Origin of the sequence: Pseudomonas siliginis, assembly GCF_019145195.1 — a bacterium.
GTDB lineage: Bacteria > Pseudomonadota > Gammaproteobacteria > Pseudomonadales > Pseudomonadaceae > Aquipseudomonas > Aquipseudomonas siliginis.
Genome location: NZ_JAHSTW010000003.1, coordinates 281,059 through 338,729, shown reverse-complemented (window position 1 = coordinate 338,729; position 57,671 = coordinate 281,059). Strand labels below are relative to the sequence as shown.

49 protein-coding genes (2 of these 49 only partly in view) are annotated in these 57,671 nt (G+C 61.4%); 20 read left to right on the top strand and 29 right to left on the bottom strand.

Annotated features, from left to right (window positions below):
- The 6 genes in view from KVG87_RS08940 to KVG87_RS08915 are tightly spaced (at most 2 nt apart) and all read left to right on the top strand, a layout consistent with a single transcriptional unit that may run on beyond the window.
- Positions 1-410, top strand: the final stretch of a protein-coding gene (locus KVG87_RS08940) for an STAS domain-containing protein (protein WP_041478684.1). It extends 442 nt beyond the left edge of the window; only the last 410 of its 852 coding nucleotides appear in the window; its start codon lies off the left edge, out of view; its stop codon occupies positions 408-410.
- Positions 411-412: 2 nt separating this feature from the next.
- On the top strand, positions 413-775 hold the full coding sequence (locus KVG87_RS08935) for an STAS domain-containing protein (protein WP_217850299.1): 363 nt from the start codon (positions 413-415) through the stop codon (positions 773-775).
- Positions 772-1,176: an anti-sigma regulatory factor gene (locus KVG87_RS08930; RefSeq protein WP_016774465.1), complete on the top strand. Its 405-nt coding sequence runs from the start codon at positions 772-774 to the stop codon at positions 1,174-1,176. The genes KVG87_RS08935 and KVG87_RS08930 overlap by 4 nt, the downstream gene beginning before the upstream one ends.
- Positions 1,173-2,186 carry an ATP-binding protein gene (locus tag KVG87_RS08925; RefSeq protein WP_217850471.1) on the top strand — a complete coding sequence of 338 codons (1,014 nt, stop codon included), beginning with the start codon at positions 1,173-1,175 and terminating at the stop codon, positions 2,184-2,186. Before KVG87_RS08930 ends, KVG87_RS08925 begins: the two co-directional genes overlap by 4 nt.
- On the top strand, positions 2,179-3,054 hold the full coding sequence (locus tag KVG87_RS08920; protein ID WP_076563211.1) for a sensor histidine kinase: 876 nt from the start codon (positions 2,179-2,181) through the stop codon (positions 3,052-3,054). The genes KVG87_RS08925 and KVG87_RS08920 overlap by 8 nt, the downstream gene beginning before the upstream one ends.
- Positions 3,044-4,987, top strand: a complete 1,944-nt coding sequence (locus KVG87_RS08915; RefSeq protein ID WP_217850298.1) for a PAS domain-containing hybrid sensor histidine kinase/response regulator — start codon at positions 3,044-3,046, stop codon at positions 4,985-4,987. The genes KVG87_RS08920 and KVG87_RS08915 overlap by 11 nt, the downstream gene beginning before the upstream one ends.
- Positions 4,988-5,110: 123 nt before the next feature.
- Here the strand turns inward: KVG87_RS08915 and KVG87_RS08910 are convergent, their stop codons facing one another.
- The 20 genes from KVG87_RS08910 to KVG87_RS08815 all read right to left on the bottom strand — a co-directional run bounded on the left by KVG87_RS08910 (position 5,111) and on the right by KVG87_RS08815 (position 30,641).
- Positions 5,111-7,744, bottom strand: a complete 2,634-nt coding sequence (locus KVG87_RS08910; RefSeq protein WP_217850295.1) for an excinuclease ABC subunit UvrA — start codon at positions 7,742-7,744, stop codon at positions 5,111-5,113.
- A gap of 38 nt (positions 7,745-7,782) precedes the next feature.
- Positions 7,783-9,894 (bottom strand): PAS domain-containing hybrid sensor histidine kinase/response regulator family protein, encoded by a 2,112-nt coding sequence (locus tag KVG87_RS08905; protein ID WP_076563213.1) that lies wholly within the window; start codon positions 9,892-9,894, stop codon positions 7,783-7,785.
- 135 nt (positions 9,895-10,029) lie between these two features.
- Positions 10,030-10,719: a GntR family transcriptional regulator gene (locus KVG87_RS08900; protein ID WP_076563214.1), complete on the bottom strand. Its 690-nt coding sequence runs from the start codon at positions 10,717-10,719 to the stop codon at positions 10,030-10,032.
- Positions 10,720-10,894: 175 nt separating this feature from the next.
- Positions 10,895-11,890 (bottom strand): IS110 family RNA-guided transposase, encoded by a 996-nt coding sequence (locus tag KVG87_RS08895; protein WP_217849813.1) that lies wholly within the window; start codon positions 11,888-11,890, stop codon positions 10,895-10,897.
- 761 nt (positions 11,891-12,651) lie between these two features.
- Entirely contained in the window at positions 12,652-15,729 is a 3,078-nt protein-coding gene (locus tag KVG87_RS08890) for an error-prone DNA polymerase (RefSeq protein ID WP_217850293.1), read from the bottom strand.
- A complete protein-coding gene (locus tag KVG87_RS08885) occupies positions 15,726-17,141 on the bottom strand; it encodes a Y-family DNA polymerase (protein WP_217850290.1) in 1,416 nt (471 codons plus the stop codon). The genes KVG87_RS08890 and KVG87_RS08885 overlap by 4 nt, the downstream gene beginning before the upstream one ends.
- A 5-nt stretch (positions 17,142-17,146) precedes the next feature.
- A complete protein-coding gene (imuA, locus tag KVG87_RS08880; protein ID WP_024012713.1) occupies positions 17,147-17,764 on the bottom strand; it encodes a translesion DNA synthesis-associated protein ImuA in 618 nt (205 codons plus the stop codon).
- Positions 17,764-18,381: a transcriptional repressor LexA gene (lexA, locus tag KVG87_RS08875; protein WP_217850287.1), complete on the bottom strand. Its 618-nt coding sequence runs from the start codon at positions 18,379-18,381 to the stop codon at positions 17,764-17,766. Before lexA ends, imuA begins: the two co-directional genes overlap by 1 nt.
- 196 nt (positions 18,382-18,577) lie before the next feature.
- Entirely contained in the window at positions 18,578-18,856 is a 279-nt protein-coding gene (locus KVG87_RS08870) for a DUF971 domain-containing protein (RefSeq protein ID WP_217850285.1), read from the bottom strand.
- Positions 18,853-19,815, bottom strand: a complete 963-nt coding sequence (locus KVG87_RS08865) for a HEAT repeat domain-containing protein (RefSeq protein WP_217850283.1) — start codon at positions 19,813-19,815, stop codon at positions 18,853-18,855. Before KVG87_RS08865 ends, KVG87_RS08870 begins: the two co-directional genes overlap by 4 nt.
- Positions 19,812-20,660, bottom strand: coding sequence for an ABC transporter ATP-binding protein (locus KVG87_RS08860; protein ID WP_217850280.1), 849 nt, complete (start codon positions 20,658-20,660; stop codon positions 19,812-19,814). The genes KVG87_RS08865 and KVG87_RS08860 overlap by 4 nt, the downstream gene beginning before the upstream one ends.
- Positions 20,660-21,433 (bottom strand): ABC transporter permease, encoded by a 774-nt coding sequence (locus tag KVG87_RS08855; RefSeq protein ID WP_122699183.1) that lies wholly within the window; start codon positions 21,431-21,433, stop codon positions 20,660-20,662. The genes KVG87_RS08860 and KVG87_RS08855 overlap by 1 nt, the downstream gene beginning before the upstream one ends.
- 131 nt (positions 21,434-21,564) lie before the next feature.
- Complete coding sequence (locus KVG87_RS08850) at positions 21,565-22,989, bottom strand: ABC transporter substrate-binding protein (protein ID WP_217850278.1); 1,425 nt, start codon at positions 22,987-22,989, stop codon at positions 21,565-21,567.
- A gap of 212 nt (positions 22,990-23,201) precedes the next feature.
- Positions 23,202-23,447, bottom strand: a complete 246-nt coding sequence (locus KVG87_RS08845; RefSeq protein WP_007959413.1) for a 4Fe-4S dicluster domain-containing protein — start codon at positions 23,445-23,447, stop codon at positions 23,202-23,204.
- A gap of 27 nt (positions 23,448-23,474) precedes the next feature.
- Positions 23,475-25,205, bottom strand: coding sequence for a fumarate reductase/succinate dehydrogenase flavoprotein subunit (locus tag KVG87_RS08840; protein ID WP_217850276.1), 1,731 nt, complete (start codon positions 25,203-25,205; stop codon positions 23,475-23,477).
- The gene (locus KVG87_RS08835; protein WP_217850274.1) at positions 25,202-25,954 is read right to left on the bottom strand and encodes a GntR family transcriptional regulator; all 753 of its coding nucleotides are present in this window, start codon (positions 25,952-25,954) and stop codon (positions 25,202-25,204) included. Before KVG87_RS08835 ends, KVG87_RS08840 begins: the two co-directional genes overlap by 4 nt.
- Before the next feature lie 214 nt (positions 25,955-26,168).
- On the bottom strand, positions 26,169-27,134 hold the full coding sequence (locus KVG87_RS08830) for a Gfo/Idh/MocA family protein (protein WP_217850272.1): 966 nt from the start codon (positions 27,132-27,134) through the stop codon (positions 26,169-26,171).
- 9 nt (positions 27,135-27,143) lie between these two features.
- Positions 27,144-28,031 (bottom strand): Dyp-type peroxidase, encoded by an 888-nt coding sequence (locus tag KVG87_RS08825; protein ID WP_217850270.1) that lies wholly within the window; start codon positions 28,029-28,031, stop codon positions 27,144-27,146.
- Positions 28,032-28,105: 74 nt separating this feature from the next.
- Positions 28,106-28,843 (bottom strand): DUF72 domain-containing protein, encoded by a 738-nt coding sequence (locus KVG87_RS08820; protein ID WP_217850268.1) that lies wholly within the window; start codon positions 28,841-28,843, stop codon positions 28,106-28,108.
- Positions 28,844-28,853: 10 nt separating this feature from the next.
- The gene (locus KVG87_RS08815) at positions 28,854-30,641 is read right to left on the bottom strand and encodes a thiamine pyrophosphate-requiring protein (RefSeq protein ID WP_217850266.1); all 1,788 of its coding nucleotides are present in this window, start codon (positions 30,639-30,641) and stop codon (positions 28,854-28,856) included.
- A 179-nt stretch (positions 30,642-30,820) separates the two neighbouring features.
- Between KVG87_RS08815 and KVG87_RS08810 the strand changes: the two genes are divergently transcribed.
- The 4 genes from KVG87_RS08810 (at position 30,821) to KVG87_RS08795 (ending at position 36,154) form a co-directional block, all read left to right on the top strand.
- Positions 30,821-31,324 (top strand): cupin, encoded by a 504-nt coding sequence (locus KVG87_RS08810; protein ID WP_217850264.1) that lies wholly within the window; start codon positions 30,821-30,823, stop codon positions 31,322-31,324.
- Positions 31,325-31,556: 232 nt separating this feature from the next.
- Positions 31,557-32,396, top strand: coding sequence for a glutathione-dependent disulfide-bond oxidoreductase (gene yghU, locus KVG87_RS08805; RefSeq protein ID WP_217850262.1), 840 nt, complete (start codon positions 31,557-31,559; stop codon positions 32,394-32,396).
- A gap of 268 nt (positions 32,397-32,664) precedes the next feature.
- Positions 32,665-34,833: a TonB-dependent siderophore receptor gene (locus tag KVG87_RS08800; RefSeq protein WP_217850260.1), complete on the top strand. Its 2,169-nt coding sequence runs from the start codon at positions 32,665-32,667 to the stop codon at positions 34,831-34,833.
- 127 nt (positions 34,834-34,960) lie between these two features.
- Entirely contained in the window at positions 34,961-36,154 is a 1,194-nt protein-coding gene (locus tag KVG87_RS08795) for a GAF domain-containing sensor histidine kinase (RefSeq protein ID WP_225930813.1), read from the top strand.
- Positions 36,155-36,162: 8 nt separating this feature from the next.
- Here KVG87_RS08795 and KVG87_RS08790 read toward each other — a convergent pair whose 3' ends face one another.
- Positions 36,163-37,095 carry a helix-turn-helix transcriptional regulator gene (locus tag KVG87_RS08790; RefSeq protein WP_024012697.1) on the bottom strand — a complete coding sequence of 311 codons (933 nt, stop codon included), beginning with the start codon at positions 37,093-37,095 and terminating at the stop codon, positions 36,163-36,165.
- A 541-nt stretch (positions 37,096-37,636) separates the two neighbouring features.
- Here KVG87_RS08790 and KVG87_RS08785 point away from each other — a divergent pair.
- From KVG87_RS08785 to KVG87_RS08770, 4 genes are all read left to right on the top strand, one after another.
- On the top strand, positions 37,637-38,986 hold the full coding sequence (locus KVG87_RS08785) for an MFS transporter (protein WP_217850258.1): 1,350 nt from the start codon (positions 37,637-37,639) through the stop codon (positions 38,984-38,986).
- 98 nt (positions 38,987-39,084) lie between these two features.
- Complete coding sequence (locus KVG87_RS08780; protein ID WP_217850257.1) at positions 39,085-39,777, top strand: fumarylacetoacetate hydrolase family protein; 693 nt, start codon at positions 39,085-39,087, stop codon at positions 39,775-39,777.
- Between the two features lie 34 nt (positions 39,778-39,811).
- Positions 39,812-40,570: an SDR family oxidoreductase gene (locus KVG87_RS08775; RefSeq protein WP_217850256.1), complete on the top strand. Its 759-nt coding sequence runs from the start codon at positions 39,812-39,814 to the stop codon at positions 40,568-40,570.
- A gap of 31 nt (positions 40,571-40,601) precedes the next feature.
- Positions 40,602-41,558 carry a 2-hydroxyacid dehydrogenase gene (locus KVG87_RS08770; RefSeq protein ID WP_217850255.1) on the top strand — a complete coding sequence of 319 codons (957 nt, stop codon included), beginning with the start codon at positions 40,602-40,604 and terminating at the stop codon, positions 41,556-41,558.
- Positions 41,559-42,378: 820 nt separating this feature from the next.
- Here KVG87_RS08770 and KVG87_RS08765 read toward each other — a convergent pair.
- Together KVG87_RS08765 and KVG87_RS08760 are read right to left on the bottom strand one after the other, a co-directional pair.
- Positions 42,379-42,720: a YajG family lipoprotein gene (locus tag KVG87_RS08765; protein ID WP_137213401.1), complete on the bottom strand. Its 342-nt coding sequence runs from the start codon at positions 42,718-42,720 to the stop codon at positions 42,379-42,381.
- 85 nt (positions 42,721-42,805) lie between these two features.
- Entirely contained in the window at positions 42,806-43,447 is a 642-nt protein-coding gene (locus KVG87_RS08760; RefSeq protein ID WP_217850254.1) for a class II glutamine amidotransferase, read from the bottom strand.
- Positions 43,448-43,614: 167 nt separating this feature from the next.
- Between KVG87_RS08760 and KVG87_RS08755 the strand changes: the two genes are divergently transcribed.
- From KVG87_RS08755 to KVG87_RS08745, 3 genes are all read left to right on the top strand, one after another.
- On the top strand, positions 43,615-43,863 hold the full coding sequence (locus KVG87_RS08755) for a hypothetical protein (RefSeq protein ID WP_217850253.1): 249 nt from the start codon (positions 43,615-43,617) through the stop codon (positions 43,861-43,863).
- A gap of 105 nt (positions 43,864-43,968) precedes the next feature.
- The gene (locus KVG87_RS08750) at positions 43,969-45,126 is read left to right on the top strand and encodes a GGDEF domain-containing protein (RefSeq protein WP_217850251.1); all 1,158 of its coding nucleotides are present in this window, start codon (positions 43,969-43,971) and stop codon (positions 45,124-45,126) included.
- Positions 45,127-45,134: 8 nt separating this feature from the next.
- Complete coding sequence (locus KVG87_RS08745) at positions 45,135-45,629, top strand: PaaI family thioesterase (RefSeq protein ID WP_217850249.1); 495 nt, start codon at positions 45,135-45,137, stop codon at positions 45,627-45,629.
- A 71-nt stretch (positions 45,630-45,700) separates the two neighbouring features.
- Here the strand turns inward: KVG87_RS08745 and KVG87_RS08740 are convergent, their stop codons facing one another.
- On the bottom strand, positions 45,701-47,905 hold the full coding sequence (locus tag KVG87_RS08740) for an OsmC domain/YcaO domain-containing protein (protein WP_217850247.1): 2,205 nt from the start codon (positions 47,903-47,905) through the stop codon (positions 45,701-45,703).
- A 220-nt stretch (positions 47,906-48,125) separates the two neighbouring features.
- Between KVG87_RS08740 and KVG87_RS08735 the strand changes: the two genes are divergently transcribed.
- On the top strand, positions 48,126-50,735 hold the full coding sequence (locus KVG87_RS08735; protein WP_217850244.1) for a bifunctional diguanylate cyclase/phosphodiesterase: 2,610 nt from the start codon (positions 48,126-48,128) through the stop codon (positions 50,733-50,735).
- Positions 50,736-50,738: 3 nt separating this feature from the next.
- Here the strand turns inward: KVG87_RS08735 and cydB are convergent, their stop codons facing one another.
- The 5 genes from cydB to ppk2 all read right to left on the bottom strand — a co-directional run bounded on the left by cydB (position 50,739) and on the right by ppk2 (position 55,185).
- Positions 50,739-51,740 (bottom strand): cytochrome d ubiquinol oxidase subunit II, encoded by a 1,002-nt coding sequence (gene cydB, locus KVG87_RS08730; protein ID WP_217850242.1) that lies wholly within the window; start codon positions 51,738-51,740, stop codon positions 50,739-50,741.
- Positions 51,741-51,752: 12 nt separating this feature from the next.
- Positions 51,753-53,126, bottom strand: coding sequence for a cytochrome ubiquinol oxidase subunit I (locus KVG87_RS08725; protein ID WP_217850240.1), 1,374 nt, complete (start codon positions 53,124-53,126; stop codon positions 51,753-51,755).
- A 3-nt stretch (positions 53,127-53,129) separates the two neighbouring features.
- Complete coding sequence (locus tag KVG87_RS08720) at positions 53,130-53,519, bottom strand: VOC family protein (protein WP_150742611.1); 390 nt, start codon at positions 53,517-53,519, stop codon at positions 53,130-53,132.
- Between the two features lie 23 nt (positions 53,520-53,542).
- Positions 53,543-53,758, bottom strand: coding sequence for a hypothetical protein (locus KVG87_RS08715; RefSeq protein WP_217850238.1), 216 nt, complete (start codon positions 53,756-53,758; stop codon positions 53,543-53,545).
- A gap of 611 nt (positions 53,759-54,369) precedes the next feature.
- Positions 54,370-55,185: a polyphosphate kinase 2 gene (gene ppk2 / locus KVG87_RS08710; protein WP_217850468.1), complete on the bottom strand. Its 816-nt coding sequence runs from the start codon at positions 55,183-55,185 to the stop codon at positions 54,370-54,372.
- A 190-nt stretch (positions 55,186-55,375) separates the two neighbouring features.
- On the opposite strand from ppk2, the gene KVG87_RS08705 reads away from it, so the two are divergent.
- Complete coding sequence (locus tag KVG87_RS08705) at positions 55,376-57,502, top strand: TonB-dependent receptor family protein (RefSeq protein WP_217850236.1); 2,127 nt, start codon at positions 55,376-55,378, stop codon at positions 57,500-57,502.
- Positions 57,503-57,587: 85 nt separating this feature from the next.
- Positions 57,588-57,671, top strand: partial view of a hypothetical protein gene (locus KVG87_RS08700; protein WP_217850234.1) — the 5' portion only. Its footprint extends 276 nt past the window's final position; only the first 84 of its 360 coding nucleotides appear in the window; it begins with the start codon at positions 57,588-57,590; its stop codon lies off the right edge, out of view.

Here is a 57,671-nt window from a genome sequence, read left to right as displayed (position 1 = left end):
TGATCAAGCGTCAACAGGAAGAGCTGCTGGAACTGTCGACTCCGGTGGTCAAGCTGTGGGATGGCGTCCTCGCCCTGCCAATGATCGGCACCCTCGATTCGCAGCGCACCCAAGTAGTCATGGAATCACTGCTGCAACGCATCGTCGACACCGGTTCGGAAATCGCCATCATCGACATCACCGGCGTGCCAACCGTCGACACTCTGGTCGCCCAGCACTTGCTGAAAACCGTGACCGCGATCCGCCTGATGGGCGCTGACTGCATCATCAGCGGCGTGCGTCCACAGATTGCCCAAACCATCGTGCACCTGGGTCTGGATTTGCAAGGCGTAGTGACAAAGGCCAACCTGGCCGACGCATTGAAACTGGCCCTGACCCGCTTAGGTGTCAGCCTCGTCAAGACGGCTTGACCATGGAACGTATTCCGATTCTTCAAATGGGCGAGTTCTTGCTGGTGACCATTCAGGTCGACATGCACGACCAGCTCGCGATGACCCTGCAGGACGATCTGGCCGAGCGCATCAGCCGGACCTCGGCGCGCGGTGTGTTGATCGACATTTCGGCGCTGGACATGGTCGATTCGTTCATCGGACGCATGATCGGCACGATTTCCGGGCTGTCGAAAATCATGGACGCCGAAACCGTGCTGGTCGGCATGCAGCCGGCAGTGGCGATCACGCTCGTTGAGCTGGGCATGACATTGCCGGGCGTCAGCACCGCACTGAACGTCGAACGCGGGATGAAACTGCTACGGGAACGAGTATTCGCACAATGACCGTGCGCAGCAGCGGTACTCAACCCATTCTCATTGAACAGGACGTAGTGCTGGCCCGCCAGACCACGCGCAAACTCGCCACCGAATGCGGCATGCGCCTGATCGACCTGACCAAACTGGTGACCGCTGTCAGCGAGCTGGCGCGTAACACCATGGTCTACGGCGGCGGCGGCGACATGGACTGGCAGATCCTCGAGGAAAACGGCCGGGTCGGTTTGCGTATCACGTTCCGCGACGAAGGCCCTGGCATCCCCGACATCAAGCTGGCGATGACCGACGGCTGGACCTCCGGTAGCGGTCTGGGCCTTGGCCTCACCGGCGCCAAGCGTCTGGTCAATGAATTCGAACTCGACACTGAGCCCGGCAAAGGCACGCGCATTACGATCACAAGATGGACATGAATATCACCGGGTCGTTGACCCAGGTTCTGCCGATCGAGGACAGCAGCCAGATCGGCCACGCCCGGCGCACCGCGCAGAAACTCGCCGAGCAGCATGGCTTCGACGAAAACGATGCCGGCCGCGTGGCGCTGGTCGCGACCGAACTGGCGAGCAACGTGCTCAAGCATGCCCAGCGTGGTGAATTTCACCTGCGTGTACTGGCTCGGCCGGATAACGGCTTCGGCATCGAAATGCAGACCGTGGATCGGGCGCAGGGCTTTGACCTGGATGCCTGTCTGGCGGATGGCTTTTCCACTGGCGGTACGCAGGGCATCGGCCTCGGCGCCGTATCGCGGCAGACCAATGTGTTCGATGTCTACGCCGACCACCGTGGCGCGGTGTTGCTGGCGCGAATTTTTCCGCGCAACGATCGTCAGGCGGATATCCGCTTCGGGGTCAGCCAGCATTCGCTGCATGCCGACCCAGCCTGCGGCGATGTCTGGCATCTGGCGTATGAAGGTTCGCGGATCAGCGCGCTGGTGGTCGATGGCCTCGGTCATGGCGAAGACGCCGAACGTGCCGGCCTGGCCGGTGCCCGGGCATTCGCCCGGGCACCGTTTGCCGATCCTGTGGTATTGATGGAAGACCTGCATCAGGAAATGCTCGGCACCCGCGGTGGCGCCGTGGCGTTCGCCCAGTTTGACAGCCAGCGCGACGGCCTGACGTTCGCCGGTGTCGGTAACATTGGCGCCAGCTTGCTGGACCCGGCAAAGTCACGCGGGCTGGCCTCGCATCCCGGTATCGTTGGCGGCCAGTACCGTAAAGCCAAACCCTTTGACTATGCTCACGTGAACGGACATTTATTGATCATGTACAGCGACGGCTTACAGTCCCGTTGGAATCTCAAAGACTACCCCGGACTGGTGCATCGCCATCCGTCCGTGATAGCCAGCGTCCTGCACCGCGACTTCTGTCGTGGTCGCGATGACGTGACGGTGCTGGTCGTTGATCTGGAGGCCACACATGGCTGAATCGACAACCCTGAGCCCTGCTGAACAGGCGGCGCTCATCGCTCAGTTGCAGCGCGAAACCACTGCCCTGCGCGAAGAACTCGATGAAACCAACCAGGGTGTTCTGGCGCTGTACGCCGAGCTCGACAATCAGGCCGAAGAACTGCGTCAGGCATCGGATCTCAAGAGCCGTTTCCTGTCGTACATGAGCCATGAATTCCGTACACCGCTGGGTTCGATTCTGAGCATTAACAGTCTGCTCGCTGACGAACTGGACGGCCCGCTCAGCCCTGAACAGCACAAGCAGGTAGCCTTCGTCAGCACTGCTGCCCGCGAGCTCAGCGACATGGTTGATGACCTGCTCGATCTGGCGAAGATCGAAGCCGGGCGAATCAGCATCTCGCCAGCCTGGTTCGACATGTTCGACCTGTTTTCGGCCCTGCGCGGGATGTTCCGGCCAATCGTCGATGCTTCGGCGGTGGATCTGATCTTCGAAGAACCGCTGGGCCTGCCGCGCCTGTATACCGATGACAAGAAACTCGGGCAGATCCTGCGCAACTTCATTTCCAACTCACTGAAATTCACCACCCGTGGCGAAGTGCGGGTATCGGCGCGACTGGAAGGTGAAGACAAAGTGCGCTTTGCCGTCAGCGACACCGGCATCGGCATCGCGGCCGAACTGCATGACACGCTGTTCGAAGACTTTTCACAGGTCGATTCACCGCTGCAGAAACGCCTGCGCGGCACTGGCCTGGGTCTGTCCCTGTGCAAGCGTTTCGCCGCGCTGCTGGGCGGCGAAGTCGGGGTAGACAGTACGCCGGGCGTCGGCTCGACGTTCTTTGTCATCATCCCGCTGGCGATCGCTCTGGAGAACGTCGATGAATCGTGACATCCGCCTGTTGATCGTCGATGACAACGTCGCCACCCGTTACGCCCTGCGCCGACGCCTGGAGCGCCATGGCTACACGGTGCTCGAAGCCGGCACCGGCAGCGACGGCCTGGCCCTGATCGAGAGCGAAGCCCTCGATGCGTTGATCCTCGACGTCAACCTGCCGGACATGAGCGGTTTCGACATCGTCCGCCTGTTGCGCGCCGACCCGCGCACTGCGCTGCTGCCGGTGATCCATGTGTCAGCGGCGTCGATCCAGACCGGCGACATCATCACCGGCCTCAACGCGGGCGCCGATGCCTATCTGATTCACCCGGTCGACCCGGATGTGCTCTTGGCGACGCTGCGTACCCTGCTGCGGGTGCGCGACACGGAAAATGCCCTGCGCGAAAGCGAGGCGCGTTTCCGCGAGATCTTCGCTAACGTCTCGGCGCCGATCGCGGTGCTCGATGCCAATCTGAAAGTGCATGAATGCAATCGCGCCTTTGCCCAGCTGATCGTCGATAACCGCGATCCGCAGGCGCTGCGTGAATGCTTCGCCGAAGATCAATGCTCGATCCTCGATGAACTGCGTCTGCGTCTGGTCGACGGCGAGCGCTGGAAAGGCACGCTGAACATGCGCGTGCAGGGCGAGATTCGCGAGACGCAATGGCAGATTTCGCCGTATCGCACGCCTGAGCTCAGCCTGGTGTTCGTCGAGGATGTCACCGAACACCGCCACCGCGAGCGCTCGCATCTGGCGCGGCTGGATGACACCACCACGCAGCTGGCCAAGGAAGTCGCCGAGCGCGTGCACGCCGAAGCGCAATTGCTGCAAGTGCAGAAAATGGATGCACTGGGCAAGCTCACCGGCGGTATCGCCCACGACTTCAACAACCTGCTGACCGGGATCATCACCAGTCTGGAACTGATCCAGAAACGCGTGGCCGATGAGCGTCTGGACAAGGTGCAGTTCTACACCGAAGCAGCGCTGAACTCAGCGATGAGCGCGGCCTCGCTGACCCATCGTCTGCTGGCATTTGCCCGTCAGCAGCCGCTCGATACCAGGCCGGTGGACATCAACGAGCATGTCCGCTCGCTGGAAGAATTGCTGGTGCGCACCATCGGCGAGCGCATCACCCTCAAGCTGGAACTGACCAACAAACCGGCGATTGCGCTGGTCGACCCGGTGCAGCTGGAAAGCGCCGTGCTCAACCTGGTGATCAACGCCCGCGATGCCCTGCCCTCCGGCGGCAATATCTGGGTCAATACTTACGCCGCTTATTCCCACGGCGATCCGAATCTGGCCGATGGCGCGTACGTGGCGCTGTCGGTACGCGACGACGGCACCGGCATTGAACACAATGTGATCGACAAGGTGTTCGAACCGTTCTTCACCACCAAGCCTTTGGGCCAGGGCACCGGGCTCGGGCTGTCGACGATTTACGGTTTTGCCCGTCAGTCCGGCGGTGACGCGCACATCCGCAGCGTCGCCCGCCGTGGCACCGAAGTGACCATCATGCTGCCCGGCACCAACGACCCGACCGGGGCCGACGCGCCTGTGCCCGTGCCTGACGCGAAAGGCAGTGGCGAGCATGTGCTGATCGTCGAGGACATGGCCACGGTGCGCTTGTTCGTCACCGAAGTGCTGGAGGATGCCGGCTATCGCTGCACGCAAGCGGCGGATATCGAATCGGCGCTGGAGCGCTTGCAGAATGACCCGTCGATCGACCTGCTGCTGACCGACGTCGGCCTGCCGCGCATGAGCGGCCGTGAACTGGCGGATGTTGCCCGTGGCTGGCACGAAGGGCTGCCGATCCTGTTCATGACCGGCTACGCCGAAACCGCGCTCAACCGCCAGGTCTTCCTTGGCACCGGCATGGACATGCTGGTCAAACCGTTCCAGATCAGCGAACTGCTCGACAAGGTCCGCCGCACGCTGGATGGCGCCTGAACTGGCGCCATCGCTGGCAAGCCAGCTCCCACAGGGGGCATCAGTGTGCGCACACTTTCGGCAACAACTTGAATTCCTGTGGGAGCTGGCTTGCCAGCGATGGCGGCCAGCAAGGCGCTGCAGTTATCGGCTCAAAGCCCGGGCCAGAAACGGCGCAGTCTTGCTCTTCTTGCTCGCCGCAACTTTTTGCGGTGTGCCGGTGGCGACGATCCTGCCGCCCTGATCGCCGGCCCCGGGGCCGATGTCGATCACCCAGTCGCTCTGCGCGACGACACGCATTTCGTGTTCGACCACAATCACCGTGTGCCCCGCCGTTACCAGCGTATCGAGTTGTTCCAGCAAGCGATCGACATCCCTCGGGTGCAATCCCGTGGTCGGCTCATCCAGCACATACAAGGTCGCGCCACGCTGGTTGCGCTGCAATTCGGTTGCCAGTTTGATCCGCTGCGCCTCACCGCCGGAGAGCTCCGTGGCCGGTTGCCCGAGGCGCAAGTAACCCAGACCGATATCGCGCAGCACCTCCAGCGAACGACGAATCCCCGCCTGCTCGGCAAACACCGCTACCGCTTCATCGACTGTCAGTTGCAGGACTTGGGCGATGCTCAAGCCCTGCCAGAGAATCGCCAATGTCTGCGGGTTATATCGCGCTCCGTGGCAAGTTGGGCACGGCGCATACACGCTGGGCATGAACAGCAATTCCACACTGACGAACCCCTCACCCTCGCAAGTAGCGCAACGGCCCTTGGCGACGTTGAAGGAAAACTGCCCGGCGTCATAACCGGCCGCTTGCGCCTCGGGAGTCGCGGCGAATAGCTTGCGCACGTTGTCGAACAGCCCGGTGTAGGTCGCCAGATTGGAGCGCGGCGTGCGTCCGATGGGTTTCTGATCAACCTGCACCAGGCGTTTGATCGACTCCAGGCCGGCGCTGATCTGGCCAGTGCTGGGCGGCGGCGTGTCATCTTCCAGACTCGGTTCTTCCGACTCGGCCTCGGCCACTGGACGGCCCAACTGCGCGCCGACCAGTTCCAGCAAGGCCTGACTGACCAGACTCGATTTGCCAGAACCCGATACGCCGGTCACCGAGGTGAAACAGCCCAAGGGGAATTCGGCGCTGAGATTATTCAGGTTATTGCGCGTCACGCCATCGAGCTTCAGCCATCCGCTTGGCTTGCGCGCGGCGCGCTCAGGGCGTTGGTTTTCGGCAAACAGATAGGCGCGGGTCTGCGAATCTGAAACATCAGCGAGTCCCGCAGGCGGACCGCTGTACAGCACGCGCCCGCCCTTCTCGCCCGCCGCCGGGCCGACGTCGATCAGCCAGTCGGCGCGGCGCATGGTTTCGACATCGTGCTCGACTACAAACAGCGTGTTGCCGTCCGCCTTCAACCGCTGCAAAGCCTCGAACAGCGCCTCGCCATCCGCCGGATGCAGGCCGGCAGACGGTTCGTCCAGGACATAAATCACCCCGAACAGCTGCGAACCCAATTGCGTGGCCAGGCGCAAACGCTGCAACTCGCCCGACGACAACGTCGGCGTACTGCGTTCCAGCGCCAGATAACCCAGGCCGAGATCGGTCAGGGTGCTGACCCGCTCCAGCAAATCCTCAGCGATGCGCTGCGCCGCCAGACGCTTTTCCAGCGACAGGTTCGGCGTATGGCGCACGTCCGGCGCGCTGGCGTGACCGCTCGCGCCATGGGCGACCCGCTGCTGACGGGCCTCGCGGGTTTGCGCATGGCTGAGGGTGTCGCCGCTCTCCTCGGCCTGTTCCAGATAATTTGCCGCTGCTACAGGCCGCAGCACTTCGGCCACTTGCAGCAACGGCATCTGCGACAACTCACCAATGTCGTAACCGGCGAAGGTCACCGACAACGCCTCGCGCTTGAGCCGTTTGCCCTCGCACAATGGGCACGGGCTACCGCGCATGAACTGTGAAACACGCTTCTTCATCAGCGCACTTTGCGAGTGGGTGAAGGTGTGCAGGATGTAGCGCCGCGCGCCGGTGAAGGTGCCCTGATAACTCGGTTCCATCTTGCGCTTGAGGGCGACGCGGGTTTCTTCCGGGGTCAGCCCGGCGTACACCGGCACCGTCGGCGTCTCTTCAGTGAAGAGAATCCAGTCGCGTTGCTTTTTCGGCAGTTTCTTCCAGGGAATATCGACATCGATGCCCATGGTCACGAGGATGTCGCGTAGGTTCTGCCCCTGCCACGCCAAGGGCCAGGACGCCACGGCGCGCTGGCGGATGGTCAGGTTCGGGTCCGGCACCATCAGCGCTTCGGTCACTTCATAGACGCGGCCAAGTCCGTGACACTCCGGGCAGGCGCCCTGTGGTGTGTTCGGTGAAAAGTCTTCGGCATACAACATCGGCTGCCCCGGCGGATAACTGCCGGCGCGGGAATAGAGCATGCGGATCAGGCTCGACAACGTCGTCACGCTGCCCACCGACGAACGCGCGCTCGGCGTGCCGCGCTGCTGTTGCAAAGCGACGGCGGGCGGCAGTCCTTCGATGGAATCGACATCCGGCACGCCGACCTGATCGATCAGCCGCCGCGCGTACGGCGCCACCGATTCGAAATACCGCCGCTGGGCCTCGGCATACAGCGTGGAAAACGCCAGCGACGACTTGCCCGAACCGGAGACGCCGGTGAACACCACCAGCGCATCGCGCGGAATATCGACATCAACGTTCTTCAGGTTATGTTCGCGGGCGCCGCGCACGCGAACCATGCCGGCGGGTGCTTTGGAATTGCGCTTGGAAATCATCGGCCTGCCTTGATTGAAAAACTGGGCAGCGCTCGGCATCAAGTGCCGAGCACCTCGCAAATCATCTGCAGTAACGCTTGCGGGCTGTACGGTTTGCCGAGCAGATGCGTATCGGGGCTGAGCTGGTGGTCGCGGGAAATGATGTCGCGGGTATGACCGGAGGTGAACAGCACCGGCACCGGCGGCGTCTGCACCTTGGCCCACGCGGCCAGATCCGAACTCTTGATCAGGCCGGGCATGACCACGTCGGTGAAGATCAGATCGATCTCGATGCCTTCCAGCAACATCTGCATGGCCACGTCGCCATTGCACGCGGTCATCACCCGATAGCCTTCCTCGCGCAGCAACTCCACCGCCGAAGCGCGCACCGCGTCGTTGTCCTCCACCACCAGAATGGTTTCGTGGCCGCCGCTCTTGCGTTCGCCGACACTGGCGGTCTCTTCGCGAACCGGGCGCAGACTGCGCGGGAAATACAACTGCACCCGCGTGCCTTCGCCGAGCTTGCTGTCGATCTCGACGTGACCGCCACTCTGTTTGACGAAGCCGAAGACCATGCTCAAACCGAGCCCGGTGCCCTGGCCGTCGGCCTTGGTGGTGAAGAACGGTTCGAAAACCTGTTCCAGCATTTGTGGGGCAATACCCACGCCGGTGTCGGTGACCGCCACGCGAACATACTCACCGGCCGCTATGCCCTTGCCGGCGCAGTATTCGCTGTCCAGGCTGACATTGGCGGCACTGAGGCCGATGACGCCCTCGCCTTTCATCGCGTCGCGGGCGTTGATGGCCAGATTGAGAATCGCGTTTTCCAGTTGGTTGCGGTCGACATTGATATGCCACGGCTGCGGCGGCAACTGCACGTCGATCTGAATGGTTTCGCCCAAGGCGCGTTGCAGCAACTCGCCAACGCCTTCGAAAATCTGCTCGGGGTTGCACACGGCGGGTGAAAGCGGTTGCCGCCGGGCAAAGGCCAGCAATTGCGAAGACAGTTTGGCCCCGCGCTCGACCGCCGCCAGCGAAGCCCCGACCCGGCGCTGCACGTTGGCATTGTTGGGCTCATGCCGAGCTAGCAGATGCAGGTTGCCGGCGATGACTTGCAGCAGATTGTTGAAGTCATGGGCAACACCACCGGTCAGGCCGCCGATGGCTTCGAGCTTCTGCGATTGGCGAAGTTGTTCCTCGGCCGCGAGCCGCGCATTCACCTCGGCGGCCACGCGCTGTTCGAGGTTGCGGGTGAATTTGAGCAGCGACTCTTCAGCATTCTTGCGCTCATGAATATCGATCAGCACCCCGGGGAAGCGAAACGGCCTTCCGTCTTCATCGAACTCGCAAGCACCACTGGCCAGCACCCACAGATATTGGCCATCGCCGCGCTGCACACGGTATTCAGCGTTGTACGGCTCGCCAGTGCGCACGCAATGGGCGACCCGTTCCTGGACCCATGGGTGGTCGTCAGGATGAATGCGTGATTCGGCGATCTCTTGTTGCAGATCGCTCAGGTCCTGATCCGGCGGATAGGAAAAGGTGCGGGCGAAACGTTCGTCAGCGGAGAAGCGATTGTTCTTGATGTCCCAGACAAACGAGCCAAGCAGTGCGCCGGCATTCAGCGCCAGCCGCACGCGCTCGTTGTCGGCGCGATAGGCATCTTCGGCCGCCTGGCGCAGGCGCTCGGAATGCACCAGTTCGGTGGTTTCGACCACCATCGCCATGACGCCGCCGGGCACGCCTTCGTCGTTGGCTACCGGGCTGTAATACAAATCCATCCAGACGTCTTCGGGCACGCCGTCGCGCAGCAATACCAACTCTTTGTTGCGATAGGACAAGGTGCCGCCGGCCAGGCAGGTGTCAACGACGTGGCGGTTGAACTCGGCGACTTCCGGCCAGCCCAGCTCTACCGGCACGCCAAGCAGATAGGGATGGCGGCCACCGGCGAATTCGGAATAAGCGTCGTTGTAGATCATGTAGCCGGCGTGGCCCCAGAGCATCACCATCGGCAGCGGCGAAGCCAGCATCAGCTGCACGGTGCTACACAGGCTGGCCGGCCATTCGGCGAGCGCGCCCAGTTCGGTGTGGCTCCAGTCGAACGCACGGATGCGTTCGGCCATTTCGCCTTTCCAGCCCTCACAGCCGTGGCTTTCGGATAAAAACTGCATCGCCTGACTCAGTGTCCTTTTTTGCGGTTTTCCGATCTATCGCAACGCTACAACGACGCGACGCCCGTGTGTTTCGAGGCCCTGAAAGCGCATTGGTTTCATTGCAGGTATAGCCGATTAGCGACGCAGAGCCATTCAGACGCCAATCAAGTGTTTGAGTGGGTGATAGCCGGTTTTCATTTTTGCAGCAACGTCGAGAATCGCCTTCTCGATTCCGTTGAGGTGCGTGCAGGTCAGCTCGATCGCGGCGCTCTGATTGCCGGCCTCGATGTACTCGAGCAAACGCAGGTGTTCATCGTCGCGGCAGGCCTGGTGACTGTCGTCATCGAGCGCGGCGGCATACAGCGAAGCGCGCGAGATCAGCTTCTGGAACCAGTCGAGCAGCACCGGATTGTTCAGGCTGCGCGCAAGTTTGAGGTGGAATTCGCCGAGCAGATGGATCAGCCGTTCATGGTCGCCGGCCGCATGGGCGGCATCCTCCAGCAACAAGTGCTCACGCAGATCCTGCATCGCAACGGTGTCTTTGCGCCGGCACAGTTCGGTGACGATGCCTATTTCGATCAGCCGCCGGGTTTCGAACAGCGAACGCAGCTCTGCGTCACTGGGCAGCGACACCGATGCACCTTTGTTGGGCTCAGTGGTGACCAGACCATCGGCTTCCAACTGCTTGAGCGCAGCACGCACCGACGTGCGGCTGACATTGAACAACTCGGCCAGCGAGGCCTCACCCAGCTTCATGCCCGGGCGCAACGAACGCTTGCTGATCGCCGCGTAAACCCCTTGGTAGACGCGATCGACCGTGGTTTCCAGTTTCTTTTCGCTCATTCGAACACTCCTTTGGCGTCGGGCAATTCATCCTGGCAGTGGCTGGCCATGGAGTTGATCGGGTTCCCGTACCGGTGTGAAGCGCAGAATATCTGCCTTCGGCCCAAAGGTGCAGCCTTTTGATTTATCTCGATTTTGGATAAACAGCCAAAACCTGTAGATACTCTGTTCACGGTCAAGCTTTTTGGGTGTGTTTACCGCTAAAAAGCTTGGCTGTACTGAAGTCTTCGCCTGCCCGCATGCAGGCCCATAGTCCGGTCAGGTATTTGCGCATGATTGCGACAATAGCCTGCATCTTCCTCTTTCCTCGAGCCACCAAGGCTTCGTAAAACGCTTTCACGTTTGGGTCGCAACGTATGGCGGTCAGCGCAGGCATGTACATCGCTGAGCGCAAATAGGCATTGCCGCCCTTACTTATCCGGCCGGGTTTATCAATGCTGGTGCCTGATTGCGTGAGTCGGACATCGAGTCCGGCATGGCGGCTGACCTGCGCTGACTTGAGCGTTACCGGTAAGGTCGTCAGTTCAGCCAGCGCCGCAAATACTGAGATCTCACCCATGCCAGGGGCGGTGATCATGTGGGCGAACTGGGCGCTCAACGTTGGGCAGTTGTCGATCAATGCCCGACCCGCTAGTCGGAAACGCTCGATTCGTTTGTCAAAGGCGTTGATGGCTTCTTCTTCGTCCTCAATCAGCATCAGAAGAGTTGTTTGAGTGGCTTTTAGTGCATGCAGCTCGTTTTTGGCGCGGGTGCGATGACCCGTCAAACGATTGAGGTGGCGACCAATAGCGCGCAGCTCAAGTTGTATTGAAGTGGGCGGCGTCCACAACCTTGGGCTCATGCGTTCGCCGTACTCAGCTAATAACTGGGCATCGATTGCGTCCGTTTTGCTGTTTTTCAGCATCAGTTTTGCAAAGTTGTGAAAACTCTTCGGATTGATAACCGAGACTGGCAAACCTGCCGCAGCGAGCTCCATGGCCAAGTCCAGGTAGTAGATTCCTGTGGCTTCCATCACCACAGACATAGGCTTGAGCTCAAGCAATTTGCCGACAGCAGCTTTGCGCCCCGCCGGTGTCTGGTCGATATTGCACTGACCTGCAAAGCGGCCGCCATTGCGCCAGCCCATCGCTGTAGTGCGAGATCCCACATCCAAGCCGACGTGCATGTTCATGCTTTCAACTCCAAGAGAACTGAGTTAAAAATGCTTCCTGGTTCCCCTGACCTCGAACTTCATGCCACTGCAACCTTGTAATGCGAAGTCCGACTCGTCGGCTTCTCGATACTCTTCGTGGTGGGCAATGAGGCGGGGGGACCTCTCTACAGACAAGGTCAGGAGCAAGTCCTGCCTTAAGGAGCGATCGGTCTCCCCCAGAAACACATCTTCGTATGTCGCACCAGCGAGCTTAGATCTCATTCATGCTGGTGTGTGGGGAACATACAAGGAGCGAGCCTGCTCGCGAAGGCGGCGGCACATTCAATATCGTCATCGCCTGAGACTGCGCTTTCGCGAGCAGGCTCGCTCCCACACTGATACGGGGCAGATCGACCATCTCCAGAGCAACCAAAGTCCCTGTGGGAGCGAGCCTGCTCGCGAAGGCGTCGGCACAGTCAACATCGTCATCGCCTGACACTGCGATTTCGCGAGCAGGCTCGCTCCCACACTGATACGGGGCAGATCGACCATCTTCATCGCAACCAAAATCCCTGTGGGAGCGAGCCTGCTCGCGAAGGCGGCGGCACATTCAACATCGTCATCGCGTGACAGTCCGCTTTCGCGAGCAGGCTTGCTCCCACACTGATACGAGGCAGATCGACCATCTCCAGAGCAACCAAAGTCCCTGTGGGAGCGAGCCAGCTCGCGAAGGCGTCGGCACAGTCAACATCGTCATCGCCTGACACTGCGATTTCGCGAGCAGGCTCTTTCCCAAAGGCTCAGTGGAAATCCCGGCTCTGCACATGAATGCCGTTGAGCAGCGGGCTCAGGTCGCTCATGCGCCCGGCGATCAGGTGGCGCACATCACCTTCGCGTTCCCAGCGGCCGTCGACCTTGAGCAATTGCGACCCCACCAGCACTTGGCGCTGACGCTCGGCCAGGTCACGCCAGACCACCACGTTGACGTTGCCGAACTCGTCTTCCAGGGTCACGAACGTTACCCCACTGGCCGTACCTGGGCGCTGTCGGCCGGTGACCAGACCGGCCACGCTGACCGGCCGGCCATGTTCAATATCCATCAATTCGCGCGAGCTGCGGCAGCGCCGGGCCTGCAACTCGCCACGCAACAACGCCAGTGGATGCGGCCCCAGCGTCGTCCCCACGGTCGCGTAATCAGCATGCAGGTCTTCGCCAACGCTGGGTTTGGGCAGGACGATTTTGACTTCTTCTTCGTTGGGCAGGCCGGCGAACAGGCCGAGTTGTTTCTGCACCCCGGCTACTTCCCAACGCGCACGATGACGGTGCCCGGCCAGACCGCGCAAAGCGCCGGAGTCTGCCAGCAAGGCCTGCGCACGACTGTCGAGGGCGGCGCGCTCACCCAGGTCAGCGACATCGGCAAGCGCCCCGTGTCGGCGCGCGGCTTCGATGCGCCGTGCGTCCTCTTCGCGAAATCCCTTGATCATGCGCAGGCCCATGCGAATCGCCGGTTGCCCGGCACTCAACGGTTCGAGGCTGCAATCCCAGTCGCTGGCGCGCACGTCCACCGGACGGATCTGCAATTGGTGCCGCCGCGCATCCTGCAGAATCTGGTCAGGGCTGTAGAAACCCATCGGCCAACTGTTGATCAGTGCGCAGGCAAACGCCGCCGGCTCGTGGCATTTCAGCCAGCAACTGGCGTAGGTCAGCAAAGCGAAACTGGCGGCGTGGGATTCGGGGAAGCCGTAACTGCCGAAGCCCTTGATCTGCTCGAAGATCTGCGCAGCGAATTCCGGCGTGTAGCCGTTCTTTTTCATCCCGGCGGCGAGACGTTCCTTGTGCGGCTCCAGTCCGCCATGGCGCTTCCACGCGGCCATGGAACGACGCAGTTGATCGGCCTCGCCGGGGCTGTAGTCGGCAGCGACGATGGCGATCTGCATGACCTGCTCCTGAAACAGCGGCACGCCCAGGGTTCTTTTGAGTACGACCTCGAGCGCTGGCGACGGATAGGTTTCCGCCTCTTCCTTGTTACGTCGGCGCAGATAGGGATGAACCATGCCGCCCTGAATCGGCCCCGGGCGGACGATCGCCACTTCAATCACCAGATCGTAGAACGTCTGCGGTTTCAGGCGTGGCAGCATCGACATCTGCGCTCGCGACTCGATCTGGAACACCCCGACAGTATCGGCGCGGCTGATCATTGCGTAGGTCGGTTTGTCTTCGGCGGGGATCGTCGCGAGCGTCAGGTTCAGATCACGATGCCGGCGCAGCAGGTCGAAGCAGCGGCGAATCGCACTGAGCATGCCCAAGGCGAGGATATCCACCTTGAGCAGGCCGACCGCATCAAGGTCGTCCTTGTCCCACTGAATGATGGTGCGGTCGGCCATCGCCGCGTTTTCTACCGGCACCAAGGTGTCCAGCGGTTGCTCGGAAATCACGAAACCACCGGGATGCTGCGACAGGTGCCGGGGGAAGCCGATCAGTTGCCCGGTCAGGCTCAGTACCCGACGCAGCACCGGACTCTCCGGGTCGAAGCCGCCTTCACGCAAGCGTTCCAGCGGCGGCGTCTCATCGCTCCAGCGCCCGCAACAATCGGCCAGCGCGTTGATCTGATCCGGTGGCAGGCCGAGGGCCTTGGCCACATCGCGCACGGCACCGGTCGCGTGATAGGTGCTGACCACCGCGGTCAGCGCCGCACGCCGCCGGCCATAACGGTTGAACACGTATTGCAGGACTTCCTCGCGGCGCTCGTGCTCGAAATCGACATCGATGTCCGGCGGCTCGTTGCGCTCTTTGGACATGAAGCGTTCGAACAGCAGCGTAGTGCGATCCGGATCGATCTCGGTGATGCCCAAGGCAAAACACACCGCCGAGTTGGCGGCCGAACCACGGCCCTGACAGAGGATGTTCTGCGTGCGGGCAAAGCGCACCACATCGTGCACGGTGAGGAAGTAGCTTTCGTAGCCGAGTTCAGCGATCAGTTGCAGCTCGTCATCGATCTGCTTGAGCACCTTGGCCTGAGGCCCTTTCGGCCAGCGCCAGGCAATGCCCTCCTCGGTCAAATGACGCAACCAGGAACTTGCACTGTGGCCCTCGGGCACCAGCTCTTTCGGATATTGATAGCGCAGCTCGCTCAGATCGAAGGTGCAGCGCTGGGCCAGGTTGACCGATTCCTCGAGCAAGGCCGGCGGATACAATTCGCGCAGCACATCAAGGCAACGCAAATGCCGCTCGCCATTGGGATGCAGGCGCAGACCCGCTTCGGCCACGGGGACGTGATGACGGATCGCGGTCATGGTGTCCTGCAAGGCACGTCGCCCCCGGGCATGCATGTGCACATCGCCGCTAGTCACGGCTGGAATCTGCAGCTCAGCCGCCAGAGCCAACAATGCCGCGAGCCGCTGCTGATCGTTCTGCCCGCGATGCAGTTGCACCGTGAGCCACAGGCGGTCGCCGAAGGTTTGTTTCAGCCAGCGCCCTTCTTCCCGGTCATCCACTGAATCCGGCACCCACAACACCAGCAAACCCGGCAGCGCTTCGGCGAAGTCTTCGCGCAGCACCTGATACTGGCCTTTCTGCGTACGCCGCCGGGCCTGGGTGATCAAGCCGCACAGGGCCTGATAACCGGCAAGGTTTTCCACCAGCAGTACCAGTTTCGGGCCGTTGTCGATGCGCACCTCGCTGCCGATGATCAGCGGCAACTCCACAGACTTCGCCGCTTGCCACGCACGGACGATTCCGGCCAGGGTACATTCGTCGGTGATCGCCAGCGCCTGATAGCCGTGCTTTTTCGCCCGCTGAAACAGTTCCAGCGCGCTCGAGGCTCCGCGCTGGAAACTGAAGTTCGACAGGCAATGCAGTTCGGCGTAATCGGCACTCATGCGAACCAGCCTTGCAGCCACAGCGGACCGCCCTCACCCACCGCCCGCCATGCCCAGCCCTGCTGACCGGCGCGGTTCTGGATGAGGTAGTAATCACGCCGCACGTCGCCACCGTCCCACCAACCGGATTCGATGCGCTCCGGCCCCATGAGAATCCGCGCCGAACCTTCCGGCACGCTTTGCGGTTCGTTGAGCAGCCAGCCCGGACGCTGCACGCTGGGCAACCCCGTGCAAAGCTGTTTATCGGCAGTGTTCTGCCACGCGCACTCAGGGCGATGATCGGCCTGAAAGCGCAGCCCCTGCACCGCGTCATCACCCAGCCGTGCGCGCAGACGTTCGCGCAATTGCTCCCAGGGCAAGGTCTGCTGCGGGCGGTCGTCGAACAGCTCCTGATACTGCGGAATGAAACTCGGCAGGTCTTCGGCGCGCAGGCGAAAACCACGCACCGGTGCTTCGACCTGGACTTGTTCCAGCCGGCCACGGGCCAGTTCAAACAGCATTGCCGCGTCACGCTCGGCACTGAGCAGGCCGACCTTGACCACTGTGTCCGGCAGCCCGGCGTGTTCCAGATGCAGGTCGAATCGCTGCACGCCACTGTCGCGCCCGCAGAGGAACGCCGACAGATCGCCGGTCAAGCGCCGTAACGGGAACAGCAAGGCTTGATGGGATTGCACGTCGAAATTCAGTTCGATGCGGATATCGAAACGGTCGGGCGGCAGATAGAACGCCAGCGCCAGCGGGCGTGCGCCGAACAGCGTGTCGAGGTGCTTGAGCATCTGCGCTTCGAAGCGCCGGGCCAGTGCCTGGCGTGGCAGGCTTTGCACCTGGCTGAGATTGCGCAGGCCCATGCGCGACAACGCCGTAGCGACATTCGGTTCCAGCCCGACGCGGTCGACCGGCAATTGCCCGAGATGATGCTGCAGAGCCTCGCCGTCCGGCACCACCAGGCCATCGTAGGCATTGGCCAGCACTCGCGCCGCCACCGGGTTCGGCGCGGCGACGATTCGATGGCGAAAGCCCAGATCTTTCAATTCCTGGCGCAGGCGAGCTTCAAATTGCGGCCAGGTACCGAACAGTCCGAGGCTGGATTCGATCTCGAAGACCACGGTACGCGGGTAATGCACGCTGACCTGCGCGCTGAAGCGATAGGCCCACGCGGCGAGAAACTGCTGCCAGTGCTCGACCTCGGCCACCTCGTAATCGGCGGTGGCAAAGCCTTTGCTCATGGCTTGCGCGGCGGTCATCGACATGCCGGGGCGCAGGCCGAGTTTGCGCGCCGCCGGATTTACCGCTTGCAGCACTCGGCGTTGGGCCGGGCCGCTGAGCAGGACCAGCGGCTCTTCAGGGTCGGGCCGCTGACGCAGCACGGCGTCGAGGGCCAATTGCGGAAACAGAATACATACCCAGCGCATGGCGATCAGTGCCCCACGGCAAAGGCAATCGGCGTAGCACGCGCCAGGCCGCCACGGCATTTGAGTACGCGTAGCTGCGCCGGTTTGGCATCGATGGCAATCCGTAACGCTGCCGGTGACGGGTTGACCGCTTCGCTCAACGGGCGCCAGGCAAAGGCCAGGGTCTGGCCGGTTTCCGCCGCTACCTGCAAACGCCGCAAGGCTCGGTCATCGGCCTTGTTCGGCCAGCACAGCACCGCGCCGCAACTGCCCGAGCGCAGGCATTGCTCCGCCGCCCACAAGGCATCGCGTTCGCTGGCCTGAATGACCGACAACTGGCGCAGATCGACTCCGGCATTGGCCCAGGCCTGCGGGTACGGCACGAACGGCGGCGCCACCAGCACGATGCGCTCACCGGCCGCGGACAATCGCGCCAGGGTCGGCCAGACCAGCTGCAGCTCGCCGACACCGGGGCCGGCGAGAAGGATTTCGCTCAGCGCCGCTTCCGGCCAGCCGCCGCTGGGCAGGGCCGCGTCCAATCCCGCATGCCCGGTCGGCTGCGGACTCGCCGCCGGTGGCGCAGGCCGGCCGCGCCAGACCTGGCCGCCATTGAACAGCGTATCCAACGCAACGACGGCGCCCATCAGCCTTGCCTCACCAGACCACAGAACACGCCTTCGATGGCCAGATCCTGATCATCATGCACGACAATAGGCTTGTAAGCCGGGTTGCGTGGCAACAGACGCACCTCATCACCGACCCGCTCGAAACGTTTAATGGTGACTTCACCGTCCAGACGCGCAACGACGATCTGGCCGTTCAGCGCCTCAGGATTGCGCCGCACACCGACCAGATCGCCATCGAGGATGCCGTCTTCGATCATCGAGTCGCCCTGCACCCGCAGCATGTAATCCGGGGTGCGGGAGAACAGCGCCGGGTCGAACAGCAAACGGTTATGGATATCGGCATCGGCGCCAATCGGTGCGCCGGCGGCAACACGACCAAGTACGGGGATCTCCAGCAATTCCGGACGCGGCGGCTGACCGAGCAGGCGAATGCCCCGGGCCTGATGCGGATTGACCTCAATGAAACCGGCTTCGGTGAGCGCCAGCACATGCTTGCGCGCCACGCTGCGCGAGGCAAAACCAAAAGCCTCGCTGATTTCAGCGAGGCTTGGGGGCTGACCGTGTTCGGCGATGCGATCGCGGATAAAGGTCAGAATGGCGGTACGGCGGGGAGTCAGATTAGTCATGGAGTACATTTGTACTCTTGTGGGAAATGCCTGACAAGAACCGCCAGTCGGCGCAAGCCGACGCAGGGAGCTGCAATCGGATCAATCTGTGACCACAGTCCCTGTGGGAGCGAGCCTGCTCGCGAAGGCGTCGGCACATTCACATCATCGTCGCCTGACACTACGCTTTCGCGAGCAGGCTCGCTCCCACAGGGGCCAGGAAAAGTCAGGAACCCATTTGCGCCAGATACTCCCACGGGTAAATCCCGCGTTGATGGCCATCGCTGAACACCAGTTGCACACCATACCCCTGCGGATTGACCTCGATCAGGCGCACGCGATCATCAACCAGCGGCGTCACGCCGCGCAGGCGAAATGCGCGGCATTGCGAGCATGGGCACTGCCGGCGCAGATCGGCATGCTTGAGCAGCGATTCGCGCCCGTCCGGCCAGCTCAGGCGCAACGTGCGCGCACTCTGCGAGTTGCCCACCGCCAGCGGATTCATTGCAATTGACTCAGAGCGATGCGCACGGCTTTGCGCACTTCCGGGTCGCCGTCGTCCTGCGCTGCCTGCAACGCGGCCACGGCGCCGCGATCGTCCAATTCACCGAGGGCCAGCGCGGCTTCCTTGCGCAGATTGCTGATGCGGTGGCCGAGGGTGTCGATCAGCGCGTCCAGCGCCGGGACGAAGCGCAAGCGACCGAGGCTTCGGGTGGCGCGCAGGCGCACTTGCCAGTAATCATCGCTCAGCGCTTCGACCAAGGCCGGGCCGGCGTCGCTGTGGCCAACCTTGCCCAGTGTCGTCGCGGCTTCTTCGCGCACTTGCCAAGCCTGATCTTGCAAGGCCTGGCGCAACGCCGGCAATACTTCGGCGCCGCTGGCCAGACCGAGCGCACCGGTCGCGGCGCGGCGCACTTCGGTGTCCGGGTCTTTGCTGGCCAGGCGCGCCAGGGCTGGCAGCGCGTCGAGCTGCCTGAGCCAGCCGAGCACGCCAACCGCTTCGCGCCGAACATGAGCATCGGCATCCTCCAACGCGGCGACGGCAGCCGGCGCGGCCTCGGCAAAGCGCAATTCTCGCAACGCCCGAAAGGCGGCGATGCGCACACTGACATCGGCATGTTCGGTCCACGGCAGAATGACCCGCCCCGCCGCTGCAGTCTTGAGCAGGCTCAGACTTTGCGCCGCCGCTGATTGCACCGCGAGCGCCGGATCCGTCAGCGCTTCGCACAAGGCTTGCACGACCGCCTCATCCTCCCACGCTTCGAGCAATCGTGCGGCTTCAGCGCGAACGTCCTCGACAGGATCCTGCCGGAGTCGATCAACCAGCCAGAGCAAACCATCCGGCTCCTCCAGATCGGCCAGATCAATCAGGGCAATGCGCCGCACGCCGGGATCTTCCGCCGTCAGGCGCGGTTGCAGGGCGAGGATGTCTTCGTTGTCGGTCACAGCAAAAATAGAGGTCATAGGGCAAATCGCGGCAAAGGGTTTTCAGGAGGCAGGCCGAGCGGATTGAGGCGCGGCAGCGGTCGGTCGTTGTCGTGGCGCAGCAGATCGAGGCAGTGGCGCTTGAGGCGAGCGAATGCCGGGCTGGTCACCAGTTCACTGGTACGCGGGCGCGCAAAGTCCAGAGGCAAGTCTTCGATGATTCGCCCCGGTCGCGCGCTCATTACCAGCAGGCGATCGGCTATAAACAGCGCCTCGTCGATGTCATGGGTGACGAAAACCACGGTGGTGCGGATGCGCGTCCAGATGTCCAGCAGCAGTTCCTGCATGTTCAAGCGGGTCAGCGCATCCAGCGCGCCGAACGGTTCGTCCATCAGCAACAGGCGCGGGCGATTGACCAGCACCCGGGCGATTTCTACTCGTTGCTGCATGCCCCCGGAGAGCTGATCGGGCCAGCGCTCGGCAAAGCCTTCGAGGCCGACCAGTTTGAGAATGTCGTCAGCGGCGCGATGCCGCTCAGCCTTGCCGACCCCGCGCATCTTCCGGCCGAAGGCGACGTTGTCGCGCACCGTGCGCCACGGGAACAGCGTGTGGTGCTGAAACACCATGCCGCGCTGCGGCGACGGGCCGGTCACCGCGCTGCCGTCGACTTTCAAGCTGCCGGTACTGGCACTCAAGTGTCCGGCCAGGGCGCCGAGCAAGGTCGACTTGCCGCAACCGGACGGGCCGAGGATGCACACGAACTGGCCGGGTTCGATCTGGCAATCGAGGCCCTGCACCGCTTCGAAAGCCTCGCGGCCCTGGCCGAGGACGATGGACAACTGGCGAATGTCGATCCGCCCTGCCGGGGTTTGCATCACGCTCATCAGGCTTTGCCTCGCGGTCGATGCCAAGGCGTGAACAAGCCGCCCAGGCGTTTGATCAGCCAACTGCTGCCCATGCCCAACACGCCGATCAGGAGCATGCCGACGACAATGTCGGCGTAGTTCTGAATGGTGTAGGACTCCCAGGTGTAGTAACCGATGCCGAACTGCCCGGAGATCATTTCCGCCGTCACCAGGCAGAACCACGAAGTGCCCATGCCGATCGCCAGGCCGGTAATGATGCTCGGCGCAGCGCCTGGCAGAATCACCTCCAGCAGAATCGCCCGACGCCCTGCCCCGAGGCTTTTTGCCGAGGCGATCAGGCGTGGATCGACGCCTTCGACGCCGTGCACGGTATTGAGCAGGATCGGGAACAGCGCGCCGGTGAAGGTGATAAAGACCATCGACAATTCCGAGGATGGAAACATCAGGATCGCCAGCGGAATCCACGCCACGGCGGGGATCGGGCGCAGGACCTCCAGTGGTGGCAGCAGAATGTCTTCGGCCCATTTCGACCGGCCGATGGCCAGGCCCAGGGCGATGCCGATGATCAACGCCGCCACGTAACCGGCGAAGACGCGGCCGAGGCTGCTGCTCAGGTGCTGCCAGAGTTTGCCCGAGTCGCCCAGGCCCAGCGCGGCTTCGATCACCGCCAGTGGCGTCGGCACGTTGGCAAAGGTGACCAGGCCGAGGTTCCAGTGGTGGCTGGCGGCGAGTTGCCAGAAGAGCAGGCAGAGCAGCAGTGAGGCGGCCCGGGGGATCCAGCGTGGAAACATATATCACCTCTGATCGTTCCCACGCTCTGCGTGGGAATGCATCCCGTGACGCTCCGCGTCACATCCAAAGCGGACGCAGAGCGCCCATTGAGGCATTCCCACGCAGAGCGTGGGAACGATCTACGTTTGAGTTAACGATTGGCGACAACCTGCGCAGTGGCATCGCTGAAGTCGAACACCTTGCCACCCTGCGCCGCAGCGTATTGCTGGGCCTGGCCCCTGAGCAGAAATGCGCTGAGGCGACCCTTGGCATCGCTGGCAAACCACGCTTGTTCGGCGAACAACTTGATCCCGCTGTCACTGGCCTGCGCATACACCGCACGAATGTTCTTGCCCTCCTGCTTCAACCCCGCCAGCGCGGTGAACGCCGCTTCAGCCGAGCCGTAACGGCGGACTTTTTCCTCGCCACGCACCCAGATTTCCGCGACATGGCTGACGTCGGTGATGGCTTTGCCCGTCGCCGCATCCACGCCCGGCAATGGCGTCTGCGCGTAGTTGGCCAGTTGCGCGGTGTAATCTAGATTTGAGGCCTTGAAGGCGGCGCGGATGTACTGGTCGTCGATGAAGCTGTTCAGGTCGAGCCCGCGATCGGCTTTCTTCAGCAGCTTCAGGGTATCGATGGCGGTTCCGACGGCCTGGCGGTATTCAGGCTTCCAGCTCAGGTCGCGGGTCTGCACGCCCAACGGGCCATGGAACAGGTAGTTGACCTCGGCATCGACCCCGGTGACTTTGGCGATCAGTTCGCTGTACTTCTCCGGTTCGGTGGCGAGCAGTTGGTTGGCTTCGATGCTCGCGCGCAGATAGGCGACGACGATTTCCGGGTACTTTTTGGCGTAGGCCTGATCCACCAGTGCGCCATGGAAAGTCGGCGCGTTGGCCTGGGCGCCGTCGTAGATCTTGCGGGCGAAACCACGGCTCGGGAACAGCTCGGCGAAGGGCACGAAATCTGCGTGGGCGTCGATCTTGCCGGCCTGCAATGCCGAGCCGGCGACTTCCGGTGGCTGGGCGATGATGTTGACATCCTTGAGCGGGTCCCAGCCCTGCTCTGCCACGGCGCGCAGCAACATGCCGTGAGCCGTCGAGGCGAACGGCACCGAAATGGTCTTGCCCTTGAGTTCGCTGAGGCTTTGCACCGACGAAGCGCTCGGCACGACGATGCCGTTGCCGCTGCCCTTGATGCTGCCCGACAGCACGCTGATGAACAGGCTGTGCTTGCCCGCCGTTTCGAACGCCACACCATTGAACGCACCGGGGAAATCGGCCATGGCGCCAAAGTCGAGCTTGCCGGCGACCATCTCGTTGGTCAGCGGTGCGCCACTGGTAAAGTTTTTCCACTGCACGTCGTACTTCGCATCTTTGTAGGCGCCATCGTGGGGCAGGTATTTTTCCAGCAGACCGAGTTCACGGATCAACAGGCCACCGGCGGCGCAGTTGATGGTGGTGTCCTGGGTGCCGATGGCGATGCGGATGGTTTCGGCCGAGGCCGACAAGGTGAACGAAGCCAGTACCAGACCGGCAAGTGCTGCACGCAACATGAGTGTTTCCCCTCGAATCATTGGTTTGAAGTTCGTCTCCGCCGCGATCGGGGCGCGGTGGGAAACGAGGGGTGTTTTGCACTTCAGCGTCCGGGGTTCACCGGATGGCTATTGGATAATCACAATTGCAATGTGGGAGCGAGCCTGCTCGCGAAGGCGGCGGGTCAGTCACCATCATTGTTGAATGAGTGATTGCTTTCGCGAGCAGGCTCGCTCCCACAATGGATGTGGGGTCAACGCAACAAATACGGGATCTCGACCTTCACCGCCCCCGTCGGGCAATCCTTCTCGCACGGCATGCAGTACCAGCATTCATCGAACGCCATGTAGGCCTTTTGCGTGGCCGGGTTGATCGCCAGCAGGTCCATCGGGCAGACGTCGACGCACACCGTGCAGCCCTTTTCGGCGATGCATTTGTCCTCGTCGACGGTGACCGGCGCGTTGGAGCGGAAGAAGATTTCCTGAGCTTGATAAGCCATGGTTCGGACTCTCTGAAAAATGATGTCTCAAGCGGCGAAGGCGCCGACCCGCAGGCGGTCGTAAGCCTGCATTTCCTCAGCATCGAGCGGGATGATGTAAGGCTCGACGGCTTTCTTGAAACTGGTCATCTTGCCGTCCTCGCCCCTCTTCAGATGGCAATGGCAGAACCACTCGGCGTCGTTGCGTTGCGGATGATCGACGCGATAGTGGTACAGGCCCCAGCGGCTTTCGGCGCGGAACAACGAAGCGCGGGCGGCCATTTCGGCGCAATCGCGGATCACGCTGGTTTCCATCGCTCGCATCAGTTCGTGAGCGTTGTTGGCCTTCATCTGCTCGAGATCGCGCTCGATGTCGCTGAAGCGTTGCAGGCCGATCTGCATTTTTTTGGTCACTTTCGGCGGTTGCAGGTAATCGTTGACGAAGCGTCGCAGCTTGTATTCAACCTGCGCCGGCGGCAGACCGTCCTGGCGATCGAGCGGCGCGTAGACCCGGGCCTGTTCCTTGGCGATCTGCTCGCTGTCCAGTGCGGAAAACTCGCGGCCGGCGACAAACTCCGCCGCGTTGTGCCCGGCGAACCAGCCGTAAGTGAACGCGCCGAGCATGTAATTGTGCGGCACCGCAGCCATGTCGCCCGCCGAGTACAAGCCTTTGACTGAAGTCTCGGCACGCTCGTTGACCCACACGCCGGACGCCGAGTGGCCGCTGCAAAAACCGATTTCCGAAATGTGCATTTCAACCATCTGCGTTCGGTAGTCGGTGCCGCGATTGGCGTGGAACTGGCCACGGCTCGGGCGCTCGTTGCTGTGCAGGATTTCCTCGATGTTCTGGATGGTTTCCTCGGCCAGGTGATCGAGCTTAAGGAACACCGGACCGTTGCCGCTCTCCAGTTCCTGGTGAAATTCCCACATCATCTGCCCGCTCCAGTAGTCGCACTCGATGAAGCGTTCGCCCTTGTTGTTGGCGGTGTAGCCCCCCAGCGGGCCGGTGACGTAGGCACAGGCCGGGCCGTTGTAATCCTTGATCAACGGGTTGATCTGAAAGCACTCGAGATTGGCCAGTTCGGCGCCGGCGTGATAGGCCATCGCGTAGCCGTCACCCGCATTGGTCGGGTTTTCGTAGGTGCCCATCAGGTAGCCCGACGATGGCAGACCCAGGCGTCCGGCCGCGCCGCAGGCGAGAATCACTGCTTTGGCCTTGATCACATGGAAGTCGGCGGTGCGGCAATCGAAGCCCATAACTCCGTTGACCGCGCCCTCCTCGTCGGTCAGCAAACGCGTGCAGACCAGGCGATTGGTGATGCTTACCCGCGCACGCTTCAACTGCCGATACAGGACCTTCTTGATGTCGTGCCCTTCCGGCATCGGCAGCACATAGGCGCCCATGTGGTGGACCTTTTTTACCGCGTAGTCACCGGTTTCGTCTTTCTCGAACTTCACGCCCCAGCGGTCGAGTTGTTCGATGGTTTCAAAACTGTGCGTCGCATAGGCGTAGACCGCCGCCTGATTGACGATGCCGTCGTTGGCGATGGTGATTTCCTTGGTGTACTGCTCTGGCGTCGAATGCCCGGGAATGATCGCGTTGTTCAGGCCATCCATGCCCATGCTGATCGCGCCGCTGCGCTTGACGTTGGCCTTGTCGACCAGCAACACGCGCAAATCGCGGTTCTTCTCCTTGGCCTTGATCGCTGCCATCGGCCCGGCCGTACCGCCGCCAATCACGACGATGTCGTATTCCTGTTCTAGAACGTTGCGGGTCATGCCTGCTCCCCTTTTTGCCGGTCGATCCGCAGGCGGTACTGGAACGCATCGCCACGGTAATAAAGGTGTTCGAAGTCCAGCGGCTGGCCTTGGGCGTCATGGGTCAGGCGCTCGATGCGCATGATCGGCGAGCCCGCTTCGACGCTGAGTGCCTGGGTCAGGTCGCTGTCGGCCAGCACCGCATCGATGGCCAGATCGGCGTGGCCGAGGGCGATGCCGCAGTCGTTTTCGAGGATCAGGAAGATGTCGCGGGTGACCAGATCCGCCTTCTCCAGTCGCTCGCCGACCGTCTTAGGCAGGTAGGTGATTTCCAGCGAGATCGGCTCGCGGTTGATCAGGCGCACGCGTTTGATCTGCGCGACGATCTCACCTTCGGCCACCTGCAGACGCTCGGCGACACGCTTGTCGGCCGGAATGAATTTGAAACTGCGCAGGCGGTTGATCACCTCGTAGCCGCGCCCGGTCATCGACTCGGCGAGGCCTTGCAGGCTGCTGACGTTCTGAAAGGTTTTCGGTTTGGCGACGAAGGTGCCCTTGCCATGGATCTTGAAGATCAGCCCTTCTTTCTGCAGATCGCCCAAGGCCTGGCGCACGGTGATGCGGCTGACTTTGAACAGCGCACCCAGTTCGCTTTCGGAAGGCATCTGACTGTCTTGCGGGTATTCACCGTCGAGAATCCGCGCACGCAGAACGTCGCGCAGTTGGGTGTGCAGCGGAACGCTGCTGAGGGAAAGAACGTTATCGGTCATCGTCGGATCACTTGTTATAACGAGTTATGACGTGATCTTAGAGACGTTATGAGGAGGTTGAGAAATATTGTTTGGGCATAACCTTAGATGCGTGTTGCGCCGGGACACCTGTGGGAGCGAGCCTGCTCGCGAAGGCGGCGTGTCAGTCACCAAAATACTGACTGACAGGATGCTTTCGCGAGCAGGCTCGCTCCCACAGGGGATCGTGAGCTATTTAGCGTTTGAGGATCTCGTCCATGACCCAATCGGTCTTGACGGCTTGCTCGGCCACGGCGGGATGCTGTGAATCACCACGAATATGCGCATTCATCCCCAGCACGTGATGCCACTGAATATGCTCGTGATGGGCAATCTCCAGGCTGATCTGCTCATCGGCAAACAGCTGCACCGGATGTTCATCGAACACCGAAAACCCGATCCGCCCTTTGCTGCCGATGATCTCGACGCGATCCTCACGGCGGTCCGCAACAAAGTTCCAGCAGCCCATGCCCAGCGCCCCGGAGGCGAATCGCCAAGTGGCGCTGACTGCATCTTCGGCGGCGTACAGACCCGCCTGACGCGCGGTGAAACCGGCGACTTCAACGATGTCGCCAAGCAGATACTGGAACAGGTCCAGGCCATGGCTGGCCAAGTCGGCAAAGTAGCCGCCGCCCGCCACCGCCGGGTCGGTGCGCCAATTATCGCGACCCTCAAGATCAACTGGCGACGGTGTTTTGGTCAGTGTCCAGCTCAGATGGCGGACATCACCAATGCGCCCCTCCTCCAGCCATTGCCGCACCTGAGCGAAGCGCGGCAGCGAGCGGCGGTAATAGGAGACGAACAAGTGCAGACCGGCAGCGGCAAACGCTTGCTGCATCTCGCGGCTTTGCCCGGCGTTGAGTGCCATGGGCTTTTCCACGCAGCAATGCTTGCCGGCGGCGGCGACTTTCAGGCTGTAGGCGTGGTGGCTGTCGGGCGGTGTGGCGATGTATACCGCGTCGACTTCGGGATCGTTGATCAGCGCATCGACGTCGGTATAGACGCGGCTGATACCGTGGCGCGCGGCGTAGTCGGTCACCGCTTCGAGGCGTCGGCCCATCACTGCGACCAGTGCCGAACCGGGCGCCTTGTAAAAGGCCGGTCCGCTCTTGCGTTCAGCGACACTGCCGCAACCGATCATGCCCCAGCGCACCACGTTCATATGCAGTCCTCAGCCGATGCGCAGCGCGCGCAGATCAAGGCGTCCGTCCTTGAGCGGCGGGCACCAGTAGTAGCCGCCGGTGATTGGCCGGCTGATCTGATACAAGCCATCGGCGATACCGTCCTCCAGACCGCTCATACGGCGCAGCTGTGCTTCGAAGGCATCCAGCGAGAAACCGAAAGCGAGGAACATCAAACCGGCGCGATCGCCTTCGATCCACGGCATCGAACGGCGCACGACGAACGCTTCCGGCGCGAAGCTCTCTTGCGCGGTGCGTTTGACGTGGGCGGAGATCGGCGCGTCGTCGATTTCTTCGTTATCGCTCAAGCGACGCCCCATGATGTCGTCCGTGGCACCGGCAGACAGGCGATGAAAGCCCTTGAGGTCGTGCTGCCATTGCTGGATCGCGGCGAAGCTGCCACCGACCAGCCCGTCCGCGCCACTGCTTAGCAGTGCGGCGGCGACAGCGGCGTCATCGTGGGGGTTTTCCGTGCCGTCTTCGTAACCGGTGAGGTCGTGGCCCTCCATGTGGCGGAAGGCTTCCTGCATCTCGACCAGACGCAAGGCCGGGGCCAGCGCGGCTTCGATAGCGTTGCAGCGGTTGAGCAGCTCACCACGGTCGACACCGTGCAACCAGATCCACAGGGCATGCTGGGTCGACGGGTTGTTCACGCCAACGCCGGTCAGCGCCGGGAAGCTGCGCAGGCCAGCGATTTCGACATTCAGCGCCTTGGTCAACGACTCACCAAAGCCAACCACCGCCGACTTGCCATCCACCAGCATCAGCAGGCTGTCGATCGCTTGCGGCAAGGCTTCAACCGACGCCAGGGCGAAAAACAGATGACGTGCTTGCGCAGGAACAGGGGTAGCGAGAATGCCCGGCTGGTAGTAACTCATGTGAACTCCTTGAAAAAGTGCGCGGAGTTTACCTGTAGCCGGATCGTTTGTGTGGGTGGCGAGAGTGTCGTCGTTCAGCGTTCAACGCCTTCGATCAACGCCCTCAAAGCCAGCGCATCGGCCGTGGCGGCGCCGCTGGCGGTGTTGTCGAAGATGCACCAGATGTCTCTGCCCTCGGCCTGCGCGCGCCGCAGATTCTGAGCAAGCTGTTGCAGATAGGCCGCTTCATAAGCGCTGTGATAAATCCGTGGCGAGCCGTGCAGGCGCCAATACTGCAGGCCTTGCCAGCCACCCGGCGCGGTGTCGCTGCTGATCCGCGAGGGATCGACCACCGCCTGGGCAATCTGCAGATCCACCAGCACTGCCTCAGCCTCAGTCCAAGATTCGAGTCGCGGCTCCAGCACTACCCTGCCCTTGAACCGCTCGCGCAGGGCATGAAAAAACGCCTCGGCCACCGGCGCATTGAAGGCAAGTTTCGGTGGCAATTGCACCAGCAGGCAGCCGAGTCGATCACCCAAGCCCTGGCACTGTCCGAGAAACTCATCGAGCGCGGCCGCGCTGTCTGCCAGCCGCTGTTCATGGGTGATGAGCTTCGGCACTTTCACGGCGAAGCGAAAGTCCGGCGCTACCGAGTCGGCCCAGCGCTCATAGGTCTGACGGCGATGCGGGCGATAGAACGAGCTGTTGATTTCCACACAGTTGAAGCGCGCGGCGTAGCGTTGCAGGTGCGTGCCTTCGGCGGGGAATGCCGGCCAGTGCTCGCGAGCGAGACTCCAGCCGGCGCAACCGATGTAGATGGTTGACTCGTTCAAGCGCACACCGTCATTTCTTCCCGGGCAACACGGCGCCCAACACCTGCTTGGCGGTCTGCACGATCACCCCGGCTTCGTCCGGATCGCCCTTGAGCAGGGTCGTGGCGAATTTCTTCGCTTGCTCAAGCTTGATGTGCGGCGGCAACGGCGGCACGTTCGGGTCGGTCTTGAACTCGATCAGCACCGGCACTTCCGAGGCGAGCGCTTGCTCCCACGCAGCTGCGACCTCCTCCTCACGATCAACGAAAATGCCCTTCAGACCGATGGAAATCGCGAACAGGTGATACGGCACGTCGGGAATGCTTTGCGACGCTTCGAACTTGGGATCGCCCTCCATCACCCGCTGCTCCCAAGTGACCTGGTTGAGGTCTTCGTTGTTGAACACCGCGCAGATCCATTTCGGGCTCTGCCATTGCCGCCAGTATTTGGCGACAGTGATCAGCTCGGCCATGTTGTTCATCTGCATCGCGCCATCGCCGACCAAGGCAATGACCGGGCGTTCCGGGTAGGCAAATTTCGCCGCGATCGCATAGGGCACCGCCGCGCCCATCGAGGCCAGACCACCGGACAACGAGCATTTCATGCCTCGGCGGATTTTCAGGTCACGGGCGAACCAGTTGGCGCAAGAGCCGGAATCGCTGGTGATGATTGCCTGCTCAGGCAAGCGCGGTGACAACTCGTAGACCACTCGTTGCGGGTTGACCGGATCGGCTTTGGCCATGGCGCGTTTTTCCAGGGTTTTCTCCCAGCTGCTGCGCCAGCCTTCGATCTTCTTGCGCCATTTGTTCGAGGTTTTCTGTTCCAGCAATGGCAGCAACGCGGCAAGAGTTTCCGCTGAATCACCGACCAGATTGACCTCCATCGGATAACGCAGGCTGAGCATGTCCGGCTGCAAGTCGATCTGCACACCGCGCGCCTGGCCTTCCTTGGGCAGAAACTCGGAATACGGGAAGCCCGAACCGATCATCAGCAAGGTGTCGCACTCGCTCATCAGCTTGTAGCTGGGCTCGGTGCCGAGCAGGCCGATGCTGCCGGTGACCCACTGCAAGTCATCGGGGAGTGCCGCTTTGCCCAGCAAGGCTTTAGCGACACCGGCACCGAGTTTTTCTGCCACGGCGATGACTAGGTCGGTCGCCTCCAGCGCGCCGGCACCGACCAGAATCGCGACTTTCTCGCCGCTATTCAGTACCTCGGCGGCGCGTTGCAGATCGGCGGCATAAGGAACGACTTTAGGCTTGCTGTAGCCGACGCCGGAATGCGCGGTGCCATGGGCGCGCGCCGGTTGTTCGTAAGGCAGGTCCTGCAAGTCATTGGGCAGAATCAGCGCGGTGACGCGGCGCTCGCCGACCGCAGTGCGCACCGCGCGATCAAGCAGATGGCGCACTTGCGACGGCGCCGAAGCCTGCTGCACAAACGCACCGGCGACATCCTTGAACATCGACACCAGATCCAGCTCCTGCTGGTAGTGACTGCCCAGCGCAGTGCGCGCCTGCTGACCGACAATGGCCAGCACCGGCATGTGGTCCATCCGTGCATCGTAGAGCCCGGTGATCAGATGCGAAGCGCCGGGGCCGGAGGTGGCGATGCACACGCCCAGCTCGCCGGTGAACTTGGCGTGGGCCGAGGCCATGAACGCAGCCATTTCCTCGTGCCGCGCCTGGACAAATTCGATCTTGCCTTTGGCCCGGCTCATGGCGCCGAACACGCCGTTGATGCCATCCCCCGGATAACCAAAAATCCGCGTCACGCCCCATTCGCTGAGCCGCTCAATCAGAAAATCACCTACTGTCATCGTCATCTTGACCCTCGCCATTTACCGCTGCATGGACATGTAAGGGTCTGGACAGCCTGCTGCGCGATGAAGTTTCGCTGGATTTTCCGGGCATCAACTTCGGCGCCGTGTTTGCGCGGCAATGATTTTTGAGGCGTGCGCCCTGCTCTGTGGTCGATTGAGAAATGATCGAAGGAGGATGGGCCATGACTGAAGTACAAACCCTGCTGCTTCAACGCAATGACTGGGTGCCGAACAATTCGCGTCTGCCAGTGCTGATCTACCGCAGCGCGATTGCCGTTGAAGGCGACGATCCGGCGGCGCGCTTCGAGCAGATCTTCGGCGCCAATGGCTGGCCGGCGCAATGGCGCTACGGGATCTACGACTATCACCACTACCACACTGAAGGCCACGAAGTGCTTGGCGTGGCGGCCGGTCAGGCGCGGTTGATGTTAGGCGGGCCTGATGGGCAAGTCGTCGACGTCAGTGCCGGGGATGTGCTGTTGCTGCCGGCGGGAACCGGGCACTGCAATCTGGGATCGAGTGAGGATTTTCTGGTGGTGGGTGCTTATCCGCCGGGGCAGCAGGCGGATATTTGCCGGGCCGCACCGAGTGATGCGCAGTTGGCGCGGATTGCAGGGCTGGCGTTTCCTGAGACAGATCCGGTGCAGGGACTCGGGGGTGCGGTTGGGCGGTATTGGAGCCGTTAGGCGCGGCGACCCTGCCGACGCTTTCGCGAGCAGGCTCGCTCCCACGGGAGATTTGTGCCTGACTCCGAACCTGTGGGAGCTGGCTTGCCAGCGATTGCGGTGGCTCAGCCAATATTGATGCTGGATGTGCCGTCGTCATCGCTGGCAAGCCAGCTCCCACAAGGTAGTGTTCTCAATCCTTTCGGGATACGGTGTCTACCTGTTCTCTCCCAGCATCGACGAGGTCCGTTTCATGAGCAATGCGTCTTACGTTCCGCCCAAGGTCTGGAAACACGAAGCCCCTTCCGGCGGCCACTTCGCCAGCATCAACCGGCCGATCGCCGGGCCGACCCATGACAAAGAGCTGCCGGTCGGCAAGCATTCGTTGCAGCTGTATTCGCTGGCCACGCCCAACGGCGTCAAGGTCACCATCATGCTCGAAGAGCTGCTCGCACTCGGGCATAGCGAGGCCGAATACGATGCGTGGCTGATCCGCATTGGCGAAGGCGATCAGTTCTCCAGCGGTTTTGTCGAGGTCAACCCGAACTCGAAAATCCCGGCGCTGCTGGATCGCAGCGTCGAGCCACCGATCCGGGTGTTCGAATCCGGCTCGATCCTGCTGTATCTCGCGGAAAAGTTCGGCGCCTTGCTGCCCAAGGATCCGGCCGGTCGCACCGAAACCCTCAACTGGCTGTTCTGGCAAATGGGCTCGGCGCCGTACCTGGGCGGCGGCTTCGGGCACTTCTACGCGTATGCGCCGGAGAAGCTCGAATATCCGATCAACCGCTTCACCATGGAAGCCAAACGTCAGCTGGATGTGCTCAACCGCCGTCTCGCCGACAACGCCTATCTGGCCGGCGACGATTACACCATCGCCGATATCGCCGTATGGCCCTGGTATGGGCAACTGGTGCGCAACAACGTTTACTCGGCGGCGGAATTTCTCGCCGCGCACGAGTACACCCATGTGCAGCGCTGGGCGGAAGAAATCGCCAAGCGGCCAGCGGTCATCCGTGGGCAGCGAGTGAATCGCACCTGGGGTGATGAAGACAGTCAGGTGCCGGAGCGGCATGAGGCGAAGGATCTGGACTGATAGCAAAAACCGCATAACCCTGTGGGAGCGAGCCTGCTCGCGAAAGCGGAGTGTCAGACAACGACTCTGTTGAATGACTCACCGCCTTCGCGAGCAGGCTCGCTCCCACATTTGCGTCAGAAGGCCATCGAATCCAATTGTGAAAAAATCATTAACTAACTGACTCGTACGGGTTTATTCCCCCGGAAACTTCCGACATACTAATGCGAATAATTCTTACATGCACTCGCATTAGTTTCGTTTGGGTAAATCTTGGGGAAGCAGATAGATGTCGTTTCACACCATTCACCGTCGCTCGAACCTTTCACCTAACCTCCTCGCAATCGCCATCGGCATGGCCAGCATCGCGCCTGTGCTGGCGGAGGAAGCTGCCGCCACTGCGCCCGCCAATGGCCCGCTGGAACTGCAAGCGACCGAAATCGGCGCCACGCAGATGAGCAGCACCACCGAAGACACGCAGTCCTACACCACCGGCCCGATGCAGACCGCGACCAAGCTGTCGCTGACCATGCGCGAAACGCCGCAGGCGGTGACGGTGATCACTCGCCAGCGCATGGACGACCAGAACATGACCAGCGTCAACGACGTGGTGCGCGGCACGCCGGGGCTGTTCCTCAGCGAGGCCAGCGGCCCGGGCCGGCAGACTTACAAGGCGCGCGGTTTCGACATCGACAACATCATGTACGACGGCCTGCCCAGCTCGTATTCGCCGTACACCCTGGCAGTGCAACCGAACCTGGCGATGTTTGATCGCGTGGAAATCGTCCGTGGCGCGACCGGCCTGGTCACCGGTGCCGGCAACCCGTCGGCGGCGATCAACATGGTGCGCAAGCGTCCGACCGCCGATCAGCGCGTGACCCTCACCGGCGCCGCCGGCAGCTGGGATGACTACCGTGGTGAGGTCGACGCCTCCAGCCCGCTGAACGACAGCGGCACCCTGCGTGGCCGGGTGGTGACGTCGTATCAGGGCGCCGACAGTTTTCGCGACAAGGAAGAAAACGATCACGGCCTGTTCTACGCCATCGGTGAAGCCGACCTGAGCGACAGCACCACGGCGACCCTCGGTTTCTCCCGGCAGAACGATCAGACCAACTATTTCTGGGGCGGCCTGCCGATCGGCGAAAACGGCCACCACCTTGATCTGCCCCGCTCCACCTATCCCGGTACCGATTGGGAGAACCGCAAGCTGCAAGTCGACACCGTATTCGGTGAAGTGGAACACCGTTTCGACAACGACTGGAAACTGCATGTTGGCGGCTCGACTTCGACAACCGAGGGTGAATTCTCCGGCACGTACCTGTCGCGTTACGACGGCCCGCTGGAAACCACCGCCTACCAATCGCACCACACCGACAAGCAACGCGCCTTCGATGGTTTCGCCAGCGGCCCGTTCGAAGCGTTCGGCCGTACCCACGAGTTGGTAGTCGGCGCCAGCAACCGCGTGTACGACGCCACCACCAAGGAATACTCGCCTTACGACACCGGCCTGCCGATCGCCGCGCCAAAACCTGACTTCGTGCGTAGCGGCAAATCGCGCAACGTCACCACTCAGGACGCGGTTTACCTGACCACGCGCTTGAGCCTGGCCGACCCGCTGACGTTGATCCTCGGCAGTCGTCTGGACTGGTATGACTACGACGATCGCAGCGCCGACGGCGACTTCAAAGTCACCCGCAACCTGACCCGTTACGCCGGCCTGATCTACAAACTCGACGACCATCACTCGGTCTACGCCAGCTACACCGACATCTTTACCCCGCAAACCCAGAAAGATCTCGGCGGCAAAGTGCTGGAGCCGATCGTCGGTGAAAACTACGAAGTCGGTATCAAGGGCGAATATTTCGACGGTGCGCTGAACGGCAGCGTGGCGGTGTTCCAGATGGACCAGACCAACCGCGCCACCCAAGCGGCGACCCAGCTCGGCTGCCCGGAACTGACCTGCTACGAAACCTCCGGCAAGGTTCGCGCCCAAGGCGTGGACATGGAACTGCAAGGTGCGCTGACCGAGCAATGGCAAGTCGGCGCCGGCTACACCTACACCCGCGCCCACTACATCAAGGACGAAAACCCGGCCAACAATAACCAGAAATTCGACACCGACATGCCCGAGCACCTGTTCAAGGTCTCGACCGTGTACCGCTTCAAAGGCCCGCTGGAAAAATTGCGCGTGGGCGGCAACGTCTACTGGCAGAGCCGCATGTACAACGACATCGCTCTGGCCAATGGCGGCAGCTATCGTCTCGAACAGGGCGGTTACGCGGTCACCGACCTGATGGCCGGTTATGAGGTCAACAAGCACCTCGACCTGCAGGTCAATGCCAACAACATCTTTGACCGCAAGTACTATTCCTCCATCGGTACCGACGTGACCTGGGGCTCGACCGACAACTACGGCACCCCGCGCAGCTACATGATGACGGCCAAGTACAAGTTCTGAGGCGATAGCGCTCAGCAAGCACCGCACAGGGCGCCGGGACTTTTCCCGGTGCCCTTTTTTGCAGGTTCATTAGGCATGGCCGGCAATTACCGATAGTCTCTGGCGACACTTTCGCGAAGCGCCGGCCATGCCCCAGACAGATTTCTCCTCCGACCTCCAGGCCATCGGCAGCATTGACGCTGTGCCGGTGATCCTGAGCATGGTCAAGCATACGACCGGCATGCGCTTCGCCGCTGTAGCGCGGGTCACCGAGAGCAAGTGGATCGCTTGCGCCGTGGATGACTCGATAGACTTCGGCCTGTTGCCCGGCGGCGAACTGGTACTGGAATCGACGATTTGTCATGAGATCCGTCAGCACCATCAGCCGGTGATCTTCGGCCATGCCAGCCAGCACCCGGTTTTCTCCACGCACCACACGCCGAAAACCTATGGTCTGGAAAGCTACATTTCGATTCCGATCATCAAGGCCGATGGCGAGTTTTTCGGCACACTCTGCGCCATTGATTCGGTGCCGGCGAACCTCGACGACCCGGCCATCGAAAAGACCCTCACCCTCTTCGCCCAGCTGATTGCAATGAGCCTGGATACCCAGGGCCATTTGCACGCGACCAAAACCGCGCTGGCCGATGCCAACGAAATGGGCCGTCTGCGCGAGCAGTTCATCGCCGTACTGGGCCATGACTTGCGCACGCCACTCAGTGCCATCCGCATGAGTGCAGATCTGCTGGAAAGCAAAGTCGAGGACAAGCGCTCGCGCACGCTACTGTCGGCGATTCGCACCAGCTCGGTGCGCATGGGCGTGCTGATCGAAAACATCCTCGACTTCGCCCGGGGTCGGCTCGGCAGTGGAATTCCGGTGCAGCGCAAACTGGTCGATGACTTGCAGCAAACGCTGCGCCAGACCCTTGAAGAAATCCAGGTGGCGTACCCGCAGGCGAAGTTTATTGATTCGCTGGAGGTGCCGGCCGGGGTCTATTGCGACCCGCTGCGGATCAGCCAGTTGTTGTCGAATCTGCTGGGCAACGCCGTAACTCACGGTTCCATTGCCGAGCCGATCGTGCTCAAAGCCTTTGCCGAGGGCGACGAGATCGTCATTTCGCTGACCAACCAGGGCACGCCGATCCCGCCTGCGCTGATGCCGCTGCTGTTCGAACCGTTTTCCCGTTCCGAAGCAGGCCAGCGTCATGAAGGGTTGGGACTGGGCTTGTACATCGCCGGGCAGATTGCCAATGCGCACAACGGCACCTTGAGCGTGACATCCGACCGTGAAACGGGCACCTGTTTTGTCGCGCGCTTCCCTGCCCGCTTCAAGTGGGTCTGAGCGCCGCTCTAAGTATTCAGTGGCGTCTGCGGCGTGTCCGGGTTGAGCTGGCGGCGGCGGAACTGCCCCGGTGGCTGGCCATGAATCTGGCGAAACCGCCGGGAGAAATAGGCCTCATCGGCGAACCCGCACAACCGCGCCACCTCGCCCACCGAGCGCGTACTGTTGAGGAGGAAGTTGCGCGCCGCGTGCATGCGCCGCTCCAGCACCAGCTCGGTGAAGGTCTTGCCGATCTCTTTGCGCAGCCAGTGCGTCAAGTAGGTCGGTGACAGATAGGTCGCAGCGGCGACTTTGATCAGATTGAGGTCAGGATCGGCGATGTTCTTCCGCAAATACTCGAACATGCGGCTCAAGGCGTCGCGACGGCTGTTCTCGGCGGCATTCTCTTCCGCCAGGCGCTTGAGCGGCTCGGCGTAGAGAAAACACACGCTACCGATCATCTGCAGCAACAAGCCCTTGAGCATTTCCCGCGTGCCGAACTGACGGTTCTCATCGAGTGCGCGCATCTGTTCGATCAGGCCGCAGACCTGAGCGAAATCCTCATCGCCCAAAATGAAATCCAGATGTTCCTGAAAGCGGAACGGCGACAGCTCCGGCGCGAGCAGGATCGACACCTCTTCCAGGTCCATCGGGTCGCATTGCAGATGCGGCAAGAGAAACGTCTGGGAAAAATTGATGACGATGAAATTACTGTCTGCGGGATGCGGAATCACGTGCACGCGGTGCGGCAGGATGAACGCCAGAGTGTTGCGCGGGAATGGCCGCTGCACGCTGCCGATGTGCTGCACGGTGTCGCCACCGAGGTTGATCTGGATCTGGAAGTACTCGTGCCGGTGAGGCGCGGTTTCGGCGCGACGACCCTTTTTGTCGCGAATGTAGAAATCGGTCAATTCGCTGCGTTGCTGCATGACGTAAGTCGGGATACGGCTGGGTGAAGACATGGGCAGAAGGTCCTCCGGGCAGTGAGGTAGCGCCTGTCATCTTGCAGGGTTGGGCGGTGGGCGGCAATGAGTCATACGATGACATTGGCTTTTTTGAAAGAAGCCTCGCGATGAGCCTGTCCAAAAAGCGAATTAGCTTAGAAACAGTGATAGTCGTTATTTTTCAGTTGCTTGCGATTTAATTCTGATCTTTATTCTCAAGACAAATCGTATTTATCTTTTTGGACACGTTCGCCAAATCCACTTTTTTCAAGAAAAAACGTTCTAACCCATCGGTTGATTTAGAACCGTTGTACGACCACTGTAATGACCAACGCAGCCCAACCTCTTTCAAAAACAATCAAAGGTGCGCACGTCATGATCCTGCTATTTCCCCTCGCCGCCCCGCCCGACCTCCCCTTGAAATCAATCGCACAAAGACGTTCCTGAACGTCTGAAACCCAGGCTGCAACCCGTTCGATTGCCTTGCCCCACACATTGCGGGCAACGGCATCGGCTGCTCGAAAAATCTCGACTCTTCTAACAATAACGAGGTCTCCGCATGTCCAACTCCCATTCTTCCAGTGCCACGGTGCCGCCGGTGATTGCCGGTGCACGCGATGCCGTTGCGGCGCAGCGTCTGCCTACCCGGCGGCGCTGGTTCATGCTGTCGTTGCTGCTGATCGCGACGATCATCAATTACATCGACCGGGTGAACATCTCGATCGCCGCGCCGTTCATGGCCAAGGACCTGGGCCTGGACAAGATCGAGATGGGCCTGATCTTTTCCGCGTTCGCCTGGACCTATGCCTTGGCGCTGGTGCCGGCCGGCTTCATTGCCGACCGGTTTGGCTCGCGCTTCACCTACGGCGTTTCGCTGATCAGCTGGTCGACCGTCACCGTTTGCCAGGGTTTCGCCACGGGGTTTGCCTCGCTGTTCGGCCTGCGCCTGGCGGTCGGCGCCATGGAAGCCCCGGCTTTTCCGGCCAACAGCCGCGCGGTGACGGTGTGGTTCCCGGCGCGGGAACGCGGGATGGCCAGCAGCATTTACGTGTGCGGCCAGTACCTCGGCACGGCGCTGTTCACCGGCGCGCTGTTGTGGCTGGCGACCACCTTTGACTGGCGCCACGTGTTTTACAGCACTGGCGCACTCGGCATCGTCTTCGGTGTGCTGTGGCTGTACCTGTATCGCGATCCGCTGAGCTGCAAGAAGGTCAGCCAGGAAGAATTGAAGTACATCGAAACCGGCGGCGGTCTGGTCAAGAGCAGCCAGGAGCGCACCCGCTTCAACTGGCGGCAGATTGCCGAGCTGTTCAGCTATCGGCAGATCTGGGCGATCTGCATCGGCAAGTTCGCCAGCACCTCGGCGCTGTACTTCTTCCTCACCTGGTTCCCGACCTACCTGATCGAAGAACGCAAACTGACCATGATCAAGGCCGGGATCTTCGCCGTGCTGCCCTTCGTCGGTGCCACGGTGGGGATTCTGCTGGCCGGCATCGTTTCCGACTTGCTGATCCGTCGCGGCTACTCGATGTCGTTTGCGCGCAAGTTGCCGCTGGTGGTCGGTTCGATGCTGGGCATGTCGATCGTGCTGGTGAATTTCACTGACTCCAACCTGATCTGCATCGCCGTGTTGACCATCGCGTTCTTCGCCCAAGGCATCGCGTCCTCATCGTGGGCGGCGGTGTCGGAAGTGGCGCCAAAAGAGCTGATCGGCCTCACCGGCGGCATTACCAGCCTGGCGGCGAATATCGGCGGCATCGTCACGCCGATCGTGATCGGCGCCATCGTCCACGCCACCGGCACCTTCGCCTATGCCTTCTGGTTTATTGGCGGCGTCGCGCTGATCGGCACCCTCTCCTATTCGTTACTGCTCGGACGCCTGTATCGCATCGAGCTGAAGGTGCGCTGAGGCAAGAACCCGGATTTGTCCAAACGCAGGCGGCTTTCGTCCAACTTCGCCGACGCCAGCCGCCGTACGCTGCCCTTTCAAACAGGATGACCCGCAGGATGAACATGACTGAATACGTCTTTACCCCGGATCTGCCCGTGACTTTGCCGGTACTCGGCACCGAGCAGCGCTTCCCCGTCGGCCGGGTGTTCTGTGTCGGCCGCAACTACCCATGGCCGGACTCGCAAGGCCAGTCGCGCCAGCCGCCGGTGTTTTTCATGAAACCGCCGAGCTGCGTGGTCGATGCCGTCGGCGACATCGCCTTCCCAACAGTGTGCGAGGACTTCGTTCACGAAATCGAACTGGTCGTCGCCATCGGTGAAGGCGGCGCCAATATCCCCGAGGATCAAGCGCTCGCCTACGTGTGGGGCTACGCCGCCGGCCTCGACCTGACCCGCCGCGATGTGCAACGCGCAGCCAAGAGCAACGGCTTGCCGTGGGAAGGCGCCAAGGTGTTCGACGGCGCCGCGCCGATGACTGCCGTCGTCCCGGTGAGCCGCAGCGGCCATCCCGAGGGCGAATTGTGGCTGAACGTCAACGGCGAAGAACGCCAGCGCGACAATCTCGACAGCCAGATCTGGTCGGTCAGTGAAGTAATCGCGCGCATCTCGCAATCCGTGGCCCTGCGCGCCGGCGACCTGATCATGACCGGCAGCCCCGCCGGCGTTGACAGCCTGCAACCGGGCGACGTGATCAGCGCTGGCATAGACGGCATCGGCCACCTGGAAATGCGCGTCGGCCCACGGCCCTGATTCCAGCGGATTGAGAAAAAAGGAGAACAACACTATGACGACCCCTTTGAAAGTTGCGCTGGTCACCGGCGCCGGCAGTGGCATTGGCCGCGCCGTGGCGCTGGGCCTGATGGCTGACGGTTTCACCCTTGTACTCGCCGGACGCCGGCCCGAGCCCTTGCAAGCGCTGGTCGAACTGGCGCAGAGCCAGGGTCACCCAGCGCTGGCGGTACCCACCGACGTGCGCGATCCGGCCAGTGTCGACGTACTGTTCGCGACCATTGCCGAGGTCTACGGCCGCCTCGATGTGGTCTTCAACAACGCCGGCGTCAACGCCCCCGCCGTGCCGCTGGATGAACTGACCTTCGAGCAGTGGCGCAACGTGATCGACACCAACCTCAACGGTGTCTTTCTCTGCGCTCGCGGCGCCTTCGGGCTGATGCGCAAACAACAGCCGCAGGGCGGACGAATCATCAATAACGGTTCGATTTCCGCACACACCCCGCGCCCGTTCAGCAGCGCCTACACCGCGAGCAAACACGCGGTGCTCGGCCTGACCAAATCCCTGGCGCTGGACGGCCGCGAATTCAACATTGCCTGCAGCCAGATCGACATCGGCAATGCCCTGACGGAAATGTCGGTGCGCATGACCAAAGGCGTACGCCAGGCCAACGGCAGCATCGCCGTCGAGCCGATGGTCGACGTCAAACACGTCGCCGATGCGGTGCGCTACATCGCCGCTCTGCCGCTGTCGGCCAACGTCCTGAACATGACCGTCATGGCCAGCGCCATGCCGTTTGCCGGCCGCGGTTGAGCCGGCTTTTTTATTGCGTAACGAGGTAGCCATGAAGCCAGAAATCCTGCAACTGAGCCCGATCCTGATCCCGGCAATCAACGCGCGTCTGGACGAACTGTTCACCGTACGCCGCTACTACCAGCAAGCGGACAAACCCGCCTACATAAACGAACACGGCGCCAACATCCGTGGCGTGATCACCGGCGGTCACACCGGCATCAGCCAGGCGCTGATGGCGCAACTGCCGAACCTGGAAGTCATCGCGGTCAACGGCGTCGGCACCGATGCCGTCGATCTGACCTACGCCCGCGACCGCGGCATCCGCGTCACCGCCACCATCGGCGCCCTCACCGAAGACGTCGCCGACCTCGCCATCGGCCTGCTCATCTCGGTCTGCCGGGGCCTGTGCACCAGCGACCGCTACGTGCGCTCCGGCCAATGGCCACAAAGCCCAACCCCACTCGCCCCGCTGCCCTTGGCCCGACAAGTCTCCGGCATGCGCATCGGCATCGTCGGCATGGGCCGCGTCGGCCGCGCCATCGCCACCCGCGCCGCCGCCTTCGGCTGCCCGATCAGCTACACCGACCTGCAACCGATGAGCGACGTCCCCCACACCTTCGTCGCCGACCTCAAACAACTGGCCCGCGACAGCGACGCCCTGATCCTCGCCGCCGCGGCGGACAAGGGCGAAGCGATCATTGACGCGCAAGTGCTGCAAGCGCTGGGCAAGGACGGTTATCTGATCAACGTCGCCCGGGGCAAACTGGTGAATGAGGCGGATCTGGTGGCCGCGCTTTCAGCGGGAGAGATTGCCGGGGCTGGGCTGGATGTGTTTGTCGATGAACCGAATGTGCCTGAAGCGTTGTTTGCTAATGAACAGGTGGTGCTGCAACCGCATCGGGCCAGCGCAACATTGCAGACTCGCACGCGGATGGGGGAAATGGTGGTGGCGAGTCTGGTTGATACGTTTGCGGGGAAAGTGCCGGTTGGGTGTGTGACGGGGTGAATGGGTTCCGGAGCGCTGTTCGTGATCGCGGCGCACACCGCCTTCGCGAGCAGGCTCGCTCCCACAGGTTTGATTGCGTACATTCAGTGAGAAATGGGGCGTCTGTCAGGCTGCCTTCGCTGGCAAGCCAGCTCCCACAGTTTTTTGTGGCGTGGACATGAATTGGTCAACACCCAACGTCCAATGCAGGCTTGCTCTCAACGGAAAAGCAAAGCGAAGGCCAGATCAAAAGATCGCAGCCTTCGGCAGCTCTTACAGTTTGATTGCGTGCATTCAGTGAGAAATCGGTCGGCTGTCAGGCCGCCATCGCGAGCAGGCTCGCTCCCACAGAAAAGCAAAAGCAAAAGCAGACCCCATCGCTTTTCACCACTCAATACAATGAGCGCAAGCTCGAGTAGCTTTTGATCCTGGAGCCCGTCGGCAGGCTGAGCGGAGGGATTGATCCGGGCGTGGGAGCGCAGCGACCGTACGACGCAGTCGTACACAGCGGAAGGAGGTGCAGCGGAGCAAACCGGAGCCGCTGCGCCCGGATCGATTCCGCAGCGAAGGAACCCCGAGCCCCAGCGAGCGGGCCGAACGTCAGGGCGCAGCCTTTTGGTTACTTTTTGGCGTTTGAAAAAGTGACCCGCTGTAAGAGCGGAACCGTAATCAGCCACACCCGCAGAAACGGATATACACCCAAACCCGAAGAGCATGGTCGGCCCAAAGGCCGCCAAGTCCAAAAAAAAACCCCACAACCGAAAACCAGTGTGGGGCGAAAAAATTGGTTGGTTGCGGCCAACCAAAGGAGCTCTGTCAAAACCCGTCACAAGCGCTCAGATCAAATGCAATCCTGAGCCGCCCGCTCAAAACTTGAAGGCAACAAATTCGACGCCAGCAAATGCCGCTCATAAATGAACACCTTGCCGCCCTTCCCCGCCTTGTACGCCTCCAGCACGTTGTCCGCCGACACCTTGCTCGGCACCACGATCCGATAACTGCGCTGACTCTGCGAAACCGTCGGATTCAACGCACTGCCCTGCAATTTCGGCACCACGCAATCGGCGTACTGCGCCGGCGTCTTGCTGGTCTGCAAGGTCAGGGTCGGATCGTTCGGCGCCGAAGCGCAACCGGCGAGCAACAGGGAAACAAAAGCCATGGCTGGCACGAATAAAGGACGCATGGAGTAAATCCTGAAAATAAAGGTTCGGTTCAACCGGCAACGGTTCGACTTCACGGCGCCGCCGTTGCCATTTACGTTTTAAGAATCAGCTCGACGCCACCAGGGCCTTGAGCGACACATCGAATTGCTTCAGCGCATTGAGTTGCAGGTCACGCTGCTGATTGATCTGCGCGGCGATCTGCGGCGCCGCCTGGTTGTGCACCCAGACCGAAGGCAACTCTTGCTCGATCGCTCCCTCGGCCTTGCCGATGTACTGCAGATCGGCGTCGTAGAACCGTGCGGAAAAACGCGCCTCGACCAAACTGTTGCGCTGAGTCAGCAAGCGGTTGAAGGTGTCGAGCTTGACCACAACGTCCGGATGGGCCTGAACCAGCGCATCGAGGTTGTCGTAGACGGTCACCGAGACGAACTGCTGTTGCAGCGAACTCACCAGCCAGTCGAGGGCCAGTTCCGGGTCGGAGCTGCCGACAAAGGCGTCGCGGATTTGCGAATCCAGTGCGTCTTTGGCGCCGTTGAGCGCCATGTCGTGGTAACGCTCCAGGTATTGCAGGTTCTGCAACGTGTTTTCGCTCAACAACACACCCACGGTCTGCGTGTGCTGCAACGCCGAGGCGCTGGCGACGATGGGTTGCAGGTGACACGACCGGGCTTCGTCTGCGTAAGCCGGTGCGGTAACTACCCCGCCCATCAGCAGGGCGATCAATGCCAGTCGAGTCAGAATGTTCATCGCGCAATTTCCTTGAGCTGCGTCTTCGATGGAGGCGATTTTCCGCCGATCGCCGCCAAAGCAGAACTTGCGTTTCTTGATGGTCACTATTACTTCCAGCAATAGTTGCGTGTCGCGCAGACTGATGCACACTGGATACATCCAAGAAAAATGATGAGGGTCTCGCCTTGAGAACGTTCGATCTGATCCGTGACGCCGTGCTGCCCGATTTCCGCGAGCGCGTGGCCGACTATCTGGTGCAGTACGAAAGCGTCCTGCTGGACAAAAACACCCGCGATGCGCAATTGATCCGCGATACCGCCCAGCAACTGCGCGGTTACCTGCGCGGGCTCAACACCACGCGGGTGCTGGGCATGGCCTATTGGGAAGAGCTCGATCGCCGCGTGGTAGACACCTGGCTAAGCCCGCAAGAGTGACCGCTGGAGCGCCAGTGGTCTGCCCGGCAACGCGCCCCCTGCGAAAAACCTGACCAAACGCTTACAATCGCAGGCCTATTGCCATACAGACAGGCTTGCCCGGAAATGCCGCTCGACCCGCCAACGATGCTGACCATCACGATCGCCCTCGCAGCCGCTGCCGCGCTGTACCTGGCGGTCGAGTGGCGCAGCATCCGTGAGCCTTCGCTACTGTTCTGGAGCGCCGGTTTCGCCACCATCACCATCGGTTCCACCCTGGCTCTGCTGCGCAGCAGCGGTTTTCTGCTGCTGGGCATTTGGTTCGCCAACGGCTTGCTGGTGACCGCGCATTTCTTTTTCCTGCTCGGTGTGGCGCGCTTCACCCAGACCCGACTGTCGCCGGCGTGGTACCTGATTTTCGCGACGTGGCTGATCACGTTGACGTTGCCGGACGGCCCGCTGTGGTCCAAGGCCATGTTGGTGGCCAACTCGCTGCTGGTAGCCATCCCCACGCTGAAGGCCAGTTCGCTGCTGCGTCCACACGGCAAGTCGTTGAGCGTTGGCGCGGTGCAATTGCGTTATGTGCTGCTCGGCCACGGCATCTTCTATGTGGCCAAGGCCCTGACCGTGGTGATCCCCGGCACGCTAATCGATCTGGCGGCGTTTCGTGGCGAGATCATTCAGATCTCGCTGGTCGAAGGCGCGATGGCGATCATGTTGATCGCCCTGTCGATGACCGGCACCGAGCGTTATCGCCGGGAAAAGCAAATCGCCCGCCTCGCCGAGCGCGATCCACTGACCGCACTGTACAACCGCCGGGCGCTGGAAAAACGCACGCCCCGCCTGTTGGCCGGTGTCTCCGCGCAAAGACCGGGTGCGCTGCTGTTGATCGATATCGACAACTTCAAACTGGTCAACGACCAGTACGGGCATATCGCCGGTGATCGCTTGCTGATTGCTCTGAGCGAGATGATCCGCGCCCAACTGCCGCCCCATGCGCTGACGGCGCGGCTGGGTGGCGACGAGTTTCTGATGCTGCTCAACAACGCGTCAGCCGAAGCTATCCTTGAACTGGGCAATGCCTTGCGCGAACAGTTTCTGGCCTTGGCGTCGCACACTTATCCCACGTCCGCTGCGGTGACTTTGAGCATCGGCGCCACCCTGTTCGACAAACCGCCGGCCAGTCTCGCGGCGCTGATCGAACTTGGCGACGCCGCGCTCTATGAGTCCAAACGCGGCGGCCGCAACCGCTTGCGCCTGTCCGGCCTCGCCACTCCAGGATGACCCCAGCCATGTCCAGCCACGCCACCCCGCTGCAAGACCTCGCCGCCCCCGAAGGCGTTTGTTACGGCTGCGGCGGCCGCAATCCGCAAGGCCTGCACGTGAAAAGTCGGTGGGATGAGGACGGCAATCACGTCATCGCCGAGCATCTGCCCGACGCCCAATACTGCGGCTGGCCGGATCTGGTTTACGGCGGGCTGATCGCCATGCTCGTCGACTGTCACTCCAACTGGACCGCCATGGCCTGGCACTACCGCGCAGAAAACCGCGAAGCCGGCAGCCTGCCGCGCATCGACTGCGTCACCGGTAACCTTGGGATCAAGTTCATCAAGCCAACGCCGATGGGAGTACCGCTGCTCTTGCGTGCACGGGTCGAAGGTGAAGTCGGGCGCAAGACCCGGGTGATTTGCGAAGTGTATGCAGGGGAAGTGCTGACGGCAGTGGGTGATTCGGTGTTTGTGCGGGTGGATACGGGGCAGTTGGCCAACGCCGCGCATGGCCGCTGAAGTTAGCTCCTACGAATCGCGAGCAAGTCACGAGCATAAAAAAGCACCCGAAGGTGCTTTTTTATAGGTTTTCAACGCGAAAAGGTTGTCCCTTTCGCCCGCGCCGCATGCAGCTTTTTATAGCTCTCGATCAAGCGCAAATGCCGATCCAGCCCTTCCAGCTTCATGCTCGTTGGCGTCAAACCGTAAAAACGCACACTGCCATTCACCGAACCAATCGCCGCATCCATACGCTCGTCACCAAACATCCGGCGGAAGTTAGCCTCGTAGTCTTCCAGCTCGAGATCCTCGTCCAGCTCCATCTCCAGCACCACATTCACAGCCTGATAGAACAAGCCGCGCTCAACGGTGTTGTCGTTGTATTGCAGGAACGCCTCGACCAGATCCTTGGCCTCGTCAAACTTCTGCAGCGCGAGGTAGATCAGCAGGCGCAGTTCCAGAATCGTCAACTTGCCCCACGGCGTGTTGTCATCGAACTCGATGCCGATCAGCGTGGTGATATCGGTGTAATCGTCCTGCTCGCTGCGTTCCAGGCCCTGAACGAGGTTGCGCAGGCCGACTTTGCTGAGGTTGTGCAGGTTGAGGATGTCGGCGCGAAATTGCAGGGCTTTGTTGGTGTTGTCCCAGATCAGGTCTTCGACCGGGTAGATCTCCGAGTAATCCGGCACGAGGATGCGGCAGGCTTTGGCGCCGATGTGCTCGTAGACCGCCATGTAGACTTCCTTGCCCATGTCTTCGAGGATGCCGAACAGGGTCGCGGCTTCTTCGGCGTTGGAGTTTTCGCCTTGGCCTGAGAAGTCCCATTCGACGAATTCGAAGTCTGGCTTGGCACTGAAAAAGCGCCACGACACCACACCGCTGGAATCGATGAAGTGCTCGACGAAGTTGTTCGGTTCGGTCACTGCCTGCCCCGAGAACGTCGGCTGCGGCAAGTCATTGAGCCCTTCGAAGCTGCGGCCCTGGAGCAGTTCGGTCAGGCTGCGTTCCAGCGCGACTTCCAGGCTCGGGTGCGCGCCGAAGGAAGCGAAGACGCCGCCGGTGCGCGGATTCATCAGGGTCACGCACATCACCGGGAATTCACCGCCCAGCGAGGCGTCCTTGACCAGCACAGGGAAGCCCTGCTCTTCCAGGCCTTTGATGCCGGCGAGGATGCTCGGGTATTTTTCCAGTACCTCTTGCGGTACATCCGGCAGGGCCATTTCGCCTTCGAGGATTTCGCGTTTGACCGCGCGCTCGAAAATTTCCGACAGGCACTGCACCTGCGCTTCGGCCAAGGTGTTGCCGGCGCTCATGCCGTTGCTCAGGTAGAGGTTTTCGATCAGGTTCGACGGGAAGTACACCACTTCACCGTCCGACTGGCGCACGAACGGCAGCGAGCAGATGCCGCGCTGAGTGTTGCCGGAGTTGGTGTCGTAAAGGTGCGAGCCGAGCAGTTCGCCGTCGCGGTTGTAAATGCCAAGGGTGTAGTCGTCGAGAATCTCGCTTGGCAATTCGTCTTTTGGACCCGGCTTGAACCACTTCTCGTCCGGATAATGGACGAATTCGGCGTTGGCGATGTCTTCGCCCCAGAACTGGTCGTTATAGAAGAAGTTGCAATTGAGGCGCTCGATGAACTCGCCCAGCGCCGACGCCAGTGCGCCTTCCTTGGTCGCGCCCTTGCCGTTGGTGAAGCACATCGGCGAATGCGCATCGCGAATGTGCAGCGACCAGACGTTGGGCACGATGTTGCGCCACGAAGCGATTTCGATCTTCATGCCGAGGTCGGCAAGGATCTTCGACATGTTGGCGATGGTCTGTTCCAGCGGCAGGTCCTTGCCGGCGATGTAGGTGCCCGCCTGGGAATCGGACTGCGGCATCAACAAGGCTTGGGCATCGGCGTCGAGGTTGTCGACTTCTTCGATGATGAACTCGGGGCCGGTCTGCACCACCTTCTTCACGGTGCAGCGGTCGATGGAACGCAGGATGCCCTGGCGATCCTTGTCCGAGATGTCGGCGGGCAATTCGACCTGAATCTTGAAGATCTGGTTGTAGCGGTTTTCCGGGTCGACGATGTTGTTCTGCGACAGGCGAATGTTCTCTGTCGGAATATTGCGCGTGTCGCAGTACAGCTTGACGAAGTAAGCCGCGCACAAGGCCGACGACGCCAGAAAGTAGTCGAACGGCCCCGGTGCCGAGCCATCGCCCTTGTAGCGGATGGGCTGATCGGCGATCACCGTGAAGTCGTCGAACTTGGCTTCAAGTCGAAGGTTGTCGAGAAAGTTGACCTTGATTTCCATGCGGGATTACCAGAATACGGCTAAACGAATGGCGGCCATTATCCGGTTTTTGTGCGGGAAGTCTCGCCCTTTCGGGATTCGCCGCTGGCCGGCGCTGCTGGAAATTCCAACGGATTCGCTACACTTTGAAAAAATCCAGGCGATACCAATAACAACAATCTGAACATTGTGCGCTCGCCATTGTTCTAGATTCAGAAGACACCGGATCAAGGACGAGCACATGGCCGTTATTCTCCCTGCGCAGCCAATCCCCACCCCGCAACGCGCCGTGACCCGGCGCCTGGCCATCGCCGTTGGCGCACTGTTCGTCGCTGGCGTTATTGCCGCGATCAGCACCCTGCTTGGCATCGCCAATACCCTTGACGCGAAGGATCTGGAACAGAACCAGTTCTATTCCGTGCGCGCCGTGGAAAACCGCATCACCGCGTCGAAAAACTACATCACCAGTTATGCCTACTGGACCCGCGCCTATGAGGCCTTGAGCGGGCCGATCGACGTCAATTGGGCCTATACCGAACAGAACATGGGCAAGACCCTGTTCACCAGCGACGGCTACGACGGCGTGTTCGTCCTCGATCGCAATCGCACCAAGTACGCGGTGATTCGCGGGCAGATGGTTGAAACCGACGTATCCAGCGTACTGCAAGCGCCCGCCTCGGCGCTGGTCGAGCAGGTGCTGAGTCAGCCTGATCTGACCAAGCCGATCAGTAGCTATTCATTGTTCGAAGGCTGGCCGGCGCTGATCACCGCTGCCGCGATCATTCCCAATGACGAGCGCCCGCTGGATGAATTGAGAAACACCTCGGTGCTAGTGTTCGTCGACAAGCTGACCCCGACCAAACTGCGCAAGATCGGCAGCGGTTATGGCCTGACGAACCTGACCCTGGTCCCGGATGAAACCATTGAGAAAGGCCATCCAAGCGTACCCCTCGACAGCACCGGCTACAGCCTGGTTGCCGACCTGCAGCGACCCGGTCAGCAATTGCTGTGGACGCTGGTGCCACCGCTCGGCGCGACGTTTCTGGTACTGATGCTGCTCACCGCCTATTTTTTCCGCCATGCATTGCGCTCATCGCAATACGTCGACAACAGCATTCATGCCATGCAGGCCTCGAATCAGGCACTCGAGAAAGCCAATCATGCGCTCGAAGCCAGTGAAGAACGCTTTCGCGCCGTGGCCGAAGCGGCGTCGGACTGGATCTGGGAAGTTGATGATCAGTTGTCGCTGACCTATCTGTCGGCGCGCTTCAGCGAAGTCACCGGTTACCCGCAAGCTCTGTGGCTGGGCCACGACATCGGCGAATTACTGTCTTGCGACACCACGCCACTGGAGCTATGGCTGCGCAAACTCAGCGAAGAAAACAGCGCCGGCGATTTGCGCTGCACTTATCGCGATCACTCCGGGCAGCCACGCCACTGCCGGCTCTCGGCGCGGCCGATTTTCGACAAGGACAGCGTCGTCGGCTATCGCGGCACTGCTAGCGACATCACCGACGAAGTCGCCGCCCATGCGCAGATCCAGCACCTGTCGATGCATGACGCCCTGACCGGCCTGCCCAACCGCAACAAACTGGCGCGTTATCTCGACGACGTCCTGGTATTGAAGGAACACGCGCCGCCGCTGTCGCTGCTGATGATCGATCTGGACAATTTCAAACCGATCAATGATTCCCTCGGCCATCCTGCCGGTGACGCGGTTCTCCAGGAAGTCGCCACGCGCCTGCGCGAATGCACCCGCGAGCACGACATCGTCGCCCGTCTCGGTGGTGATGAATTCGTCGTGGTGCTCAACGGCATGGACAGCCATAACGAGATCGACAAATTCTGCACACGGCTGATCGGCAGCCTGCATCAGCCGATCCTCTACGAACAGCATCCGCTGCACATCGGCGCCAGCATCGGCATCGCCCTGAGTCGCCGGCACGGTTTTGCCGCCAGCGATCTGATCCGCTACGCCGACATCGCGCTGTATCAGGCCAAATCCGACGGCAAGAACACCTGGTGCTTCTTCGAAGCGCACATGAGCGACCAGATCCAGACGCGCCGGCAAATGGAAGATGACCTGCGCCATGCGCTCAAGCACAACGAATTCGTCCTGCACTATCAGCCGCGCTACAAGGTCGATGGCAAGCACATCGTTTCGGTGGAGGCGCTGGTGCGCTGGCAGCATCCGACCGAGGGCTTGCTCGGGCCGGACGTATTCATTCCGCTGGCCGAACAGACCGACCTGATCGTACCGCTGGGCCGCTGGGTGCTGCGCGAAGCCTGCGAAACCGCGCTGGAATGGCCCCATGACATTCTGCTGTCGGTCAACCTCTCGCCTGCGCAGTTCGCCCTCAGCGATGTCGTCGAGGATGTTCGTGAAGTGCTGGTGGAAACGCGTTTCCCGGCCAGCCGTCTGGAGCTGGAGATCACCGAGAACGTGATGCTCAATGACACCGACGGCGCGCTGACCACCATGAATCAGCTCAAGGAGCTGGGCGTGCGTCTGAACATGGACGACTTCGGCACCGGCTATTCGTCGCTCGGTTATCTGCGCGCCTATCCGTTCGACGGAATCAAGATCGACAAACGCTTCATCGCCTCAATCAGCAGCGGCACCAACGACCGTGCCGTGGTGCAAGCGATCATCGGTCTGGGCAAAGCCATGGGGCTGACGGTGACGGCCGAAGGCGTCGAAACCGAGGAGCAACTGGCGATTCTCGGCAAGGATCAATGCAACGAGGTGCAGGGTTATTTCATGAGTCGACCGATCGACAAGGCGGCTTTTGCTGATCTGCTACGGGCTTCGCGACTGTCGCTGGTGAGCAAAAAAGGTCGGGTGACGTGAATATCAGCCATCGCTGGCAACGCGCACTTTGCCGCTGAACACGCGGAAACCAAACGTGTTGTAGGCCAGGGTGATGGGGATCAGCACGGCGAATCCGACCAGCATCAAGATCTGGCTGGTGGGGCTTGAGGCTGCTTCGCTCAAAGTCAGATCCGGCGGGATGATGAATGGATACAGCGCGACCAGCATCACCGTGAACGCCAGCACGAAAACGCCCAGTGCGGCGAACAGCGGGATGAAGTCGAAGCGGCTGTGAAAGCCTTTGCTGAATACCCATCCCAGAGCACAGAGGATGACCCCTGCCGGCAACCACAGCCGAATTTCGGCATGCCGCCGGGCGTATTGCGGCTGCAACGTCGCCGTCCATGCGATCAGCACCAGCAATAACGCCACGACGACCAGCGCCAAGACGCGGGCCTGGCGGGCCGAGTGCTGCTGCAACTCATCAAGGGTGCGCCAGTACAGCCAGCACGTCCCCAGCCAGACGTAACCGAGTACCAGCACCAAACCGCAAAACACCGGGAACGGATTCAGCCAGTCGCGGCCATCGCCAATGTACTGACCGCCCTGATGCGCAACGCCTTGCACGAGAGTGCCGAGCACCATGCCCTGGACAAACCCGGTCAGCAGCGAAGCCAGGGCCAGCACGCCGTCGACGATGCGCTTGCGTCGCTCGTTCGGTGCGTAATCGCGAAATTCCAGCGCCATGGCCCGCACAATCAAGGCGAGGAACATCAAGATAAAAGGCACATACAGGGCCGGCAGCAAGATCGCGTACGCCAGCGGAAACAGCGCCAGCAGCCCTCCGCCGCCGAGCACCAGCCAGGTTTCGTTCGCATCCCACACCGGCAGAATCGACACCGCCATCACCCTGCGCTGCTTGCTGCAAGCCGTGAGACCCATGAGCATGCCGACGCCCAGATCGGTGCCGTCGAGCACCACGTAGTTCATCACCGAGAACGCCAGTGCGGCGGCGCACAACAGAGTCAGCCAGTCCGTGTCCATGTCTGCGATTCCTCAGTGCCCGGTTTCGTCGGCAAGGGTGGGCTGCGGCCCGGGTTGGTCCTGCTGCGGCGGCTCGCGCAACAGACGCAGCAACACCCACAGACCGATGCCGAAGATCAGCAGATAAAACAGCAGAATCAGCCACGTCGACCCGACGACTTGAGCCCTGGACACCGACGACAGACTGTCCGCCGTGCGCATCAATCCGTAAACCGTAAACGGCTGTCGCCCCACTTCGGTGACGACCCAGCCGCTGAGCATCGCCAGAAATCCGGCCGGTGCCAGCAGCACGCACGCGCCCAGCCAGCGCCGCGCCGTGTACAGGCGATTACGTCGGCGCAGGATCAGGCTGACCACACCCTGCCCAAGCATCAACAGCCCCAGTCCGACCATCAGCCGAAATGCGAAAAACACCGGCGCCACGGGCGGGATGTCCTCAGCCGGAAATTCATCAAGCGCGGCGATGGTGCTGGTCAGGTCATGCTGCAGGTAGAGGGAACCAATGCGCGGAATCGCCACCTCCCAGTGGTTGCGGCGCTCTTGCATATCCGGCCATGCGAACAGGCGCAGTGGCTCCCCAGCCCCTTGGGCCGGGCGCGTCCATGAGCCTTCGATCGCCGCCACTTTCTGCGGCTGGGCGTGCAAACTGTGCCGGCCATGCAGGTCCCCGACGACAATCTGCACCGGCATCAGCAGCGCTATCACCCACAGTGCCACGGAAAATTGCAGGCGAGCGCGCGGGTTTTTCGGGGCCTTGCGCAATTGCCAGGCACTGATCCCGGCAATCAGCGTCGCGCTGCCGATGAACACGGCGAGCAGCATGTGCGCCAAGCGATAGGGAAACGAAGGATTGAAGATGATTGCCCACCAGTCCTCGGCGAGGAAACGCCCGTCCGCGCCAATCGAATAGCCGGCGGGGGTTTGCATCCATGAGTTGGCGGAAAGAATCCAGAACGCGCTGATCAGCGAGCCCACCGCCACCGCACACGTGGCAAAAAAGTGCAGACGCGGACCGACTTTCTTCAGGCCGAACAGCATGATGCCGAGAAATCCGGCTTCAATGAAAAACGCCGCCATCACTTCATAGAACATCAGCGGGCCGATGACATCACCGGCCTGCACCGACAGCCGCGACCAGTTGAGACCGAACTGATACTCCAGAATCAATCCCGACGCCGTGCCCACTGCGACATTCAGCGCAAACACTTTGAGCCAGTAGCGATAGACATCCAGATAAACCTGACGCCCGGTCCTAAACCACAACGCTTCCAGCACCATGAGGAAATTCGCCAGACCGATGCTGAACGCCGCCAGCACGATGTGGAAGCTGATCGTGATCGCGAACTGGGCGCGGGCGGCCATCAGGGCCGAATCAACAGGCTCCATCCATCAGCCGCTGTAGAACACAGCCAGCTTGTTGCCTTCAGGATCGCGCAGATAGGCCACGTAAAAGTCCGGCGTATAGGCCTCGCGAGTGCCAGGCGCGCCTTCGTCGCTGCCGCCGTGGTCGAGCCCGGCCTTGTGCACCTGATCGACCTTATGCCGCGAGTCGGCGCGAAACGCCGGCATCATGCCGTTGCCGGGTGTCGCCGACTCACCATTGAACGGTTGCGAGATGTGCACACTCCCGGGCCCGTTGGACTTGTCGGCGCAATCGGGCAAGTAGAAACAGTAGTGTTCTTCGCGATCATGCCGGTAGCCAAGCGGCGTCAGGATCGCCTTGTAAAAAGCCGCCGAACGCTCGACATCGTTGGCGCCGATAAACAGATAACTGAGCATGGGATGTCCTCCGATGGCAGCTGTCAGCGCTGTGGCTGTTCCTCGTTCAGGGTAAAAACATTGCCGGCGTCACGCACCAACTGGCGCCATTCGGCACTGGTGATCAGGCCTTGCTCCTCCATCTGATCCGCAGCCTTGAGCAACTCGTCATATTGCTGTTCCGGATCCAGATCGGCCTCGGCCTGCTCCGCCATCCTGCGCCAGGCCGCCAGTGATGCCTTTTTTTTCTGATCGAACATACGGGTATCTCCTGAGGGACTTACCCGGTAGAAAAAACAGCGCGACAGAGGTTCAGGGCAAACGACGGATGGAGGGTTTAAGCGGAATTCTTTTGTAGGAGTGAGCCTGCTCGCGATAGCGATATATCTTTCAAAACATTTGAATGTGCCTCCGTCATCGCGAGCAGGCTCACTCCCACAAAAGCAAAAGCAAAAGCAAAGCAGCGCAGCTGCCCGCGGCGAAGCCGCCCCACTCAACAATGAGCGCAAGCTCGAGTGCTTTTGATCTGGCTTTTGATCCACCGGCGACGTCGGAAGGCTGAGTGGAGGGAGTGATCCGGGCGTGGGAGCGCAGCGACCGTTCGACGAAGTCGAACACAGCGGAAGGAGGTGCAGCGAAGCAAACCGGAGCCGCTGCGCCCGGATCGATCCCGCAGCGAAGGAACCCCGAGCCCGCGAGGGGCCGAACGTAGGAGCAAGCCTTTTCGGTTACCTTTTCGGCGTTTGGAAAAGGTGACTCGCCGTAAGGGCGAAACCGCCAGCCGCAACACCCGAAAAAACGGATATACACCCAAAACCCCAAGAGCCTGGTCGGCCCAAAGGCCGCCAAGCCCCCAAAAACCCCGCAAATGTCAAAACCGCTCCGCCACCCGCTTATACGGATAGTCCGGCTCCCGATACTTGCCCGGCTTCTGCCGTTTCGGCAACTCGACCTTGTCGCGCTTCACCTCTTCATAGGGGATGCGACTGAGCAGATCAGTGATGATGTTCAGCCGTGCACGACGCTTGTCATTGGAGTCGGCAACCCTCCACGGCGCCCAATCGGTGTCCGTATGCTTGAACATCTCGTCCCGCGCCCGTGAGTAGTCATACCAGCGGCTGTAGGATTTCAGATCCATGGGTGTCAATTTCCAGGTCTTGCGCCCGTCATTGATTCGCGCTTCGAGCCGGCGGGTCTGTTCCTCCGGACTGACCTCAAGCCAGTACTTGAGCAGGATCACCCCCGAATCAACGATGGCGTTCTCCACCCAAGGAATCGACTTGAGAAACTTGTCGGCCTGCTCCTCCGTACAAAAACCCATGACCCGTTCGACACCGGCGCGGTTGTACCAACTGCGGTCGAAAATCACCACCTCGCCGCCCGCCGGCAGATGCGGCAGGTAGCGCTGCACATGCATCTGGCTCTTTTCGCGATCGGTTGGCGCCGGCAGTGCCATCACCCGGAACACCCGTGGGCTGACGCGTTCGGTGATCGCCTTGATCACACCGCCCTTGCCTGCACCGTCGCGCCCTTCGAAAACAATACACACCTTGACACCTTTGGCGATGACCCACTCCTGCAGCTTGACCAGTTCAATGTGCAGCTTGCGCAGGTGTTCCAGATAGTCCTTGTTTTTCAAGCGTGGACGTTCGATTGCCTTTGCAGGTTTCTTCTTGTCTTTCGCCATGAACCTGTCCTCGCGCTTCAACAGCCCGCTGAATTTGTTTATTGACCCGAAGGGCCTGATCCGTGAGGTTAGTTCACGCCCGGTTGTTTGCCATTGCCGGGCAAAAAAGCCCTGTCGCCATGTGTTTCCTGAGATTGTTCCGACGTCGCACTGTTCATTGCCCGATCCCCTGTTTGCTGGAGTTTTTTCGATGCCGTCGTCCAAATCATTGCCCACTGCCCTGCTCGGTCTGGCCCTGGCCTGCCCGGCGATGGCCGAGACCCAAGGTCTGGAGCTGGGGCAAGTGCTGATTTCGGCAGATCAGCGCAGTGGCAGCGATGCAGCGGTCGAAGAAGCGCGGCAACGCCTTGAGGAGGTTCCCGGCGGCACCAACGTGGTCGACATGCGCCAGCCGTTGCAGGGCCGCGTTGCCAGCAATCAGGATGTGCTCGCCTATCAGCCGGGGGTGTATGCGCAGTCGGCGGGCAACGAAGGCGTGAAAATTTCCATCCGTGGTTCAGGCATCAACCGCGCGCCCGGCGCCCACGCCTCGGGGCTGTACACGATGCTGGATGGCTTGCCCCTCACCGGCCCCGGCGGCACACCGTATGAATTGCTCGAGCCACTGTGGGTCGAGCATGTCGAAGTGCTGCGCGGCGCCAATGGCTTCGATCGCGGCGCGCTGGCGCTGGGCGGCGCTATCGATTACGTCAGCCACACCGGTTACACCGCGCCAAAGCTGCAAGTGCGCTACGCCACTGGCAGCCATGGCTATCAGCAGCGCCAGGTCAGCTCCGGGCAAGTGCTGGGCGATTTCGATTATTACGTGTCGCTGACCGATGCCAACGCCGACGGCTATCAGGACCACACCGCCAGCGAGAGCAAAGGCCTGATCGCCAACTTCGGCTATCGCTTCAACCCGAATCTGGAAACCCGCTTCTACTTTCGCTATCGCGAAACCGACAACGACCTCGCCGGTCGCGTGACCAAGCATTCCATCGAACACAGCCCACGGGCAGCCAACCCGGCGTATGTGACCCGCGATGACAGCCGCAAGCAGCCCGGCAGTACCTTCATCGGCAACAAGACCACGTTCTACCTCGACGACGATTCGAGCATCCAGACCGGCCTCGTCTACCACGACTACCCGATGGATTTGCGCGAAGGCCCGAACCGGCTGAAGGTGGCTTATACCGACGTTAGCGGCACATTCGACTACAAGCGCCGCGACACTTTGTTCGGGATGGAAAGCCGCAGCAATGTCGGCCTGCGCGTGACCAAGCACCTGCCCAACAATGGCGCCAGCGAGTTCGTGCGCATCCCGAGTGGCAACACCGCCAGCTATGCCGCGGGCACGCGGATGCGCAATTTCACTTATCAGGGTTCGGACACCGTGCTGCATTTCGGTAACGACCTGGAAATTGCCGACGACCTCTGGCTGACCACCGGCCTCGCCGCCATCTACACCCGCCGCGAAAGCGCCGTGACCTATCCGCAGGTCGGCGGCAAAACAAGTCTCAGCGACTGGGACTATGCACCGCGCATCGGCCTGCGCTACCAGATCACCCCCGACGTGCAAGTGTTCGGCAACCTCAGCCGCTCCGTCGAAGCACCGCACCCGTGGTCGCTGATCTACAGCTCCAACGTGCGCTTCCCTGCCGGCAACGGCGCCGCCACCGGCACCCAGCGCGACCCGGTCGAGCTGCAAAACCAGACTGCAACCACTCTGGAACTCGGCGGCCGTGGCGACAGCCATTTGGGCGAATGGAGCCTGGCCTGGTACTTCGCCCAAGTTCGTCACGAACTGCTCTCGGTGCTGCCGGACGCCAACGCCGTCACGCCCTACGAACTCAACGCCAGCCCGACCGTGCACCAGGGCATCGAGGCCAGCCTCAACAGCAAACTCTGGACCGCCGCCGACGGCCGCCAGCTGAGCTTGCGCCAGGCCTACACCTTCAGCGACTTCCACTACCGCGACGACGAACGCTTCGGCGACAACCGCCTGCCGGGCCTGCCGATGCATTATTACCAGGGCGAACTGCGTTACGACTGGCCGCAGGGCTTCTTCGCCGCCGTGAACACGCAACTAGTCTCCAAAGTTGCCGTTGACTACGCCAACAGCTATTACGCCGACCCTTACGCCCTGTTCGGCGCCACCCTGGGCTACAACGCGCCGAAGGGCGACTGGCAAGGTTGGGTGGACATGCGCAACCTGACCGGCAAGCGTTATGCGGCAACGGTCACGTCGGGGTATGACGACAAGGGAGTGGACGCCGCGCGGTCGACCCCGGGTGAAGGTATGGGGGTTTATGTTGGGGTTTCGTGGAGTTTGTTGTGAGCCCTGTTGGCTGTAGACGGACAACTCCAGCCAATCTGCACTACGCTGGCTAGCGATATGAGACAGCTTGCGGAAGGTTCGCTCAATGACAGTCTGCTGCCCTGATTGTGGGTTCACCACCGATAACCTTCCGCCCACGCATAAATGCCCTGAGTGCGGAGAGTTTTCC

What these genes read in the sequence shown, in the direction of transcription:
- KVG87_RS08935 (WP_217850299.1), top strand. Translation starts at nt 413, where the DNA reads ATGGAACGTATTCCGATTCTTCAAATGGGCGAGTTCTTGCTGGTGACC.
- KVG87_RS08930 (WP_016774465.1), top strand. Translation starts at nt 772, where the DNA reads ATGACCGTGCGCAGCAGCGGTACTCAACCCATTCTCATTGAACAGGAC.
- KVG87_RS08925 (WP_217850471.1), top strand. Translation starts at nt 1,173, where the DNA reads ATGAATATCACCGGGTCGTTGACCCAGGTTCTGCCGATCGAGGACAGC.
- KVG87_RS08920 (WP_076563211.1), top strand. Translation starts at nt 2,179, where the DNA reads ATGGCTGAATCGACAACCCTGAGCCCTGCTGAACAGGCGGCGCTCATC.
- KVG87_RS08915 (WP_217850298.1), top strand. Translation starts at nt 3,044, where the DNA reads ATGAATCGTGACATCCGCCTGTTGATCGTCGATGACAACGTCGCCACC.
- KVG87_RS08910 (WP_217850295.1), bottom strand. Translation starts at nt 7,744, where the DNA reads ATGATTTCCAAGCGCAATTCCAAAGCACCCGCCGGCATGGTTCGCGTG.
- KVG87_RS08905 (WP_076563213.1), bottom strand. Translation starts at nt 9,894, where the DNA reads ATGCAGTTTTTATCCGAAAGCCACGGCTGTGAGGGCTGGAAAGGCGAA.
- KVG87_RS08900 (WP_076563214.1), bottom strand. Translation starts at nt 10,719, where the DNA reads ATGAGCGAAAAGAAACTGGAAACCACGGTCGATCGCGTCTACCAAGGG.
- KVG87_RS08895 (WP_217849813.1), bottom strand. Translation starts at nt 11,890, where the DNA reads ATGAACATGCACGTCGGCTTGGATGTGGGATCTCGCACTACAGCGATG.
- KVG87_RS08890 (WP_217850293.1), bottom strand. Translation starts at nt 15,729, where the DNA reads ATGAGTGCCGATTACGCCGAACTGCATTGCCTGTCGAACTTCAGTTTC.
- KVG87_RS08885 (WP_217850290.1), bottom strand. Translation starts at nt 17,141, where the DNA reads ATGCGCTGGGTATGTATTCTGTTTCCGCAATTGGCCCTCGACGCCGTG.
- imuA (WP_024012713.1), bottom strand. Translation starts at nt 17,764, where the DNA reads ATGGGCGCCGTCGTTGCGTTGGATACGCTGTTCAATGGCGGCCAGGTC.
- lexA (WP_217850287.1), bottom strand. Translation starts at nt 18,381, where the DNA reads ATGTACTCCATGACTAATCTGACTCCCCGCCGTACCGCCATTCTGACC.
- KVG87_RS08870 (WP_217850285.1), bottom strand. Translation starts at nt 18,856, where the DNA reads ATGAATCCGCTGGCGGTGGGCAACTCGCAGAGTGCGCGCACGTTGCGC.
- KVG87_RS08865 (WP_217850283.1), bottom strand. Translation starts at nt 19,815, where the DNA reads ATGACCTCTATTTTTGCTGTGACCGACAACGAAGACATCCTCGCCCTG.
- KVG87_RS08860 (WP_217850280.1), bottom strand. Translation starts at nt 20,660, where the DNA reads ATGAGCGTGATGCAAACCCCGGCAGGGCGGATCGACATTCGCCAGTTG.
- KVG87_RS08855 (WP_122699183.1), bottom strand. Translation starts at nt 21,433, where the DNA reads ATGTTTCCACGCTGGATCCCCCGGGCCGCCTCACTGCTGCTCTGCCTG.
- KVG87_RS08850 (WP_217850278.1), bottom strand. Translation starts at nt 22,989, where the DNA reads ATGATTCGAGGGGAAACACTCATGTTGCGTGCAGCACTTGCCGGTCTG.
- KVG87_RS08845 (WP_007959413.1), bottom strand. Translation starts at nt 23,447, where the DNA reads ATGGCTTATCAAGCTCAGGAAATCTTCTTCCGCTCCAACGCGCCGGTC.
- KVG87_RS08840 (WP_217850276.1), bottom strand. Translation starts at nt 25,205, where the DNA reads ATGACCCGCAACGTTCTAGAACAGGAATACGACATCGTCGTGATTGGC.
- KVG87_RS08835 (WP_217850274.1), bottom strand. Translation starts at nt 25,954, where the DNA reads ATGACCGATAACGTTCTTTCCCTCAGCAGCGTTCCGCTGCACACCCAA.
- KVG87_RS08830 (WP_217850272.1), bottom strand. Translation starts at nt 27,134, where the DNA reads ATGAACGTGGTGCGCTGGGGCATGATCGGTTGCGGCAGTGTCGCTGAA.
- KVG87_RS08825 (WP_217850270.1), bottom strand. Translation starts at nt 28,031, where the DNA reads ATGAGTTACTACCAGCCGGGCATTCTCGCTACCCCTGTTCCTGCGCAA.
- KVG87_RS08815 (WP_217850266.1), bottom strand. Translation starts at nt 30,641, where the DNA reads ATGACGATGACAGTAGGTGATTTTCTGATTGAGCGGCTCAGCGAATGG.
- KVG87_RS08810 (WP_217850264.1), top strand. Translation starts at nt 30,821, where the DNA reads ATGACTGAAGTACAAACCCTGCTGCTTCAACGCAATGACTGGGTGCCG.
- yghU (WP_217850262.1), top strand. Translation starts at nt 31,557, where the DNA reads ATGAGCAATGCGTCTTACGTTCCGCCCAAGGTCTGGAAACACGAAGCC.
- KVG87_RS08800 (WP_217850260.1), top strand. Translation starts at nt 32,665, where the DNA reads ATGTCGTTTCACACCATTCACCGTCGCTCGAACCTTTCACCTAACCTC.
- KVG87_RS08795 (WP_225930813.1), top strand. Translation starts at nt 34,961, where the DNA reads ATGCCCCAGACAGATTTCTCCTCCGACCTCCAGGCCATCGGCAGCATT.
- KVG87_RS08790 (WP_024012697.1), bottom strand. Translation starts at nt 37,095, where the DNA reads ATGTCTTCACCCAGCCGTATCCCGACTTACGTCATGCAGCAACGCAGC.
- KVG87_RS08785 (WP_217850258.1), top strand. Translation starts at nt 37,637, where the DNA reads ATGTCCAACTCCCATTCTTCCAGTGCCACGGTGCCGCCGGTGATTGCC.
- KVG87_RS08780 (WP_217850257.1), top strand. Translation starts at nt 39,085, where the DNA reads ATGAACATGACTGAATACGTCTTTACCCCGGATCTGCCCGTGACTTTG.
- KVG87_RS08775 (WP_217850256.1), top strand. Translation starts at nt 39,812, where the DNA reads ATGACGACCCCTTTGAAAGTTGCGCTGGTCACCGGCGCCGGCAGTGGC.
- KVG87_RS08770 (WP_217850255.1), top strand. Translation starts at nt 40,602, where the DNA reads ATGAAGCCAGAAATCCTGCAACTGAGCCCGATCCTGATCCCGGCAATC.
- KVG87_RS08765 (WP_137213401.1), bottom strand. Translation starts at nt 42,720, where the DNA reads ATGCGTCCTTTATTCGTGCCAGCCATGGCTTTTGTTTCCCTGTTGCTC.
- KVG87_RS08760 (WP_217850254.1), bottom strand. Translation starts at nt 43,447, where the DNA reads ATGAACATTCTGACTCGACTGGCATTGATCGCCCTGCTGATGGGCGGG.
- KVG87_RS08750 (WP_217850251.1), top strand. Translation starts at nt 43,969, where the DNA reads ATGCCGCTCGACCCGCCAACGATGCTGACCATCACGATCGCCCTCGCA.
- KVG87_RS08745 (WP_217850249.1), top strand. Translation starts at nt 45,135, where the DNA reads ATGTCCAGCCACGCCACCCCGCTGCAAGACCTCGCCGCCCCCGAAGGC.
- KVG87_RS08740 (WP_217850247.1), bottom strand. Translation starts at nt 47,905, where the DNA reads ATGGAAATCAAGGTCAACTTTCTCGACAACCTTCGACTTGAAGCCAAG.
- KVG87_RS08735 (WP_217850244.1), top strand. Translation starts at nt 48,126, where the DNA reads ATGGCCGTTATTCTCCCTGCGCAGCCAATCCCCACCCCGCAACGCGCC.
- cydB (WP_217850242.1), bottom strand. Translation starts at nt 51,740, where the DNA reads ATGGACACGGACTGGCTGACTCTGTTGTGCGCCGCCGCACTGGCGTTC.
- KVG87_RS08725 (WP_217850240.1), bottom strand. Translation starts at nt 53,126, where the DNA reads ATGGAGCCTGTTGATTCGGCCCTGATGGCCGCCCGCGCCCAGTTCGCG.
- KVG87_RS08720 (WP_150742611.1), bottom strand. Translation starts at nt 53,519, where the DNA reads ATGCTCAGTTATCTGTTTATCGGCGCCAACGATGTCGAGCGTTCGGCG.
- KVG87_RS08715 (WP_217850238.1), bottom strand. Translation starts at nt 53,758, where the DNA reads ATGTTCGATCAGAAAAAAAAGGCATCACTGGCGGCCTGGCGCAGGATG.
- ppk2 (WP_217850468.1), bottom strand. Translation starts at nt 55,185, where the DNA reads ATGGCGAAAGACAAGAAGAAACCTGCAAAGGCAATCGAACGTCCACGC.
- KVG87_RS08705 (WP_217850236.1), top strand. Translation starts at nt 55,376, where the DNA reads ATGCCGTCGTCCAAATCATTGCCCACTGCCCTGCTCGGTCTGGCCCTG.